44 protein-coding genes, 2 tRNA genes and 1 pseudogene (1 of these 47 only partly in view) are annotated in these 48,233 nt (G+C 71.7%); 19 read left to right on the top strand and 28 right to left on the bottom strand.

What is annotated here, in order from left to right; genetic code table 11:
* Window positions 1-82 precede the first annotated feature (82 nt).
* From J4557_RS08105 to J4557_RS49380, 3 genes are all read right to left on the bottom strand, one after another.
* Window positions 83-158, bottom strand: a tRNA-Ala gene (locus J4557_RS08105).
* A 25-nt stretch (window positions 159-183) separates the two neighbouring features.
* Window positions 184-888, bottom strand: a complete 705-nt coding sequence (locus tag J4557_RS08100) for an HAD-IA family hydrolase (protein ID WP_208265781.1) — start codon at window positions 886-888, stop codon at window positions 184-186.
* A gap of 25 nt (window positions 889-913) precedes the next feature.
* Entirely contained in the window at window positions 914-1,033 is a 120-nt protein-coding gene (locus J4557_RS49380) for a DLW-39 family protein (protein ID WP_211238580.1), read from the bottom strand.
* A 231-nt stretch (window positions 1,034-1,264) separates the two neighbouring features.
* Between J4557_RS49380 and J4557_RS08095 the strand changes: the two genes are divergently transcribed.
* From J4557_RS08095 to J4557_RS08085, 3 genes are all read left to right on the top strand, one after another.
* Window positions 1,265-1,474 carry a hypothetical protein gene (locus J4557_RS08095; protein WP_208265780.1) on the top strand — a complete coding sequence of 70 codons (210 nt, stop codon included), beginning with the start codon at window positions 1,265-1,267 and terminating at the stop codon, window positions 1,472-1,474.
* Window positions 1,475-1,492: 18 nt separating this feature from the next.
* Window positions 1,493-2,284 (top strand): SDR family NAD(P)-dependent oxidoreductase, encoded by a 792-nt coding sequence (locus J4557_RS08090; protein ID WP_208265779.1) that lies wholly within the window; start codon window positions 1,493-1,495, stop codon window positions 2,282-2,284.
* A gap of 124 nt (window positions 2,285-2,408) precedes the next feature.
* Entirely contained in the window at window positions 2,409-4,199 is a 1,791-nt protein-coding gene (locus tag J4557_RS08085; RefSeq protein WP_208265778.1) for a M64 family metallopeptidase, read from the top strand.
* Here the strand turns inward: J4557_RS08085 and J4557_RS08080 are convergent.
* The 3 genes from J4557_RS08080 to J4557_RS08070 are packed head-to-tail and all read right to left on the bottom strand — an operon-like array spanning window position 4,180 to window position 6,329.
* Window positions 4,180-5,136: a DMT family transporter gene (locus tag J4557_RS08080; RefSeq protein ID WP_208265777.1), complete on the bottom strand. Its 957-nt coding sequence runs from the start codon at window positions 5,134-5,136 to the stop codon at window positions 4,180-4,182. The genes J4557_RS08085 and J4557_RS08080 overlap by 20 nt on opposite strands.
* Window positions 5,137-5,185: 49 nt before the next feature.
* Window positions 5,186-6,139, bottom strand: coding sequence for a helix-turn-helix domain-containing protein (locus J4557_RS08075; protein ID WP_307799528.1), 954 nt, complete (start codon window positions 6,137-6,139; stop codon window positions 5,186-5,188).
* On the bottom strand, window positions 6,096-6,329 hold the full coding sequence (locus J4557_RS08070) for a hypothetical protein (protein ID WP_151544802.1): 234 nt from the start codon (window positions 6,327-6,329) through the stop codon (window positions 6,096-6,098). Before J4557_RS08070 ends, J4557_RS08075 begins: the two co-directional genes overlap by 44 nt.
* A gap of 235 nt (window positions 6,330-6,564) precedes the next feature.
* Between J4557_RS08070 and J4557_RS08065 the strand changes: the two genes are divergently transcribed.
* The gene (locus J4557_RS08065) at window positions 6,565-6,915 is read left to right on the top strand and encodes a VOC family protein (RefSeq protein ID WP_208265776.1); all 351 of its coding nucleotides are present in this window, start codon (window positions 6,565-6,567) and stop codon (window positions 6,913-6,915) included.
* Window positions 6,916-7,423: 508 nt separating this feature from the next.
* Window positions 7,424-7,759: pseudogene (locus J4557_RS08060) on the top strand (ADP-ribosylation/crystallin J1); the annotation flags it as partial.
* A 262-nt stretch (window positions 7,760-8,021) separates the two neighbouring features.
* On the opposite strand, the gene J4557_RS08055 reads toward J4557_RS08060, so the two are convergent.
* From J4557_RS08055 to sigJ, 5 genes are all read right to left on the bottom strand, one after another.
* Window positions 8,022-8,681: a response regulator gene (locus tag J4557_RS08055; protein WP_190857698.1), complete on the bottom strand. Its 660-nt coding sequence runs from the start codon at window positions 8,679-8,681 to the stop codon at window positions 8,022-8,024.
* Complete coding sequence (locus J4557_RS08050) at window positions 8,678-9,853, bottom strand: sensor histidine kinase (RefSeq protein WP_208265817.1); 1,176 nt, start codon at window positions 9,851-9,853, stop codon at window positions 8,678-8,680. Before J4557_RS08050 ends, J4557_RS08055 begins: the two co-directional genes overlap by 4 nt.
* 23 nt (window positions 9,854-9,876) lie before the next feature.
* A complete protein-coding gene (locus tag J4557_RS08045; protein ID WP_208265775.1) occupies window positions 9,877-10,737 on the bottom strand; it encodes a CPBP family intramembrane glutamic endopeptidase in 861 nt (286 codons plus the stop codon).
* Between the two features lie 335 nt (window positions 10,738-11,072).
* Window positions 11,073-11,957 carry an alpha/beta fold hydrolase gene (locus J4557_RS08040; RefSeq protein WP_208265774.1) on the bottom strand — a complete coding sequence of 295 codons (885 nt, stop codon included), beginning with the start codon at window positions 11,955-11,957 and terminating at the stop codon, window positions 11,073-11,075.
* Between the two features lie 222 nt (window positions 11,958-12,179).
* A complete protein-coding gene (gene sigJ, locus J4557_RS08035) occupies window positions 12,180-13,106 on the bottom strand; it encodes an RNA polymerase sigma factor SigJ (RefSeq protein ID WP_208265773.1) in 927 nt (308 codons plus the stop codon).
* 200 nt (window positions 13,107-13,306) lie between these two features.
* On the opposite strand from sigJ, the gene J4557_RS08030 reads away from it, so the two are divergent.
* A complete protein-coding gene (locus tag J4557_RS08030) occupies window positions 13,307-14,845 on the top strand; it encodes an MFS transporter (protein ID WP_208265772.1) in 1,539 nt (512 codons plus the stop codon).
* A gap of 82 nt (window positions 14,846-14,927) precedes the next feature.
* Here the strand turns inward: J4557_RS08030 and J4557_RS08025 are convergent, their stop codons facing one another.
* Together J4557_RS08025 and J4557_RS08020 are read right to left on the bottom strand one after the other, a co-directional pair.
* Window positions 14,928-15,677, bottom strand: a complete 750-nt coding sequence (locus tag J4557_RS08025) for a cytochrome c oxidase assembly protein (RefSeq protein ID WP_307799527.1) — start codon at window positions 15,675-15,677, stop codon at window positions 14,928-14,930.
* 101 nt (window positions 15,678-15,778) lie between these two features.
* Window positions 15,779-16,213: a DUF2243 domain-containing protein gene (locus tag J4557_RS08020; RefSeq protein ID WP_243775470.1), complete on the bottom strand. Its 435-nt coding sequence runs from the start codon at window positions 16,211-16,213 to the stop codon at window positions 15,779-15,781.
* Here J4557_RS08020 and J4557_RS49375 point away from each other — a divergent pair.
* The gene (locus J4557_RS49375; protein WP_243775475.1) at window positions 16,202-16,495 is read left to right on the top strand and encodes a hypothetical protein; all 294 of its coding nucleotides are present in this window, start codon (window positions 16,202-16,204) and stop codon (window positions 16,493-16,495) included. The genes J4557_RS08020 and J4557_RS49375 overlap by 12 nt on opposite strands.
* A 454-nt stretch (window positions 16,496-16,949) precedes the next feature.
* On the opposite strand, the gene J4557_RS08015 is transcribed toward J4557_RS49375, so the two are convergent.
* Complete coding sequence (locus J4557_RS08015; protein ID WP_208265771.1) at window positions 16,950-18,074, bottom strand: hypothetical protein; 1,125 nt, start codon at window positions 18,072-18,074, stop codon at window positions 16,950-16,952.
* On the bottom strand, window positions 18,067-18,636 hold the full coding sequence (locus tag J4557_RS08010) for an RNA polymerase sigma factor (RefSeq protein ID WP_208265770.1): 570 nt from the start codon (window positions 18,634-18,636) through the stop codon (window positions 18,067-18,069). Before J4557_RS08010 ends, J4557_RS08015 begins: the two co-directional genes overlap by 8 nt.
* A 201-nt stretch (window positions 18,637-18,837) precedes the next feature.
* Here J4557_RS08010 and J4557_RS08005 point away from each other — a divergent pair, with 201 nt between their 5' ends.
* Together J4557_RS08005 and J4557_RS08000 are read left to right on the top strand one after the other, a co-directional pair.
* Complete coding sequence (locus J4557_RS08005; RefSeq protein ID WP_208265769.1) at window positions 18,838-19,065, top strand: hypothetical protein; 228 nt, start codon at window positions 18,838-18,840, stop codon at window positions 19,063-19,065.
* A gap of 786 nt (window positions 19,066-19,851) precedes the next feature.
* Complete coding sequence (locus J4557_RS08000; RefSeq protein WP_208265768.1) at window positions 19,852-20,274, top strand: DUF6924 domain-containing protein; 423 nt, start codon at window positions 19,852-19,854, stop codon at window positions 20,272-20,274.
* A gap of 196 nt (window positions 20,275-20,470) precedes the next feature.
* On the opposite strand, the gene J4557_RS07995 is transcribed toward J4557_RS08000, so the two are convergent.
* The 10 genes from J4557_RS07995 to dnaA all read right to left on the bottom strand — a co-directional run bounded on the left by J4557_RS07995 (window position 20,471) and on the right by dnaA (window position 34,604).
* Window positions 20,471-21,103, bottom strand: a complete 633-nt coding sequence (locus tag J4557_RS07995) for a 2'-5' RNA ligase family protein (protein WP_208265767.1) — start codon at window positions 21,101-21,103, stop codon at window positions 20,471-20,473.
* A 432-nt stretch (window positions 21,104-21,535) separates the two neighbouring features.
* A tRNA-Ile gene (locus J4557_RS07990) sits at window positions 21,536-21,612 on the bottom strand.
* An 89-nt stretch (window positions 21,613-21,701) separates the two neighbouring features.
* Window positions 21,702-22,634 (bottom strand): DUF3566 domain-containing protein, encoded by a 933-nt coding sequence (locus tag J4557_RS49370; RefSeq protein ID WP_307799524.1) that lies wholly within the window; start codon window positions 22,632-22,634, stop codon window positions 21,702-21,704.
* Between the two features lie 42 nt (window positions 22,635-22,676).
* The gene (gene gyrA / locus J4557_RS07980) at window positions 22,677-25,184 is read right to left on the bottom strand and encodes a DNA gyrase subunit A (protein ID WP_208265766.1); all 2,508 of its coding nucleotides are present in this window, start codon (window positions 25,182-25,184) and stop codon (window positions 22,677-22,679) included.
* Between the two features lie 91 nt (window positions 25,185-25,275).
* A complete protein-coding gene (gyrB, locus tag J4557_RS07975) occupies window positions 25,276-27,213 on the bottom strand; it encodes a DNA topoisomerase (ATP-hydrolyzing) subunit B (protein WP_208265765.1) in 1,938 nt (645 codons plus the stop codon).
* Between the two features lie 442 nt (window positions 27,214-27,655).
* The gene (locus tag J4557_RS07970; RefSeq protein WP_208265764.1) at window positions 27,656-28,177 is read right to left on the bottom strand and encodes a DciA family protein; all 522 of its coding nucleotides are present in this window, start codon (window positions 28,175-28,177) and stop codon (window positions 27,656-27,658) included.
* Window positions 28,178-28,337: 160 nt separating this feature from the next.
* A complete protein-coding gene (recF, locus tag J4557_RS07965) occupies window positions 28,338-29,462 on the bottom strand; it encodes a DNA replication/repair protein RecF (protein ID WP_208265763.1) in 1,125 nt (374 codons plus the stop codon).
* 72 nt (window positions 29,463-29,534) lie between these two features.
* Entirely contained in the window at window positions 29,535-30,455 is a 921-nt protein-coding gene (gene gnd, locus J4557_RS07960) for a phosphogluconate dehydrogenase (NAD(+)-dependent, decarboxylating) (RefSeq protein WP_208265762.1), read from the bottom strand.
* Between the two features lie 98 nt (window positions 30,456-30,553).
* A complete protein-coding gene (gene dnaN / locus J4557_RS07955; RefSeq protein ID WP_190857656.1) occupies window positions 30,554-31,696 on the bottom strand; it encodes a DNA polymerase III subunit beta in 1,143 nt (380 codons plus the stop codon).
* Between the two features lie 652 nt (window positions 31,697-32,348).
* Complete coding sequence (dnaA, locus tag J4557_RS07950) at window positions 32,349-34,604, bottom strand: chromosomal replication initiator protein DnaA (RefSeq protein ID WP_208265761.1); 2,256 nt, start codon at window positions 34,602-34,604, stop codon at window positions 32,349-32,351.
* A 771-nt stretch (window positions 34,605-35,375) separates the two neighbouring features.
* Here dnaA and rpmH point away from each other — a divergent pair.
* From rpmH to J4557_RS07925, 5 genes are read left to right on the top strand one after another with little or no spacing between them, the layout of a single operon-like run.
* Window positions 35,376-35,513 carry a 50S ribosomal protein L34 gene (gene rpmH, locus J4557_RS07945; RefSeq protein WP_151593908.1) on the top strand — a complete coding sequence of 46 codons (138 nt, stop codon included), beginning with the start codon at window positions 35,376-35,378 and terminating at the stop codon, window positions 35,511-35,513.
* 12 nt (window positions 35,514-35,525) lie between these two features.
* Window positions 35,526-35,894 (top strand): ribonuclease P protein component, encoded by a 369-nt coding sequence (gene rnpA, locus J4557_RS07940; protein ID WP_208265760.1) that lies wholly within the window; start codon window positions 35,526-35,528, stop codon window positions 35,892-35,894.
* On the top strand, window positions 35,891-36,262 hold the full coding sequence (yidD, locus tag J4557_RS07935; RefSeq protein ID WP_208265759.1) for a membrane protein insertion efficiency factor YidD: 372 nt from the start codon (window positions 35,891-35,893) through the stop codon (window positions 36,260-36,262). The genes rnpA and yidD overlap by 4 nt, the downstream gene beginning before the upstream one ends.
* Window positions 36,255-37,292 carry a membrane protein insertase YidC gene (yidC, locus tag J4557_RS07930; protein WP_208265758.1) on the top strand — a complete coding sequence of 346 codons (1,038 nt, stop codon included), beginning with the start codon at window positions 36,255-36,257 and terminating at the stop codon, window positions 37,290-37,292. The genes yidD and yidC overlap by 8 nt, the downstream gene beginning before the upstream one ends.
* A 36-nt stretch (window positions 37,293-37,328) precedes the next feature.
* Window positions 37,329-37,814: a Jag family protein gene (locus J4557_RS07925; RefSeq protein ID WP_190857646.1), complete on the top strand. Its 486-nt coding sequence runs from the start codon at window positions 37,329-37,331 to the stop codon at window positions 37,812-37,814.
* Window positions 37,815-38,896: 1,082 nt separating this feature from the next.
* On the opposite strand, the gene J4557_RS07920 is transcribed toward J4557_RS07925, so the two are convergent.
* On the bottom strand, window positions 38,897-39,385 hold the full coding sequence (locus J4557_RS07920; RefSeq protein ID WP_208265757.1) for a DUF6458 family protein: 489 nt from the start codon (window positions 39,383-39,385) through the stop codon (window positions 38,897-38,899).
* Between the two features lie 201 nt (window positions 39,386-39,586).
* Between J4557_RS07920 and rsmG the strand changes: the two genes are divergently transcribed.
* From rsmG to J4557_RS07905, 3 genes are all read left to right on the top strand, one after another.
* The gene (rsmG, locus tag J4557_RS07915) at window positions 39,587-40,276 is read left to right on the top strand and encodes a 16S rRNA (guanine(527)-N(7))-methyltransferase RsmG (RefSeq protein ID WP_307799531.1); all 690 of its coding nucleotides are present in this window, start codon (window positions 39,587-39,589) and stop codon (window positions 40,274-40,276) included.
* Between the two features lie 371 nt (window positions 40,277-40,647).
* Window positions 40,648-41,463, top strand: a complete 816-nt coding sequence (locus tag J4557_RS07910; RefSeq protein WP_208265814.1) for a ParA family protein — start codon at window positions 40,648-40,650, stop codon at window positions 41,461-41,463.
* Window positions 41,460-42,473 (top strand): ParB/RepB/Spo0J family partition protein, encoded by a 1,014-nt coding sequence (locus J4557_RS07905; protein ID WP_208265755.1) that lies wholly within the window; start codon window positions 41,460-41,462, stop codon window positions 42,471-42,473. The genes J4557_RS07910 and J4557_RS07905 overlap by 4 nt, the downstream gene beginning before the upstream one ends.
* Before the next feature lie 1,003 nt (window positions 42,474-43,476).
* Here the strand turns inward: J4557_RS07905 and J4557_RS07900 are convergent.
* A complete protein-coding gene (locus J4557_RS07900; RefSeq protein ID WP_307799520.1) occupies window positions 43,477-44,418 on the bottom strand; it encodes a D-alanine--D-alanine ligase family protein in 942 nt (313 codons plus the stop codon).
* A gap of 98 nt (window positions 44,419-44,516) precedes the next feature.
* A complete protein-coding gene (locus J4557_RS07895; protein WP_208265813.1) occupies window positions 44,517-45,749 on the bottom strand; it encodes an aminotransferase-like domain-containing protein in 1,233 nt (410 codons plus the stop codon).
* A gap of 323 nt (window positions 45,750-46,072) precedes the next feature.
* Between J4557_RS07895 and J4557_RS07890 the strand changes: the two genes are divergently transcribed.
* Together J4557_RS07890 and J4557_RS07885 are read left to right on the top strand one after the other, a co-directional pair.
* The gene (locus J4557_RS07890) at window positions 46,073-46,690 is read left to right on the top strand and encodes a GNAT family N-acetyltransferase (RefSeq protein WP_208265753.1); all 618 of its coding nucleotides are present in this window, start codon (window positions 46,073-46,075) and stop codon (window positions 46,688-46,690) included.
* Between the two features lie 197 nt (window positions 46,691-46,887).
* On the top strand, window positions 46,888-48,233 hold the 5' portion of the coding sequence (locus J4557_RS07885) for a serine/threonine protein kinase (protein WP_208265752.1). 331 nt of this gene lie beyond the right edge of the window; the window shows 1,346 of its 1,677 coding nt (coding positions 1-1,346); its start codon is at window positions 46,888-46,890; the stop codon falls past the right edge of the window.

Below are 48,233 nucleotides of genomic sequence, written 5' to 3'. Positions count from 1 at the left end.
GTGGCGTGCTCGTCCCGGTGGCCTAATCGCACGCTAATCGCACGAACGCCCCCGTCCGGGAGTCGGATGGGGGCGTTTCTGCTGGTGGAGCCTAGGGGATTCGAACCCCTGACACCCGGCTTGCAAAGCCGGTGCTCTACCAACTGAGCTAAGGCCCCTCGTTGCCCTGTGGGCGCGTCAAGCTTACCGGTGGTCGGGTACCGCCGTGTCATCGAGGACGAGGGCGGGGAGGGCGGCGACGCTCGGCAGGACGTGGGTGGCGCCGGCGGCGAGGAGGCGGTCGCGGTCGTGGGCGCCGGTGAGGACGCCCGCGACGATGGACGCGCCGGAGCGGCGGCCGGTCAGCATGTCGTTCGCGGTGTCGCCGCAGACGGCGATGTGCCGGACGTCGTCGGCGCCGAGCCGGAGCGCGGCGGTGAGGACGAGGTCGGGCCACGGGCGGCCGCGGCCGGCGTCCTCGGGGCACAGGGTGAGGTCGACGCGGTCCCACCAGCCGAGCGCGTCGAGGACGCGGGCCTGGGTGCGGCGGCCGAACCCGGTGAGCAGGCAGACGCGTACCCCGGCGCCGCGGATGCGCTCGAGAGCGCTTTCGGCGCCGGGCACGGGTCGCAGGCCGTGCCGGTCGACGAGCTGGTCATAGGACCGCTCGAAGGCCAGGTGCGCGGCCTGGGCGCGGGGCTCGTCGAAGAGCGAGCGGAAGATCTCGATCTTCGATCCGCCGCGTGACTCGCGGACGCGGGCCATGGCGCGGTCGTGGGCCGCCGTGCCGGAGACGATCCCCAGGGCGGCGATCGCCTCGGCGAAGGCGGTCTCGACGGCGCCGCCGTCCGCGACGGTGGTCCCGGCGAGATCGATGCAGGCGATGGAGATCGGCTCTGCGCCGCTCACGCCGGGGCCCTGTGTCGCCGGCGTCTCAGCTGTCGGACGACGTGGCCTCGGTCCACAGGTCCAGCTCGGCGCGGTCCTGCTGGAGGCGGCGCCAGACAGCGAAGCCACCGAGGGCGACGACGGCAAGAATCAGCAGCTTCTTCACGGTGGGGACCCCTTCACCTCGACTATGAGTCCGAACCCGGGGAAAGATACGGATCAGTGTCTGCTCCCCCAGGCTCTCCGCAGCCTAGCAACCGATCCCGGGCGGTCCGCACCCACTCACCGGTATCGGACCGATCGTCCAATCCCGGGTGCCGCCGCTTTCGCGTCCGACCCCTCTCGCCGAACCGGACGGGCGGTCGCATAATCCGGGCGACGACCCTCGGGAGTGCCGATGGCTGAGGACGACTTCCGGCGCTGGGAGCGCGAGCTCGACCCCGGTCCGCCGGAGAAGGAGGCGTCGGGAGGCCGGGGGCTGGTGGTGGCGGCTGCGGTGACGGCCGCGGGGTGCGCCCTGCTGATCGTGGTGGGCGACGCGCGGCTCGGCGCGGTGGGGCTGGTGGTGTCGTCGGTCATCCTGCTGCTGTGGCGGATCGGGTTCTGATCGGCCATCATCGCGGCCATGGAGCTGCGCGGAGCGAACGTCCTGGTGACCGGGGCGACGGGCGGGATCGGACGGGCGCTGGCGGAGGGGTTCGCCGGGCGCGGCGCGGCGGTGGTGCTGAGCGGGCGGCGGGGCGACGTGCTGGAGCCGCTGGCCGAGCGGCTCGGCGGCCGGGCGGTGATCGCCGATCTCGCCGACCGCGCCGCGGTGGAGCGGCTGCTGGACGAGGCGGGTCCGGTGGACGTGCTCGTCGCGAACGCGGCGCTGCCCGCGTCGGGGCTGCTGGCGGACTACTCGGTGGAGCAGGTCGACCGGGTCCTGGACGTGAACCTGCGCGCGCCGATCGTGATGGCGAAGCTCGCGGGCGCGCGGATGGCCGATCGTGGCCGCGGGCACCTGGTGTTCATCGCGTCGCTGTCCGGGAAGACGGCGTCCGGCCACGCGTCGCTCTACAACGCGACGAAGTTCGGTATGCGGGGATTCGCCCTGGCGCTGCGGGAGGACATGCGGCCGCACGGCGTCGGCGTGTCGACCGTCTTCCCGGGGTTCATCCGGGATGCCGGGATGTTCGCGGACGCGGGCGTCACGCTGCCGCGGGGCGTCGGGACGCGCACGCCGCGGCACGTCGCGAAGGCGACGGTGCGGGCGGTCGAGCGGAACGCCGCCGAGGTGGACGTGGCGCCGCTCGCACTGCGGCTCGGCGCCCGGCTGGGCGGCGTCGCGCCGGTGCTGTCGGCGGCGGTGCAGCGGCGCGCGGGCGGCCAGAAGATCTCGCAGGGCCTGGCGGAGGGGCAGCGCGGCAAGCGCTGACGGCGCCGCGTGCAAGGGCGACAAGCGCGGATCTTGGAGTGATAATCCGGGCAGTGTCGCTTGATCGGCGCGCCGCTCCCCGGGCCGTTGTGGCCCGCGCGCGCCCACGCGAGGAGGTCCGTGCATGTGGACGGGTAGGACGACCATCATCGGCGCGGCGGCGCTCACTGTGACGGCCCTGGCGACGGTCCCCGCGCGCGCGGAGGCGGCGGACGCGACGGTGGTGCCGGTCCAGGTGACCGGTGACCCCGCCAAGCGCTTCAACCTGGTGGTCATGGGCGACGGCTACACGACGGCGGACATGGCGAAGTTCCGCGCCGACCTCGACAAGCACCTCAACGACCTGTGGACGATCGAGCCGTTCAAGTCGTACCGCAGCTACATCAACGTGTACGCGGTCGAGATCCCGTCGGCGGAGTCGGGGGTGAGCTGCGACCCGGATCTGTCCTCACCGCACCGTACGACGCCGCTCGGCATGGCGTTCTGGAGCGGCTGCAGGCAGGACGGTCTGCAGCGCCTGCTCGTCATGGACTCCGCCGCCGCCAAGAAGTACGCCGACCTGGTGCCCGGCACCAACGCCGGCAACCGGCAGATCCTCGCGATGGCCAACAGCGACACCTATGGGGGCGCGGGCGGTACGTACGCCACGTCCTCTGGCGGGAACGCCATGTCGGCCCTCATCGCGCCGCACGAACTCGGGCATTCGCTAGGCGGGCTTGACGACGAGTACGACTACTACCAGCGGGGCGTGCCGGGCGGTGTGTACGCCGGTCCCGAGCCCACGTCCATCCATCACACGCTGCTCACCGTCGACCAGATGAAGGCGGAGAAGCAGAAGTGGTGGCGGTGGTTGGGCGAGCGCAGCGAAGCGGGGGGCGTCATAGGCCGCTATGAGGGCGGCCTCTACTTCAGCAAGGGCGTGTGGAGGCCGAGCCGGCACTCCATGATGAAGACGCTCGGCTACTACTACGACCAGGTCGCGCGGGAACGGATGACGCAGCGCGTCTCCGGCAAGGTCGACATCGTCCAGGCGCAGACCCCCACGGAGGCCCCTGTGGGCGCGGACCGTGTCCTCTGGGTGGAGACCATGCATCCGACAGGGCACCAGTTGTCGGTGACGTGGACGGCCGACGGCAAGGTCGTCGGGAAGTCGCCGAACCTCGACCTGAAGCGCCTCCACCTGAAGAAGGGCACGCACACCGTCACGGCGACGGTCACCGACCCGACCGGCTTCGTGCGGGACCCGGCCGTACGGGGGTCCTCGGCGCTCACCCAGGTCCGCACCTGGACCGTCGATACGGCACTGACGACGCCTCCCGACAACGTGCCCGTCGACTTCACCTCGTCCACACCCACCGACAAGGCCGTGAGTGCCGAATCGGTCGTGTACGCGGAGACGACCCATCCCGCTAGGAGCGCCCCTGCCGTCCGCTGGGAACTCGACGGGCGGCGCGTGTCCGGTAGCGAACGCGACATCGCGCTAGGGAGCTTGCGCCTTCGCAGTGGCACGCACACGCTCGTCGCCAGGGTCGGCTCCAAGTCCCTTACGTGGACGGTCGACGCGCAGCGTCCGACGGTGAGGTTCCGGCTCTCCGAGGCCGCGCAGACGCGCCCCCGCCCCGGTCGTACGCCCGAGTACGTCTTCGACGGTCCGTTCACCATGAAGCTGACCGGCGCGGACGACCGGGCCGGCGTGGTCGTCTCGGAGTTCCGCGTGGACGGCGACGGCTGGTTCAACTACTTCGGCTGGCCGACCGACTCGTCCGCGCCGTGGCGGTTCTCCGAGAACGGCACCGTCATCGACTCGCTGACCTACGGCAGGCTCCCCAAGGGCCGGCACACCGTCGAGTACCGGGCGATCGACGCGGCGGGCAATGTCGCCCGGCCCGGGAAGTTCATCGTGACTCTTCGCTGACCGGCACGTCCGCGACACCCGCGTCCGCGGCGAGTGCGCCCCCCGCGGGCGGCTCGGCGGCGGACGCCGCTGCGGCGGCCGGCGCGCGGCGGACGGTCGCGAGCACCGAGCCGCCGAGGATCAGCGCGAACGAGGCGATGATCGTCCCGGTGAGCGGCTCGCCGAGCAGCAGCACGCCCGCGACGACCGCCACCGCCGGGTTCACGTAGGTGAACACCATCGCCCGCGACGTGCCCGCCTCCCGGATCAGCTCGAAGAACACCATGAACGCCAGCGCGGTGCAGACCAGGCCGAGGCCGCCGAGCGCCGCCAGCACACGCCCGCGCGGCACGGCGTCCGGCCAGGTCAGCGCCGCCGGGACCGCGTACACGACGGCGGCGATCGTCAGCGACCCCGCCGCCATGTGCAGGCTCGGCAGGTCCTGCAGCCGGCGCGTCGCGATCATCGGCGCGATCGAGTACCCGATCGCGACCAGCATGACCTCGCCGATCGCCCACGCGCTGCCACCGCCGAGATGCGGTCCGGCGAGCACGCCGACGCCCGCGAGACCGACCAGCAGCCCCGCCCACCGGACCGGTCCCAGCCGCTCCGCGTCGCCGGTCAGCCGCGCCAGCACCACCCCGATGATCGGCACCGCGGCGATCAGCAGCCCGGTCATCGAGCTGGTCAGCCGGTGCTCGGCGTCCGACAGCAGCGCCCACGGGCCGAGGATCTCCACGGCGGTGAACGCCAGCAGCGGCCGCCAGTGCCGGCGGACCGGCGCCAGCCCGCCGCCGGACCGGGCCGCGAGCGGCACCAGCACGAGCGCGCCGAGCGCGGTCCGCGCGAACACCAGCACGGGCACGGACACGCCCCCGACCGCCACCTTGATCATCAGGTAGGGGATCCCCCACAGCACGCTCATCAGCGCGAACAGCAACCAGCCGCGGCGACTCACCACGTCCTCCGTTCAGATCGGCGCCCGGCCACCACCGCCGGGCACCGGTTCAGGATGCGGGGCGGCGGCGGGCGCGGTCTTGAACGCTGTTGCGGTACGCGCCGGGCGTCACACCGAGGACGCGGCGGAACCAGCGGGTGAGGTGCGCCTGGTCGGCGAACCCGACGAGCGACGCGGCCTCGGCCGGCCTATGCCCTGCGTCCAGCAGCGTCCGCGCGCGCGCCACCCGGTGCTGGGCAAGCCATGCGTACGGCGGCATCCCCATCGAGTCACGGAAGGCCCGCAGCAACTGGTAGCGGGACAGGCCGAGGTCGGCCGCCACCTCCGCCAGGGTGGGCGGGCCCACCAGTTCGTCCGACAGGCGTGCCGCGACGGCACGGGCGATCCCGGACGCGCCGTGCGGGCCGGCCTCGCCCGGCGGGACCCGGACGGCATGCCGCCGGACGATCGCGCCGAGCACCTCGAGCAGCCGGCTCTCGCCCTCCAGCGGGTCGTCGCCCAGCCGCAGCGACCGGTGCGCGAGCCGCAGCCGGCCGGCCAGCCCGGGATCGTCGACGATCGGCTCGCGGAAGTGCGGGAGCCCTCCGTCCCAGCCCGACGCCGCCCCCACCAGCTCCGCGGTCGGGTAAAGGCACAGGTAGGCGAAGCCGTCCTGGTCGGCGGGGCCGCCCGTGTGCGCCTCGCCCGGCTCGATCACCACGATGCTGCCGGCGGCCGAGTACAGCCGCTCGCCGCGGTACCGCATGGTCTCCAGGCCGTCGACGCACACGCCGATCGCGTACTCGTCGTGCGCGTGCGGCGCGTAGTGGCGGCGGGCTATGCGCGCGTTGAGCAGGTCGAGCGACGCGCCCTGGATGCCGTCCACACGCGTCCACACCGCCCGGTCGGGACGCCGCCCCGCACCGCCCGCGCCGCTGGAACCGCCCGCGCCGCTGGAGCCTCTCGCGCCGCCGGGGACGTCAGGCGGAGAAGACGTGCCGGAGCCGCCAGCGATCCCGGTCACGGCCGAGCTCCGCGACGGCCACGCCCTCCGCGCCGACGACGCGGACCCGGTAGACGCGGCCGTCCTGGGGCGTCCCGTAGGTCTTCAGGACCTCCTCGACGGCGTAGCGCGACCCCCGCCACTCGTACGCGGTGAGTCGTCCGGCGGGGTCGTGCTCGGCGCGGACCGGCTCGTTCAGAAGGTGCCCCATGAGTCCGGGAGCCTAGCACGCAGTCGAACAAATGTTCGCAGGTCGTGGCCCCTTCACGGCGTCGCCCTCGGCACGGTCCGGGGCGCCGCCGGGCAGGCCGCGGCGGACGCCCGCGCGGCGTCGCGACGACCGGTTCCGGCTCCATCCCGCCATTAAGGCGCAGCCCGCCGAACCTGTCCAGACCATCCGAAATGACCGCGACCCGCGCGGGTAGGACGGCCGTGGAGGGGGAGCCATGATCAACGGTGCGCATGTCATCATCTACAGCCGCGACGCGGACGCCGACCGCGCGTTCCTCCGGGACGTGCTCGATCTCCCGGACGTCGACGCCGGCGACGGCTGGCTGATCTTCAAGCTGCCGCCCGCCGAGCTCGCCGCCCATCCCACCGAGGGCACGCCCCGGCACGAGTTCTATCTGATGTGCGACGACATCCACGCCACCCTCGACGGTCTCGCCGAGCGCGGCGTCCAGGTGGACGTGCCGGTCCGCGACCAGGGTTGGGGACTGCTCGCCGCGATCAGGCTGCCGAGCGGGGGCGAGCTGCCGATCTACCAACCCCGCCATCCCCTGGCCAGGGACCTCTGAGGCCCGTCGTCCACAGGCTGGGGGCAACGTTTCACACATCCTCCGACCCCTGCGAGCAGGCGTTCCGGAAGCCGGCTCCACAGCGGAATCCCCAGGCGGCAGGGCCTTTCGAACATCCGATCGGCATCGGCGGGCGCGCCGCCGCCCCGTCCACACCGCGGCCCGGTCATGCACAGTTTCCACAACCTGTGGATAACTCCCGTGCACATCCTGGGCACGACCGCCGAGACGCGCCGTCCACCATTCTTCCCCACCCGGTCCCCAATGTGCAGGACCGTTGTCCCCGTCGTGGATAACTCGCTGACCTGGGGCGAGACGGCTTTCCCCGGCCGGCCGCACACAGCGCGTTCACAGCCTGTGGGCGACCGCCCTCCACAAGTGCCCGTGACCGGTGGACGGCTTCACCCACCAAGAATCCCCAACCGCGTCCCCAGCCGCCACCCGACCGGCCGCCTGTGGACAGCCGGAGCCCGTCCGCAGGTCAGGACGGTACGGGCAGAATCTGCGGATGACCACCCTCACCCTCTGGCGGCCGGTCGGCCCGGCCGAGCTGGACCTGCTGCACGCCGCGGGCTGGCGGGCATGGCCGCCGCGCCTCCCGGACCAGCCGATCTTCTACCCGGTGCTCGACGAGGAGTACGCGATCAAGATCGCCCGGGACTGGAACGTGCCCGCGCACGGCTCCGGCTACGTGACGAGGTTCGAGGTCGACGCCGCCTTCGCCGACCGCTATCCGGTCCGCCAGGTGGGCGGCCGGACGATCCTGGAGCTGTGGGTCCCGGCGGAGGAGCTGGAGGAGTTCAACGCGCACATCGTCGGCCCGATCGAGGTCGTCCACGAGTTCCGCGCCGACGCGAGACGCCTGTGGATAACGCCGTCCCCATCCCGGGGCCGGTCACCGTACCCACCGCCGTCCACTGCTCGTCCCCAGCCCCGTTTCCTGGGGATATCCGCGTCCTCCCTGGCCACGAGCGGTTCCCGCACCCGGTCGCCAAGCAATCCACATCCTGTGGATAACTCTGTTCACACCCCTGTGCGCCGGCCGTCCCCAACCAGGGGTGACCGGCGCACAGAGCACGACCGGCGCACGGCCGGTGCGCGGAGGCTCAGGTGACCAGCCCGTTGCGGTAGGCGTAGACGACCGCCTGCACACGGTCGCGCAGGTCCAGCTTGGTGAGGATGCGCGACACGTAGGTCTTGACGGTCTCCTGGCTGATCACCAGCGTCGCGGCGATCTCGCTGTTGGACAGCCCGTTGGCGATCAGCCGCAGCACCTCCAGCTCGCGCGGCGCCAGCGCGGTGCCCTCCGCCGCGCCCGGCGCGGGCCGGATCCGCTCCGCGTACTTGCCGACGAGCTGCCGCGTCACCTCGGGCGCCAGCAGCGCCGCACCGGACGCGACGGTGCGGATGCCCTGCAGCAGCTGCGCCGGCGGCGCGTCCTTGAGCAGGAACCCGCTCGCCCCCGCCCGCAGCGCCTCGTAGACGTACTCGTCGAGGTTGAACGTCGTCACCACCAGCACCTTCACGGGATGCTCCACCCCGGCGCCGGCGAGCAGGCGGGTCGCCTCGATGCCGTCGAGCACCGGCATCCGGACGTCCATCACCACCATGTCGGGGTTCAGCCGGCGGGCGAGGTCGACCGCGGCGCGCCCGTCCCCGCACTCGCCGACGACCTCCAGGTCCGGCTGCGCGTCGATGATCGTCGCGAACCCGGTGCGGATCAGCGCCTGGTCGTCGCAGACCAGGACCCGGACCGGCGCGGTCACGACGCGGTCCCCGACGGGATGCGGGCCCGCACCACGAAACCGCCGCCGGGCCGCGGGTCCGCGCTGAACTCCCCGCCCAGCGCCGCCACCCGCTCACTCAGGCCGGTCAGGCCCCGCCCGCCGCCGCCGACGGCCGCGGCCCGCGACCCCGAGCCATCGTTGCCGACCTCCACCGTGATCTCCTTCTCGCCGTAGCGCACCTGGACCGCGGCGCGGCTCCCGTGGGCGTACTTCAACACGTTCGTCAGAGCTTCCTGCACGACCCGGTAGGCGACCGATTCGGCGCTGCCCGCCGCCACCGCCGCCTCGCCCACCCGCGTGAACTCCACCGGCTGCCCGGCCCGCCGCGTCTGCTCGACCAGCGCGTCCAGGTCGCCCGCGGAGGGCGCCCTGCCCGGGCCGCCGGTGCCGCTCCCGCCCCCGGTGCCGTGGTCGGGGTTGAGCAGGTCGAGCAGGTGCCGCAGGTCGGTGATGGCGCGCCGGCCGGTGTCGGTGACCGTGCTCAGCGTCTCGTCCAGCCGGTCGGGCGCCGCGGTCAGGTAGCGCGCCGCCTCCGCCTGCACCACCATCGCCGTCACGTGGTGGGTCACCACGTCGTGGAGCTCGCGGGCGATGCGGGTGCGCTCGGCGGTCCGGGTGGCCTCGGCGACGCGGAGCCGGCGCTCGGCCTCGGCGGCCCGCGTCGAGCGCAGCCACGCCCCGACCCCCCAGATCAGGGCAAGCGCGAGGTAGAACGTCACGTACTCGTCGGCCTGCTCGTTCGCGCCCACCCGGTTCAGCGCGACCGCGAACACCACGTACAGCACCGTCCCGGCCGCCATGGTGACGCGCCGGTGGCGCTCCAGGTAGGCGCCCGCGCTCAGCAGCGCGAAGGGCACCGCGGTGCCCGCGACCAGGTGGTAGCCGCGCATCTGGTCGACGGTGAACCCGATCGACACCAGCGCGAGGCACACCCCGGGCCACCGCCGCCGCACCGCCAGCGGGAGGCACTCCAGGAGGACGACCAGGGCCGCGAGCGCGTCGAACGGACGGGTCGCCATCTCGCCGATCTGCGTCCCCGCGCCGTGGAAGGCCGGCACGAACGACATGGCGATCAGCACCAGCGCCAACGGGAGATCCCGGACCGTGACGTCGCACCGCCGCCACGCGTCCGGGAACCGTCCGAGATCCATCGCCGGAAGCCGCCGAAGATCGATCACCGGGAGAGCGTAGCGGTCGCGGCGGGCCGGGCGGCGGCGCTCCCGGCGACCTCGGCGCCCCGCCGGCGGGCGGGCAGGACGTGGCCGCGCCGGCGGGCCAGCCACATGAACGCGACCGTCAGCGCCAGCCCGGCGCCGACCGAGTACAGGCTCGCCTCCGGGCCGAACTCGCCGCCGGTGATCAGCGACGGGCCCGACATCGCGCCGTCCAGCAGCCCCTTGTTCGAGCCGTTGCCCGACACCTCGGTGCCGAAGATGCCCGACTCGGCGAAGTTCCACGCGAAGTGCAGCCCGATCGGCACCCACAGGTTCCGGGTCGCGGCGTACGCGGCGGCCAGCATGCCCCCGGCCTCCACCGCGATCGCGATCGCGCCCCACAGGGTGGCGTGCGCGTTGGTGAGGTGCGACAGCCCGAACAGCAGGCCGGTCAGCGCCAGCGCCGCCCACGTCCCGATGCGCCCCTCGACGATCCGGAACAGCACGCCCCGGAACATCAGCTCCTCCGTCACCGCCGCGGCGGCCATGAAGCCGAACAGCCCGACCGCGCCCGGGACCGAGCCGAAGCCGTCGACCCGGTAGTCGCCGAGGAAGGCGATGTTCACGATCACGGAGGCGAACATCGCGAAGCCGATCAGCATGCCGCGCGCGACGGCGGCGCCGGCGCCCTTCCTCGCGATCTCCGCCGGCGCGCGGCGCTCCGTGCGCCGCACCACCCAGGCGTACACGACCGGCGCCAGGGCCGCCGTCGCCATCCCCAGCACGAAGGTGAGGAGCTCGTTCCCCTTCACCGCGGCGACCGCCTGACCTCCGACGAAGGCGACCGCGATGACGGCCACCAGCTGCTTCACCAAACGCATTCCGACTCCTTCGGGGGGTCCGCGGCCCGAGCACCGCGGCGATGGAAGAACGCTATGGAATCGGCCCGTTCGGAAACGTCACCGCGCGGTGGACATTCCCGAGTAGCTCGCACGGGGGACAAGCCTTTCCGGGCCGGCGGCCGAATGGCGAGACCGGGGCATTGAGCGGCTCCCCCTGGAGGGGCGAATCATTCCCCGGAAAACGAGCATCCCCGCCTGCTCAGCAGTCGTGAACAGTGCGGGGATGCCACGCGAGAACACGGCGCGGCCGGGACGCGGTCGGGACGCGGTTGGAACGCGGTCGAAGCGCCGTCGGGAACGCCGCCTCGCGGGCTTCAGCTCGCGACCTTCGCGGCGACGCGCTCGACGGCCCGGACGGCGACGTCGGGCTGCTCCAGGTAGATGTAGTGGCCGCTCTTCTCCGCGATCGTGAACCTGCTGCGGCCGGACAGCGCCAGCCACCTGCGCTCGCCCGCCGTCCACGACTGCTCCAGGCGCGGGCCGGACCCCGGGACGGCCGCGAGGTACGGCTTCCCGTGCTTGATCACCTCCACCGGGATGTTCCCGACGGAGCGGACCTTCCCGTCCGGCATGGCGAGCCGCTCCGGGTTCTCCCCCTTGAAGACCGCGAGGTTCTGCGCGCGCAGCTGGGCCGCCGGGCCCTTCGCGGACGCGGGGATCGCCGCCGTCAGGTCGGCGAGCATGGTCGGCGGCGTCGCGTCCATCAGGACCAGGCCCTTCACGCGGCCCCGGTGGTCGGGGGCGTACCGCGCGGCGATCAGCCCGCCCATCGAGTGCCCGGCCAGGACGACCGGAGCGTCCCCGGCGATCTCGTCGAGGACCCCGGTGAGGACCTTCCCGGTGCTGCCGAAATCCTGCGGTCCGTCCGGCTTGTCGCTGGCGCCCGCGCCGAGCCGGTCATAGGAGCAGACCCGGTTCTTCTCGGCGAGGGTCTTCTGGAACGCGGCCATCTTGTCCAGCCCGTCGCCCCCGCCGTGCAGCAGGACGACGACCGGCCCGCCGTCCGCCCGCTTGCCCGAGCAGGACACGTTCACCTTCTTCCCCGCGACCTCGATCTTCTTCGTCCCGGTGAAGGTGGCGGCCCTGTGCGCGTTCATGAACGGGAAGGAACCCGCGTCGTCATCGCACCCGGTCAGCCCCGCACCGGCCACCGCGCAGCAGATCGCGGCCACGGCGAGCGTCCTGAGCTTGCGAATCATCCTGTCCTCCAGCGTAAGAAAACCGCGGCCCGGCGAAATTGCCATTGCCTGGGATTTCGCGACGGGAACGCCGCGCTCACGCAGAGAACGCTAAGGATTCGACGACTACGCGATCATCACCGCACGGAGGACATTCCCGAGTAGCTCGCGCGGGGGACGGGTACGGCCGGCGCGCTCACCTCCGCCCGTTCGCCGCCGGCCGCCCGCAAAGCGCCGGACGCGTCAGTCCACGCCCCAGGACCGGAGCTTCTCCGGATTCCGCACCGCCCAGATGTGCTTGATCCGGCCGTCCGCGATCTCGAACGCGTAGACCGTCGAGGTGACGCCTCCGTACTGGGCGACCAGGCCGGGCTGGCCGTTCACGGTGCGCTCCAGGAGCAGCGTCAGGCCCCGGGACCGGACGGCGATGCCGGCGCAGTAGCGCGCGATCCGCTCGCCGCCCTCGATCGGGTGCAGCGTGGCGCTGGCCAGGCCGCCGCCGTCGACGGTGAGGGTGGCGCCGGGATCGAGGAGGCCGACGAGCGCGCCGACGTCGCCGGCCGCCAGGGCCTCCTTGAAGTCCCGGACGATGCCGGCCTGCCGGGCCGCCGGAGCCGCGGGCGGCCCGGCGTCGCGGATGCGGCGGCGGGCCGAGGACGCCAGCTGGCGGCACGCCGCCGGGGTGCGCCCGGTGATCTCCGCGATCTCCGCGAAGGGGTAGCGGAACACGTCGTGCAGGACGAGCGCGACGCGTTCCGCCGGGGTCATCGCATCGAGCACGACGAGGAAGGCCATGCTGACCGACTCGTCCAGGGTGATCCGGTCGGCCGGGTCGGGCGGGGCGGTGCCCACGCGGCCGCTGACCCACTGCCCGGGCTCCGGCACCGGTTCGGGGATCCACTCGCCCACATAGCGCTCCCGCCGCGCGCGCGCCGAGCCGAGCATGTCCAGGCAGATGCGCCCGGCGACCTTCGACAGCCAGGCTCCGGGGGACTCGATGGCGTCCCGCTGCGCCCGCGACATCGCGTACCAGCGGGCGTAGGTCTCCTGCACGACGTCCTCGGCCTCGGACACGGAGCCGAGAAGCCGGTAGGCGAGATTGATCAGCCGGCGCCGCTCGCTGATGATCGCGCTCAGGCCCGCGTCGTCGTGCCGCGAATGGTCGGTCATGGTCCCAGAGGCTCCCTGCGTCGGATCCGCCCTCACCTCTCCGACGGGATACCGCACCGGAATGTGAGGCCCCGCCGCCGCCTGACATTCCGGCGGGCCGCCTCGTCGGACCATTGACACCGATCCGCGGCGGGAGCCCGGCGGCCCGCGGTGACCGCCGCCGGCGCCCCCGACCCGCCCGACGCGACAAGGAGATCATCGTGGCGACACCCAGTGCGGCCCCGGCCTCCGGCCCGGCCGACCCGGCGGGCACGACCGGCCGGGACCCGAGACGGTGGCTGATCCTCGCCGTCATCGCCTCCGCCCAGCTCATGGTCGTCCTCGACCTGACCGTCATGAACCTCGCGCTGCCGTCCGCGCAGCGCGCCCTGGGCTTCACGACCGCCGACCGGCAGTGGGTCGTGACCGCGTACGCGCTGTCGTTCGGCAGCCTGCTGCTGTTCTGCGGCCGCCTCGCCGACCTGATCGGCCGCAAGGCGACCTTCCTCACCGGGCTCGTCGGCTTCGCGGCCGCCTCCGCCGCCGGCGGCGCCGCGACCGGCTTCCCCATGCTCGTGACGGCGCGCGCCTGCCAGGGGGTCTTCGGCGCGCTGCTCGCACCGTCCGCCCTGTCCCTGCTCGCCACCACGTTCAAGGACCCGAAGGAGCGCGCCAAGGCGTTCGGCGTCTACGGCATGGTCGCCGCCGCGGGCGGCGGCCTGGGGCTGCTGCTCGGCGGCGCGCTGACGTCCTCCCTGTCCTGGCGCTGGTGCATGTACGTCAACCTGCTCTTCGCCGCGATCGCGATCACCGGCGGCGCGCTGCTGGTGCCCCGGCAGCGGCGGACGCCGGGCGGCCGGCTGGACGTCCCGGGCGTCCTCGCGGTGTCCGGCGGCATGTTCTGCCTGGTCTACGGCTTCTCCAACGCCGCGTCGCACAGCTGGGGCACGCCCTCGGCCTGGGGCTTCCTGGTGGCCGGAGGCGCGCTCCTGGCCCTCTTCGCCGCCTGGCAGTCCCGCGCCGCGCAGCCCCTGCTCCCGCCCCGGATCGTCCTCGACCGCAACCGCGCCGGCGCCTACCTCACCGTCCTGATCAGCGGCGCGGGCACCTTCGGCGTCTTCCTGTTCCTCGTCTACTACATGCAGGTGACGCTGGGATACTCGGCCGTCAGGTCCGGCGTCGCGATGCTGCCGATGGTGGCGCTCAGCGGGACCACGGCCACCCTGGGCAACACCAGGCTGCTGCCCCGCTTCGGCCCGCGGCCGATGGTCGTCGCCGGCATGCTGCTCAACACGGCCGGCATGGTCTGGCTGACGGGGATCGGCGCGCATTCGGCCTACGCGTCGGCGCTGCTCGGCCCGCTCATGGTGACCGGCGCCGGCATGGGCCTCATCTTCGGTATGGCGGCCGCCACCGGCACCTTCGGCGTCGCGCCGCAGGACGCGGGGGTGGCGTCGGCGAGCATCAACACCGGGCAGCAGCTCGGCGGCTCGATCGGCACCGCGCTGCTCAACACCATCGCGGCCAGCGCCACCACCGGCTACCTGACCGACCACGTGCACGGCCGCCCGACGCCGCACCTGCTCCAGCTCGCCGCGATCCACGGCTACACCACGGTGTTCTGGTGGTGCGCGGGCATCTTCGCGACCGGCGCCGTCCTCTGCGGCGCACTGCTCCGGCCGGGGCCCCTGCTCCGTCCCGCCGCAGCCCCCGTCCCGCGGCAGGCCACCGAACCCACCAAAACCCCGGCACCGAACTGACCGCCTCTCGCCCCCGGCACCCGCCAGGAGGGCGGGGTGCCGGGGGAGCGGCGGTGCCTCGACCTGTGGACACCGCTCCCGACTAGTCCTCGAACGCCGGCCGTCGCACCCGGGCGGGGCGGCCGGCGGGGCGCCAGGTGGCGACAAGGGCGGCGGCGAGCAGGAGCTCGGCGACGTCTCCGCCGTAATACATGATCTCCGCACCGCCGCGGACCTGGGCGATGGGTGCGTGCACGTCGATGAGGAATCCGCCGTACATCAGCTGGGCGATGACGGCGTGCAGGGCGATGGCCGCGCCGAGGACGAGCAGCCGTGCTCTGACGCCGGGTCGTGACGGTGCGGGGTCGGGTCCGGCGATGACCCAGGCGAACAGGCACCCCGAGAGCACGAAGTGCGCGTGCAGCAGCCAGTGCAGCGGCGGCCGGGCGGCCGAGGCGTCGTAGAGCGGGGTGAAGTACAGCACGGCAAGGCTGCCGGTGCTGAGCACCAGCGCGGTGATGGGGTTGGCGAGAACCCCCATCGGCTTCGTGCGCAGTACGCCGGTCAGGGTCCGGGCCCGCTGCGCCGGCAGTGCGCGCAGGAGCACGGTGATCGGGGCGCCCAGGACCAAGGCGAGCGGCGCGTACATTCCCAGCAGCATGTGCTGGAGCATGTGGCCACGGAAATCCTCATGCGCGAACGGCGCGATCGGCGGTAGCAGCGCCGCCGCCGACAGGGCGCACCCGGCCAGGAACATCGCCGCGCGCCACCTGTCCCCGGGGCGGGCCGCCCGGCTGCTTCCGCGGTGCGCCAGCAGCAGGTAGGCGACCGCGATGGCAGCCACACCGGCCACCGCGAGCACGGTGTCCCATCCCACGCCGCCGTGCGTCGGCATCGGATGGCCCGGCATCGGATGGCCCGGCATCGGATGGCCCGGCATCGGATGGCCCGGCATCATGCGCGCCGTGACCGGCCGTCGTCGGGCTCGGGGTCGAACGGGGTTCCGGTGCGCTGCACCAGCCATCCGACGCCCACCAGTACCGCGCCCAGCAGGAGGAAGCCCACGTCCCACCAGATCTGGTGCGGGCCGCCGTGCACGTGGTGGATACCGAGGATCTGATGGTCGATGATGCCTTCGACCAGGTTGAACAGCCCCCAGCCGACCAGCATCCACCCCCACAGCACCTGGGAGGTCCACACCCGGCGGCGCCGGTGGGTGACCCGCGAGTACAGGATGGCCAGTCCGGTCAGCACCGCCAGCCAGCACACCACGTGGAACAGGCCGTCCCACACCGTGTTCATCTCCAGCCCGGAGACCGTGTGGGGGTTGTAGTACTTCACCCCGATCCGGTCGGTGTTGGTGCTGGTGAGCATGTGGTGCCACTGCAGGAGCTGGTGCAGCAGGATCCCGTCGACGAAGCCGCCGAGGCCGACCCCAGCACGATCCCGGGCAACCTCAGGCTGGCCGGCCCGGCACCGGCGCCGATCCGTTCGGTGGCGGCGGCCATCGTCTCTCCCTTCCAGGCGCGGGCGTGGCAGCGCCGGGATCAGGCTCCGCCACACGGGCCGCTACCCGGCTCCGACCCGACTATTCGCTCGGGTAGGCGGATCCGCCGTATTCGAGCGGCCGTGCTCGCCATGGGAACTCGTCCACGGCTTCCGAGCGTCTGAGAGCCATGCGAAGGGCTTGGAAGATCGCTGCCGGGACGGCGCTGGGAGTGCTGGCCCTGGGCGCGGTCGAACCGGCCTGGCTCTCCTCGACGGCTTCGGGCAGTGGACTGGCGGGGCAGACGACGGTAGGGCCGACGTGCCCTGCACAGCGCGCCGGGCAAGTGTGCCCCGTTGGCCATGTGAAGATGTCGGCGGTGGTGACGCGGCATGATTGGCCCGGAGTGGCCGCCTTCATCCGGACGGATGGCCAAGGGCGTTTCCGAGTGCGCCTCGCACCCGGCCACTACACGCTTCACGTGGTGCGAAGCCCCTGGCAGTCTTCCCCCACCCCGCTCTTGAGACGATCGACGATCCCCGTCACCGTCCATGCTCACGTGTATGCGCGTGTGGAGATCAACTACGACAGCGGGATCCGCTGAGGCAGCACCCTGGGGCCGGATGACGGGGACGCGCCTCAGAGGCGATGGGCCGGAAGGGTGGGGCCGGTGTCGGTCCAGCCCTGTCTGCGGATGAGGGTGTACCCGTCGAGCTCGCCCGCGAGGCGGCTCTCCACGGCGAGCGGGTGCCCGGTCCGCAAGTCGATGATCAGCCTGGTCTCCATGGCTCCGGTGGCGGTCCAGAAGGCGACGCCGTGGCGGCCGAGGCGGTCGGTGACGGTTCCGCGGCTGCGGTCGATCGGCAGGCGGGCCAGCACCCGGTACAGGGCGGCCTGGACCGCGGGCGGCGCGGGAGCGCCGACCAGCAGGTCGGTGATCTGCTGGAACGTGACGTCCAGCGGGACTGTCCTGCCTGCCTTCGGCTTCGCTGAGGGGGTGGTGGCGTTGAGCCAGAACCCGTCCAGCGTGGCCTTGAGCGCCGTGGGATCTGTGGGCAGCGCGGCGATTTGATCGGGGGTGATGGGTACGCTCGCCGCGGTCGGATAGGTCGGCTCGTCCTGCGAGGTCGTGCGCATACTGCGCCGCAGGGCGAGCGCCGCGGGCGGGGCCGACCGCAGGCCGACGCTCATGCCGTGGATCTCGCACGAGTCGGGACGCGGCGCGCCGGCCCGCCGCCAGGCGCGTTCGTCGGCGCCGCTCAGCCTCCTGTCGGTGACCGCATCGACGACGAGCCAGCTGGGGTCGCGTCCGGATCGGGCTGCCCAGAGCCGGGCGTCGCACGTCGAGGTGTAGCGGTACAAGGGTTTCGCGGTGCCGGGTGGCGGCCCCGCGGCGGTGCCGCCCAGGTAGGTCGCCGTGGTGACGGAGCTGAGGTCGGCCGTCCAGTACCGTCCGGTCGCCGTGTCGGCTTCCTGGAGTGTCGTGGCGGCGACGAGGAGCGCCCGTCGTGCCGACGGCGGACCCGTGTCCGGCCCGGAGGGGCGTGCCATGACGATCAGCCCGGCGACCAGGGCCGCAGCCGCGACGATGGCTCCGCCGTACCGGACGCGCCGCCCGAGCACCCGAGCCGGCGCCCGATCCGGTTCAGGTTCCGACATCGCGCGGGCGCGGACGCGTTCGAGCCGTCCAGGATCGGTGGGCGGGTCGAGCCGGTCCGGCCGGACGGCCGCCATCGTCGCCAGCAGATCGGTCGTCCTACTCATCGGTGTCCCCTTCACTTCCCGGATCCGGGTCGCGGGCCGCGTCGTTGATGTGGCGGTCGAGGTGCCGGCGGGCCCGGTGGATGCGCATGGCCAGCGCGGGCCGGGAGCAGCCCAGGACGTCGGCGGCCTCGCGCGGTGACAGCCCGTGCCAGCCGAGCAGCATCAGGACCTCTCGGTCCCCCTCCGGCAGCGCGGCGAGCGCCCGCAGCAGGACGTTCCGGTCGACGATGAGCTCGGCGACGTCCCCGGTGACCGGCGGCGAGGCCGCCGCCCAGGCATGCAGTTCCGCGGCGATGAGGTCCTGGCGCAGCGCCTGCCGGCACTGCTCCCGGATCACGTTGCGTGCGATGCCGATCAGCCAGGCGAGCGGGACGTCCGGCACCACGTCGCGGCGCCGCCACGCGATGGCGAACGTCTCGCTGGCCACCTCCTCGGCGAGCGTGCTGCCGACCCGCGTCACCGCGTAGGCGTACACGCGGGCGAAGTACCGGCCGAACAGGTCATCGAACCATCCGGTCGAGCCCCGGTCCGCGCACTCGGCGCGAGGCCCTCGACTGCTCACGCCACGCTCGTCCAATCCCGTCACACAGAGAAGTGAGCAGAACAAGCCCGATATCACCAGCGACAAGAGAAATCATGCGCCTCTCGCCCGGGAGCGGTGCCGGAGACCACGGACGCACGGCCGCGCGCGGACCGTCAACGGTGAGCGGCCGACCTGGCCAGGGTCGCCGCCTGGCTTCTCCTCATCTGGGCCGGCTTCGAGATGTCCAACTATGTCGACGGCAGCAGCCCCACTCCAGGCGGCCTGCTGGCCGGGCTTCTGACCCTGCTGGCCTGGGGGGTCATGGTCGTGCCACTGATCGCCGCCGTGGCCACCAAGTGGGTGAGCCGCTGGTGGCTGGTCACGCACTGCCTTGTGGGCAGCGCCTCCTTGGTCCTGATCGTCTACGCCGCGATGTTCGAGAAGGTCGGCTCCTCCGACCTGGGCTGAACTGGCGGCCTCCATTGGGCGGGGCCGTCGGGGGTTCCGCGATTGTTCCGCACGGCTAACCTCGATTGCCGTGACGCCCGGCGACTGGACGGTTCCTTGGTGCCTGGATGAGCCCGTTCATTAGCCTTCACCAGTCGAAGTGAGCCCTTCGTGACACGCAAACGCAGACGGAAGAAGCGGTGGCCCGGCAGGATCGTTGAGGCTCTCGTTGACTTCATCGCCGACCTGCTGAGTTGGCCCTGACCCGCGCACAGCACCCCTGACTCGGCCCTTGTCCCGTCGGCCGACTTTCAACGCCTCGTACATGATCGCGTCCCCCATGTGCCTCTCCGATGTGCCCTGGCGCTTCGGAGGCCTTGACGTCGGCCGGAGCGCATAACGAGCGCGGACCGCAACAGAGGAGCAGACCGGTCCGGAAGGTGATCCCGCGCGAACAGCGCGCAACCCCGTGACAGACCAATGCGCGCGGGAGTGCTCTGCGCGAAGCGGAGCTGCGCCGCATCCGGCTTCGCGACCTGCGGCACGTGACCACAACGCTTCTTAAGCGGCTGGGCTGCCTGGTGGGCGGCTCTGAACTGGTGGGCCTAGGTGGACTTGAACCACCGGCCTCATCCTTCAGTTCGATCACGACCAAGGTCGCTAGCTCGGTTCGCCGTGCTGTCCTTGCGGTGAGGGGTGACGACGTCCGCTGGTGTTCGCTCCTGGTGCTGTCATGGCTGCTGTCACCGCCGTCCGACGCTTGCACGCCGTGTTGAGAAGTTGAGTACGTATAGGAAGATCCTGAGCATGACTCCCCTGCCCGAGCCCGCCGACCTGGCCTCCTTGGTCATGCGCACCGATTTCACCGATGACATGGCCTGGGAGGCTCTGAAAGCAGCGCTCGAAGCCTCCCATAGCGGCGGCGCGACCTACGTCAGCGATCCGGCGTACGCCGGGGTGAGTGTCCAAACGCTAGTCGCCGCGGACGCCGCTGCCGCCGACGAGGAGAAGCTGACCTACCTGTTCCTTGCCGACGCGACCACCATGACCGGGGATGAACGCTCGCTGCTCGCCGTCGATCTATACGAGGAACCCGGTCGTACCTTCCGCCTACCGCCCCGCTGGTACGGCGATGTCTCCGCCAATCTGAGCATCGCGAACATGGACTTCGCCGATTTCGCCGACGCCGCGGACGAGTCCGGTACTTTCCGTGGCTTCGATGGGGACTGATCCTGACGGTCCCATGTGCCCGACACCGCACCCGCAGCCCCGCGCATCAAGTGCCTGTTCACGCGAACGGCGGCAAGCGCGGCCACGCAGCGATGTGCGGCCGGGGGACCGCGCCTTCGGGCGGCATGGCGCGTGGCCGCGCAGCGGCCTGAGCGCCGCCGCCGCTCGATCTCAAACGGTGGAATTCGGCAGTGTTCTAGGGGTCACCGCGCAGGGTGGCGCGCCCTATCGGATGCCAGTCCCAGAGCCGTTCCGGGCCTCGTTGGACGACCAGGTTCACGGCGTTGAGCGTGATCTCGCGGTTAGGAAGCTCGCGGCCGAGTGCGTTGATGAGCGGCTGGGCCGGCTGTTCGGTCTCGCTGTAGGCGATCGTCATGTGCGGCAGCCATTGTGCGGGGCCTTCGGTATGGCCTTCGCGCCCGGTCACCTTCAGCGTGGCTGCCTGGATGGCGGTCCGTACCCGTCCAAGGGCTTCGGTGGGACGAATGGCCAGGATGATGGCCTCAGGGTGGTACAGGATGCGGCCGAGCGTCACGGAAACGGGAGGGATCTCGGCGAGAAGGCTTGACGCCGTCCTGAGCATGTCCTGTTGCTGGTCATCGGTGATCTCGGCGGTCGAGCCGACCACGAGGGTGGTGATGTGCAGCCACTCGGCGGGCGTCATGTGCAGGCCGGTGAAGTCGGCGAGTCGCTGTTGTGCTGCGTCCGCGATGTCCCGCGCCTCGGGTTGGTCGCCCACCAGCATGTGCCAGTAGACGGTTCCCTGCCCCGGTCCTGGTTCTTGGCGGTTCTGCCAGCGGTCGACCATCTGCGCGGGCAGCGGACTCATGAACTCTCCATGTCGGCATCGTCGATCAGGGCGGTGGCATTGACATCGCGGATCGACTGCCTGAACTGAGCGGCGAGAGGACTGGTCGGGCGCTGTCGGGGTCACGGTCCGCGTCGCTACCGAGAGGGCGAACAGGGCTCGGCGGCGGGCTGGCCTCGGGTCCTTGGCGGGCGAGGTCGGCTGCCTCGATGAAGCGGTTCTGCCAGCGCGCCGTCTTGGCTTGGGTGTGCCGCGCGAACGACTCGTTGGCTCCTGTCGGCGGGCCTGTCGCGAACGCGCCGTGCGGGAGCGCGTCTCCGAAGCCCGCCGGAATCCGTCTCTGGATTGCCATCCTCACGTGAAGGTCTCCATGACCATGGAGGGCTACGCTGACGGCGACGTCGAGGACCACTGTCAAAAGCCCCCACCGGTGACCCGGTGGGGGCTCTGAGCTGGTGGGCCTAGGTGGACTTGAACCACCGGCCTCATCCTTATCAGGGATGCGCTCTAACCGACTGAGCTATAGGCCCGCACTGCCGCCGCCCTTGCGGCGCAACCAGAGATTACCCCATGTGGAAGGGCAACCGGAAATCGATTGCCGGGCGGCGGCGGGATCGCGCTACTCGGCCTCCTTGAGGGTGACCTCGACGCCGCCCACGAGGTCGGCGGCGAGGTTGTAGATCACGGAGCCGACCGTCGAGAGGGCGGTGATGAGCAGGACGTTCAGGGCGCCCACGAGGACCGTGTAGCCGAACACGCGGGCGAAGGAGAACCAGTTGCCGGCGTCGACGCCGCCGGTGGTGTCGCCCTGCTGCTTGGTGAGGCTGTTCACGGTGTCGCTGATCGCGTCGAAGACGCCGAGGCCGGACAGGATCACGTACAGCACGACGACGGCGACCACCAGGACGACGAAGCAGACCAGCGACATCACGAAGCTGAACTTCATCACCGACCACGGCTCGAGCCGGGCGAGCTGGAGTTGGGCCTTGCGCGCCGGCTTCGCCTGCGCGGGCGACTTGGAGTTCATCGGGGCGACCGCGGCGGACGGCCGGTCCTTCAGGACGGTCCCGGCGAAGCCGGACCCGGCACGGCCGCCCGAGCCGCCGCCCGACGCGGCGGCGGGCGGCGCGGGAGGGGGCACCGGCGGCTTCTCCGTCCGGCCCGTGGAGACGGAGCCGGACGGTTCGGCGGGCTTGGTCCAGCTGGGCTTGGCGGGCCTGGCGGGCCTGGACGGCTCGGCGGTGTCCCTGACCGGCGCGATCTCCGGCGTCCCGGACGTCTCCGGTTCGGCCTTCAGGTGGGCGAGGTCCACCCGGGTCTCGTCCGAACCGGAGGAGCCCGACGAGGACTTCGAGCCCTTGTCCGGCGCGGCGGCGTCGGAGTCGACCTCGGCGGCGGCCTCGTCCCGGGCGGGCTTCGCGGACGCCGCGGCGACGGTCCCGTCCCCGGACTTCCCGGAGGCGGCCGGGCGGCCGGCGGGCTTGCCGGCCGCCCCCTTGCCGCTGCGGCCCCCGCCGGGCCCGCCCTTGCTCTTGCCGGGCTCCGTGCTCACGTGTCCTCCTGGCCTAGCGGCTCGGTGAGGCGGACGGACGCGTCACTCACCATCGCCCCCCTCGGCGTCGACTGAGTCCTCAATGGTGGACTCTACGTTCCTCGCGATGGCGACCACGCTGTCCCCCTCGGCGAGGTTCATCAGGCGGACGCCCATGGTCTGCCTGCCGGACTGCTTGATCTCCGCTGCGCTGGTGCGGATGACCCCGCCGTTCGAGGTCATGCCGAAGACCTCGTAGTCCGGGCGGACCATCAGAGCCCCTACCAACCTGCCGCGAGATTCCACGATCTTAGCGGTGAGAACTCCCTTACCACCCCGTCCTTGGACCGGGTACTGGTCGACGGGGGTCCGCTTGGCGTAGCCGCCCTCGGTCGCGACCAGGACATCGTGGTCGGAGTCCTTCACGACGAGCATGTTCAGGACTTCCTGGTCCTCCTCGAAGCGCATGCCGATCACGCCGGAGGTGGCGCGGCCCATCGGGCGCAGCGAGTCGTCGTCGGCGTGGAACCGGATCGCCTGCGCGCCGGTGGACACCATCAGCAGGTCGTTCTCGGCGGAGACGAGCCGCGCGGCGATCACCTCGTCGTCGTCGACCAGGTTGATCGCGATGATGCCGCCGGTGCGGGGCGAGTCGAAGTCGCTCAGCGCGGTCTTCTTGACGCGGCCCTTCTTCGTGGCGAGCACGAGGTAGGGGGCGACCTCGTAGTCGCGCAGGTCCATGACCTGGGCGATGTGCTCGTCCGGCTGGAACGCGAGGAGGTTCGCGACGTGCTGGCCGCGCGAGTCGCGCCCGGCGTCCGGCAGCTCGTACGCCTTCGCCCGGTACACCCGGCCCTTGTTCGTGAAGAACAGGATCCAGTGGTGCGTCGTGGTGACGAAGAACTGGTCGACGATGTCGTCCTGCTTCAGCTGCGCGCCGCGGATGCCCTTGCCGCCGCGCCGCTGCGCCCGGTACAGGTCCGTCTTGGTGCGCTTGGCGTAGCCGCCGCGGGTGATGGTGACGACGACGTCCTCTTCGGCGATGAGGTCCTCGTACGACACGTCCCCGTCGAACGGGATGATCTGCGTGCGCCGCTCGTCGCCGAACTTCTCGACGATCGGGGCCAGTTCGTCGCCGACGATCTGGCGCTGCCGCTCCGGCGAGGCCAGGATCTCGTTGTAGTCGGCGATCTCCGCCATCAGCTTGTCGTACTCGTCGGTGATCGCCTGGCGCTCCAGGGCGGCGAGCTTGCGCAGCTGCATGTCCAGGATCGCCTGCGCCTGGATCTCGTCGATCTCCAGCAGGTCCATCAGGCCCTGCTGCGCCTCCGAGGCCGACGGCGACCGGCGGATCAGCGCGATGACCTCGTCGATCCGGTCGAGCGCCTTCAGCAGCGCGCGCAGGATGTGGGCGCGCTCCTCGGCCTTGCGGAGCAGGAAGCGGGTGCGCCGGACGATGACCTCGATCTGGTGCGCGACCCAGTGCCGGACGAACTGGTCGACGCGCAGCGTGCGCGGCACGCCGTCGACCAGCGCGAGCATGTTGGCGCCGAACGTCTCCTGCAGCTGCGTGTGCTTGTACAGGTTGTTCAGGACGACCTTGGCGACCGCGTCCCGCTTGAGGACGATCACCAGGCGCTGGCCGGTCCGGCCGGACGTCTCGTCGCGGACGTCGGCGATGCCGTCGAGCTTGCCGTCCTTGACGGACTCGGCGATCTTCAGCGCGAGGTTGTCCGGGTTGACCTGGTAGGGGAGTTCGGTGACGACCAGGCAGGTGCGGCCCTGGATCTCCTCGACCTCGACGACGGCGCGCATCGTGATGGAGCCGCGGCCGGTGCGGTACGCCTCCTCGATCCCCTTGCGGCCGACGATCAGGCCGGCGGTCGGGAAGTCGGGGCCCTTGATCCGCTCGATCAGCGCCTCGAGCAGCTCGTCGTCGGACGCGCCGTAGTTCTCCAGGAACCAGCGGACGCCGTCGGCGACCTCGCGCAGGTTGTGCGGCGGGATGTTGGTGGCCATCCCGACCGCGATGCCGGCGGAGCCGTTGACCAGCAGGTTCGGGTACCGCGACGGCAGGACGTCGGGCTCCTGGGAGCGGCCGTCGTAGTTCGGGGAGAAGTCGACGGTCTCCTTGTCGATGTCGCGCAGCAGCTCCATCGCCAGGGGGGCCATGCGGCACTCGGTGTACCGCATCGCCGCGGCGGGGTCGTTGCCGCGCGACCCGAAGTTGCCGTTCCCGTCGACCAGCGGGTACCGCATCGACCACGGCTGCGCCAGGCGGACCAGCGCGTCGTAGATCGCCGAGTCGCCGTGGGGGTGGTAGTTCCCCATGACGTCGCCGACGACGCGGGCGCACTTGAAGTAGCCGCGGTCGGGCCGGTAGCCGCCGTCGTACATCGCGTACAGGACGCGGCGGTGGACCGGCTTGAGTCCGTCGCGGACCTCGGGCAGCGCGCGCGCGACGATGACCGACATCGCGTAGTCGAGATAGCTCTTCTGCATCTCGACCTGGATGTCGACCGGTTCGATCCGTTCGCCCGGGTGTCCACCCTCTGTGGTCACGTCCGTCACTCTCAAGACCTCTTCTGCTAAGTGGGAACGAAGTACGACGCCCGATGGGAGCCCCGCCGCCGGTCAGGGCGGGCCGGGGCCGCCGCACCTGTCAGATGTCGAGGAAGCGCACGTCCTTGGCGTTGCGCTGGATGAACTCCCGGCGGGGTTCGACCTCCTCGCCCATGAGCACGCTGAACAGCTCGTCGGCCTGCGCGGCGTCGTCGAGTTGCACCTGCAGCAGGACCCGGTTGTCGGGGTCCATCGTGGTGTCCCACAGCTCGTTGGCGTTCATCTCGCCGAGGCCCTTGAAGCGCTGGACCTGGTCGCGGGGGCGCGGGTCGCGCCTGCCGGCCGCGATCCCGGCCTCGATGATCGCGTCGCGCTCGGCGTCGGAGAAGGCGTAGTCGGCCTCGTTGCCCCGGGCGTCCCACTTGATCTTGTACAGCGGGGGCTGCGACAGGTACACGTGCCCGGCCTCGATCAGCGGCTTCATGAACCGGAACAGCAGCGTCATCAGCAGGGTGTTGATGTGGTGGCCGTCGACGTCGGCGTCCGACATCAGGATGATCTTGTGGTATCGCAGCTTGGAGATGTCGAACTCGTCGTGCACCCCGGTGCCGAGCGCGGTGATGATCGCCTGAACCTCGTTGTTCTTGAGGATCTTGTCGATCCGCGCCTTCTCCACGTTCAGGATCTTGCCCCGGATCGGCAGGATGGCCTGGAAGTGCGGGTCGCGGCCGCCCTTCGCCGAGCCGCCCGCCGAGTCGCCCTCGACGATGTACAGCTCGGACTTGGACGGGTCGGTCGACTGGCAGTCCGACAGCTTGCCGGGCAGCGACGTCGACTCCAGCAGGCTCTTGCGCCGGGTCAGGTCGCGCGCCTGCCGCGCCGCCACACGCGCGCGCGCGGCCTGCGACGCCTTGTTGATGATCTCCTTGGCCTCGCCCGGGTTCTCCTCGAACCAGTCGCGCAGGTGCTCGTTGCAGGCCCGCTGCACGAACGACTTCGCCTCGGTGTTGCCGAGCTTGGTCTTCGTCTGACCCTCGAACTGCGGGTCGGCGAGCTTGATCGAGATGATCGCGGTCAGGCCCTCGCGGACGTCCTCACCGGTGAGGTTGTCGTCCTTCTCGCGCAGCAGCCCCTTGTCGCGCGCGTACCGGTTGACGATCGTGGTCAGCGCCGCGCGGAACCCCTCCTCGTGGGTGCCGCCCTCCGCCGTGTTGATCGTGTTCGCGAACGTGTGCACCGACTCGGCGTACGAGGAGTTCCACTGCATGGCGATCTCCACCGACATGCCCTCGGTGTCGTCGCCGAAGTAGATCGTCGACTCGTGGACCGCTTCCTTGCGCGCGTTGATGTAGCGGACGAAGTCCTCGATGCCGCCCTCGTAGTAGTACTTCACCACGTGCGGCTCGCCGTTGGAGTGGTCGGGGCGCTCGTCGCGGAGGGTGATCGACAGGCCCCGGTTCAGGAACGCCATCTCCTGCATGCGGCGCGACAGCGTCTCGAAGTTCCACTCGAGGGTCTCGAAGATGTCGCCGTCGGGCCAGAAGGTGATGCGGGTCCCGGTCTCGCCGGTCTCCTCGCCCTTCCGCAACTCGGTCTCGGGGCCCTGCCACGTGTAGGACTGCCGCCACACGTGGCCGTCCACCTTGACCTCGGCCTCCAGCCGGGTCGACAGGGCGTTCACCACGGCCGAGCCGACGCCGTGCAGGCCGCCGGAGACCGCGTAGGACTTCCCGTCGAACTTGCCCCCGGCGTGCAGCGTCGTCAGCACCAGCTCGATCGCCGGCCGCTTCTCCACCGGGTGCTCGCCCACCGGGATGCCGCGGCCGTTGTCGACCACGCTGACGCCGCCGTCCGCGCGCAGCGTCACGACGATGTCGTCGGCGTAGCCCGCGAGGGCCTCGTCGACCGAGTTGTCCACGATCTCGTAGACCAGGTGGTGGAGGCCGCGCTCACCGGTCGACCCGATGTACATGCCCGGACGCTTGCGCACCGCTTCCAAGCCTTCAAGGACAGTGATCGAACTAGCGTCGTACGCCAAAGGAGATCCTCCTGCCGGGGATGGTGAGCCGCCCCGCGCCCAGGGGAGCGCGGTGTGCCCCGTACACACATGAGGGCGCCCTAGTGCTCCGTACTTGTTCGGTAGAGCTCCGGGCACCCCATGGCGGTGCAGCATCCTGAACCCGTCATCATTCTACCGGGTCACACGGCGAAAAGTGGCACTCCCGAGCGCTGTGTGCGCGTGTGGCGGCCGAGCGGGCCTGGAGATGCATCCCCCCATAGCCCTAGGGGGGTTCTCTGGCCTACGGCGCCCTCGTTGCTGAACTCATCACCGGGCTTCCCGAACAGATGTTCCCACCCGCCACCGACATCCCGTCACCCCGCGCAACCGGCGCCCCGTCCCCGCGCAGAGCGGCCCGCCGCCTTGTCACTTCCCCGCGACGTCACTTCCCGACGGCCCGCCGCCGCCACTGACCGGCGATTCAGCGTACGCGCCACGCACCGGTGCGGCGGGGGCCCGACGCCGGGCCGACCACCTTCACCCGGCGGACCGTCCCGTGCCCCAGCTCCTCGTTCAGCCGCCGCACCAGCGTCGACGACAGCAGCCGCAGCTGCGTCGCCCACGTCGTGGAGTCGGCGGCGACGGTGAGCTCCCCGTCCTCGAACCGCTCCGGGCGGGTGTGCTCGGCCAGCTCGGGACCGACGATGCCGGCCCAGTTGCCGAACACGCCGCCGACCGCCGCGCGCTGCTCCCACCCGCGCGTGGCCAGCAGCTCCCGGATCGCCGCGCCGAACGCCTTCGGGTCGCCGCCGCGGCCCGGGTCCCGCGTGCGGACGGGCTTCGCCGCGCCCTTGCGCCGGCCGCCCTGGCCGGGCAGCGTGCCGCGCTTCAGCGCGTCCGCCTTCGCCTGCGCCAGCGCCTCCCGCGCCAGCTCGATCCCCGACTTCGCCGGGGCCGCCGGCTCCCCGGAGACCCCGGCCGCGGCGGACGCCCCGCCGTCCACAGCCTGGGGATCACCGGCCCCGTCCACACCCCCGGGTTCCGGAGAATTCACCGGACCGGGGGAGTTGTGCACATCCTGTGGATCATCGGCGCCCGAGCCGGGACGGTCTCCCCCGTCCCCCGGCTTCTGGGGATCACTGCTCACCTGCGCCCCCTTCCGGTCAGTCCCGGACGACCCGGCCGTCGGAGACGGTATAGGACCCGCCCGTCAGTTCCTCCGGGACGTCGGCCGGCACCGCCGCGGTGATCAGCACCTGCTCCGCGGGGGCCACCATCTCCGCCAGCCGGCTGCGGCGCCCCGTGTCCAGCTCGGCGAACACGTCGTCGAGGATCAGCACCGGGTCGTCGCCGTCCGCGCGGAGCAGGTCGAACGCCGCGAGCCGCAGCCCCAGCGCGAACGACCACGACTCGCCGTGGCTGGCGTACCCGCGCGCGGGCAGCTCCCCCAGCCGCAGGACGAGTTCGTCGCGGTGCGGCCCGACCAGGCTCACCCCGCGCTCCAGCTCCTGCTTGCGGGCCTCCGCCACACCGGCGAGCAGCTGCTCGGCCAGCCGTCCACGGTCTGTGGACAACTCCTCGGCGCCCAGCGAGCTCCGGTAGTGCAGATCCGCCAGGCCGCTGGCCGGGGCGAGCGCCGCGTACGCGCGCGAGACGAGCGGGCGCAGCGCCTCCACCAGCTCCAGCCGCCCGGCCAGCAGCTCCGCGCCGGTCCGCGCGAGATGCGCGTCCCACACGTCCAGCGTCGCGAGCACCTCCGGGCCGGGGGACCGGCGGTGCGCCGCCGCCGACCTCAACAGCGCGTTGCGCTGCTTGAGGACCCGCTCGTAGTCGGACCGGACCGCCGCGAACCGGGGAGCCCGCGCCGTCAGCAGCTCGTCCATGAACCGGCGGCGCTCCCCCGGGTCGCCCTTCACCAGTGCGAGGTCCTCGGGGGCGAACAGCACCGTCCGCAGCATCCCCAGGATCCCCCGCGGCCTGGGGACGGGAGACCGGTTCAGCCGCGCCCGGTTCGCCTTCCCCGGGTTGATCTCGAGCTCGATCAGCGCCTTGCGGTCGTCCTTCACCACCCCCGCGCGGACGATCGCGCGCGGCGCGCCCTGCCGGACGAGCGGCGCGTCCGTCGCGGCGCGGTGGCTGCCGTGCGACGCGACGTACCCGATCGCCTCGACCAGGTTCGTCTTGCCCTGCCCGTTCGGCCCCACGAACGCGGTCACGCCCGGCGCGAGCGCCACCTCCGCGGTGGCGTACGACCGGAAGTCCTGGAGCGAGAGGTGGGCGACGTGCACGGGACACGAGGGTAGAGCCTTTCGCGCGCCGCCCACACACCCGGCGCGTTCTGTGGATAACTCCGCGGCGGGTCAGAGCTTCGGGGGCTCCACGTCGGCGCCGGGGGAGTCGGCGCCCTTGGCGGACTCGATCGCGTGCCCGCCGAACTGGTTGCGCAGCGCGGCGACGACCCGCATCGCGGGGGAGTCGTCCTGCCGGGAGGCGAACCGCGCGAACAGCGACGCGCTGATCGCCGGCAGCGGCACCGCGTGCTCCACCGCGGCCTGCACCGTCCAGCGCCCCTCGCCGGAGTCGTTGGCGTAGCCGCGCAGGTCGTCCAGCTCCGGGTCGTCCTTGAGGGCGCGGTTCAGCAGGTCCAGCAGCCAGGACCGGATGACCGTGCCCTCCTGCCAGCTGAGGAACGTCTCCGGCACCCGCGTGACCAGCGGGCTCGCCTCGATCAGCTCGTAGCCCTCGCCGAACGCCTGCATCATCGCGTACTCGATGCCGTTGTGGACCATCTTCACGTAGTGGCCCGCGCCGATCTTCCCCGAGTGCACGAAGCCGTACTCGCCCTCCGGCTTCAGCGTCTCGAAGATCGGCATCATCCGCTTCACGTTCTCGTCGTCGCCGCCGACCATGAGCGCGTAGCCGTTCTGCAGGCCCCACACGCCGCCGCTGACGCCGCAGTCGAGGAACGCGATGCCCTTCGCCGCCAGCTCCTCGCCGTGCCTCTGGTCGTCCACATAGTGTGAATTACCGCCGTCCACGACGAGGTCGCCCTCGTCGAGGACCTCCCCCAGCTTGTTGACGGTGTCCTGGGTGGGGCCGCCCGCGGGCACCATCACCCACACGGCACGGGGCGGGGTGAGGCGCCGGGCCAGCTCCTCGACCGAGCCGACGTCGCTGAGATCGGCGTTGTGGTCGTACCCGATGATCGTGTGACCGCCGCGCCGCAGCCGCTCGGCCATGTTGGCGCCCATCTTGCCCAGGCCGATGATGCCCAGCTCCATGCTCACTTCTCCCCTGTGCGTTACTGCCCGTGCCCGTCCGCGGGGGCGACTCCCCCGCGGACCGGTCGTCTCCCCCAGGTATGCCCTAGGACCGGTCTTTACCCAGACAACCGCACCGGCATGATCAGATAACGGTAGTTCGGGTTCTCACCGTCCTGCGGCGGCTTGCCGGTCAGCACCGCCGGCTTGGTCGGCGTCGTGAAGGACAGCCGCGCGACGTCCGAGCCGATCGCCGAGAGCCCGTCGAGCAGGAACCCGGGGTTGAAGGCGATGTCGATGTCCTCGCCCTCCAGCGTGGCCTCCAGGGCCTCCACGGCCTGCGCCTCGTCGCCCGTCCCCGCCTCCAGGACGACCTCGCCCTGGCTGAACGACAGCCGCACGGGGGTGTTGCGCTCGGCGACCAGCGACACGCGCTTCACCGCCTCGATGAACTGCCCCGTGTTCACCTCCGCCAGACCCGCGTACTCACTCGGCAGCAGCGACCGGTACTTGACGAAGTCGCCGTCCAGCAGCCGCGAGGTGGTGCGGCGCCCGCCGCCCTCGAAGCCGATCATGCCCTCGCCGGCGCCGCCGGTCCCGGCGAGCGCCATCGACACCTCGGCGCCCGCGGTCAGCGACTTGGCGGTGTCGGCGAGCGTCTTCGCCGGGACGAGCGCGACCGCGGAGAAGTCCGGCCGCTCCGGCTTCCAGTGCAGCTCCCGGACGGCCAGCCGGTACCGGTCGGTCGACGCGAGCGTCACCGTCTCGCCCTCGATCTCCACACGCACACCGGTGAGCATGGGGATCGTGTCGTCCTTGCCCGCGGCGATCGCGACCTGCGCGACGGCCGCGGCGAACTCGTCGCTGCCCACCGCGCCCGCGGCCGGCGGCATCTCCGGCAGCGACGGGTAGTCCTCCACAGGCATGGTGAGGAGGGTGAACTTCGCGCTCCCGCAGCGCAGCATCACCTTCGCGCCGTCGGTCGTCACCTCCACAGGGTGGGGAGGAAGGCTGCGCGAGATCTCGGCGAGCAGGCGGCCGGACACCAGCGCCGTCCCCGCCTCCTCCACGTCGATCTCCGTCGAGACCTGCGCGGAGACCTCGTAGTCGAACGCCGACAGCTTCAGGCGGTCGTCGTTGCCTTCGCCTCCGGCGACGATGTGCATGCCCGCGAGCACCGGCACCGGGGGCCGGACCGGCAGCGTGCGCGCCGTCCAGGCCACGGCGTCGGCCAGGGCGTCTCTGTCGATGCGGAACTTCAAGGGGACCCGCCTCCTGCAGGTGTCGGACAAGGCTGAGGTGGTTCGGCCTCGGCTCGGGCGCTCGGGGCGCGTTGTCCCCAGGCCCTAGCTTGAGTTGGATCTTTTCTTGAGTAGAGAAGTAGTGCAGTACCAGTAATAGGGGCCGTGGATAGTGTGGACAGCCCGCGTTCTCGCAGGTGAGGCCGCGGATCTCTGTCCACGGGGGCTGTGCATCGGCGGTGGACGCGGCGAGCCGCGCTGGGGACGGCGAATCCGTCCCCACACGTCATCCTCACGTCATCCCCCGGTTGTCCACGAGTTTTCCGCAGGTTCTCCCCGGCCGCAGCGGCGGCCGGCCGTCGTGGCGGGGACCGGTCGGGGCCGTCCCCAGGACGTCCCCAAGGCTTCCCCAGCTTGTCCACGGGTTCGTCCCCATGATGCCGGGTGGCCGTCCCCAGGGCTTCCACAATCGGTCCACGAGTCGTCCCCATGTTGTCCGCAGGTTTTCCCCGGCCTTTCGGTCGGGATCCCCAGGGTTATCCCCAGGCTGTGCGTGTCGATCTTGGTTCGGGCGCCGTCCGGCACTGCTTCGAGCGGGCGTTCGAACGGGCCTGTGCACGATCCTTGTACACAGCCTGGGAAGGGCCGGACGCGGCCGTCCCCAGGCTTTTCCTCAGCGCTTGCGGGCCTGGTGCTTGATCCGTCCGGTGAGCTCCGTGACCTGGTTGTAGATCGCGCGGCGCTCCGCCATCAGCGAGCGGATCTTGCGCTCGGCGTGCATCACGGTCGTGTGGTCGCGGCCGCCGAACTGCTGGCCGATCTTCGGCAGGGACAGGTCCGTCAGCTCCCGGCACAGGTACATCGCGATCTGCCGGGCCGTCACCAGCATCCGGGACCGCGACGGCCCGCACAGGTCCTCGATCGTCGTGCCGAAGTACTCCACCGTCTGTGCCATGATCATCGCGGCGGTGATCTCCGGGCCGGAGTCGTTCGGGATCAGGTCCTTCAGGACGATCTCCGCCAGCTTCATGTCGACCGACTGCCGGTTCAGGCTCGCGAACGCCGTCACCCGGATCAGCGCGCCCTCCAGCTCCCGGATGTTCGTCGCGATCTGCGAGGCGATGAACTCCAGCACGTCCGGCGGCGCGGCCAGGCCCTCCTGGCGGGCCTTCTTCTGCAGGATCGCGATCCGGGTCTCCAGCTCCGGCGGCTGGACGTCGGTCGTCAGGCCCCACTCGAACCGGTTGCGCAGCCGGTCCTCCAGCGTGACCAGCTCCTTGGGAGGCCGGTCGCTGGAGATCACGATCTGCTTGCTCGCGTTGTGGAGCGTGTTGAAGGTGTGGAAGAACTCCTCCTGCGTCTGCTCCTTGCCCTCAAGGAACTGGATGTCGTCGACGAGGAGGATGTCGACGTCCCGGTAGCGGCGGCGGAACCCGTCCGCCTTGCCGTCGCGGATCGAGTTGATGAAGTCGTTCGTGAACTCCTCGGAGCTGACGTACCGGACCCGCGCGCCATTGAACAGGCTCTGCGCGTAATGGCCGATCGCGTGCAGCAGGTGCGTCTTGCCGAGACCGGAGTCCCCGTAGATGAACAGCGGGTTGTACGCCTTCGCGGGCTGCTCGGCGACGGCGACGGCCGCCGCGTGCGCGAACCGGTTCGAGGAGCCGATGACGAACGTCTCGAACGTGTACTTCGGGTTCAGCCGGGCGTGCTCGGACGCGCCGGCGCCCTGACCGCCGCCACCCTCGCGCGCGCCCCCAGGGCCGCCCGATCCGGCGGAGGCGGGACCTCCGGGGCCGCCGGGCCCGCCTGGACCTCCCGGTCCCGAGGGGCCGCCTGGTGCGGGGACCGGTCCACGGGAGTCGGACGCGTCGTCGTCGCGGAAACCGCCTTCACCGCGGTACGGCGGCTCGTCACCCCGGTACTGCTCGGACGCCGGGTACTGCTCCGGCCCTGTGTACGACTTCTCCGCGCTGGGGAACTCCGTCTTGTACGACTCCTCGTCGTGTCCCAGCGGAGGCTCGGCGGAACCGTGCTGAGGCTCCCGCCCGAGGGGTTCGCCGCGCCCCCCCGGACGCAGCGGGCCGAGGGTCCGGTCGTTGAGATGCGACGGCGCGTGCGGCGGCCGTCCGGGAGGCTCGGCCCCGTACCCCTCCGAACCGCCGAATCCCTCCTGGCCGCCGAATCCCTCCTGCGGACGGCCGCGCCCCGGGAAACCGGGGACGTGGCCTCGGTCGTAGGAGGACGGCCCACGGCCGCCCGGACCGGCGCCGTACGCAGGGGGACGCGGAGCCGGAGGGAACGGCGCGCCGTGGTCGTTGTCGCGCTGCGGCCATCCACGGTCGTCGTCGCCCTGTGGATATCCACCGGGAAGGCCGGGCCTGTGGGTAACTTCGGACGGCGCGCGATACCCCGGGTCGCCGAACGGCTGCTCCGGATACGAGCGGTCGCCGTAATCCTGACGCTCCGAGTAAGGAGAGTCGCCGTACGGCTGCTGATCCGTGTAGGGCCGGTCGCGGTCCCGGTCGCGCTCGCGGTCCTCGAGCGGCCGTTCGCCATAAGAAGGAGGTGCGGACTCGTGCAGCCCGCCGCCGCCGGGTACGGGCGCCGGCAGCGGCTCGCCCGACCCCGCGCGGGACCCGCCGCCCGGACCGGGCCCGGGCACCGCGGGCGGCTCCGGCTGGACCGTCACCGCGACACGGATCTCCCTGCCCAGCTCATGGGAGAGCGCCTGCGTGATGAGGTTGCGCAGCCGCGTCTCCAGGGCGTCCTTGGCGAACTCGTTCGGCGCCGCGAGCAGCGCCGTCCCCTCCACCAGGGCAAGCGGGCGGACCATCGGCAGCCATGCGCGGTAGCTCGGGGACAGATCGCTCTCAGACAGTGCGGTGAGGGTGCGGGCCCAGACCGATCCGAGATCCTGACCGTCCATGCGCAAGGTCCCCTCCCCACAACTCCGGTCAACGGAGTACCTGACTGCCCGGCTCTCCCACGGGTTGCGGCCCGCCTCGTTGGGCACGGCCGCGACGCGGAAGCCTTACTCTCTCACGAGTTGTCCACAGAGTTGTCCACATGCTGTGCATAGGCATGCGGGACCCTGTGCAAAACTCCGCCGCTGGGGCGGGAGACGCGGGGACGGGAGGTCTCCGGCCACTTCGGCGGCCGGTGCGCGGGCGGTTCTCTGACGGGGGGTTCGGCGGGCGGAACACCGACTGCGATCCAGATCGTCACAGGAATGTCGGCGTGCCCGGAAGGACGACCCTAACCCCTGCCGATCGCACCCGCAACACGAAGCCGCCGGCATCCACACGGCCCGGCTCCCGCACGCCGGCCGCCCCGTCAGAGAACCGTCCGCACGCCGGCCGCCTGGCGCAGGGCCGTGCTCGGGGCGGGGTGCTCGGCCCGGGGGTGCCGTGCTCGGCCCGGAGTGCCGCACTCGGGCAGGAGTGCCGTGCTCGGGCCGGGGTGCCGCACCCGGACGGAACGGCCGACGCGGCCGCGAAGGCGATGATCCGTTTGACCCGGCGGGCGGATAGCCCGTAACGTGCTGAGGTCGAGTCGCATCGACGGAGGTGACGCGTGCCCGCCGGTCGTCCGCCCGGACGGCACGGGTGGGCCCCCGCTGCGGGGGACCGAACGCGGGCCCTCGATGCGAGCTATCGAGCCTTTCTAGTCGAACCGACCGCAGCACTGGAGCCTCAAAGTGAGCAAGCGTACATTCCAGCCGAACAACCGCCGCCGCCACAAGAAGCACGGCTTCCGGCTGCGGATGCGCACGCGCGCCGGGCGCGCCGTCCTCTCCTCGCGGCGCGGCAAGGGCCGCGCCCGCGTCGCGGTCTGACCGACCTCTCTCATGCTGCCGTCCGGGCACCGGATGCGGCGGCGGGACGACTTCTCGTTGGCCGTCCGGCGCGGACGCCGCGCCGGACGGCCTAACGTCGTCGTCCACCTGCTCCGCAGGGAAGAGGACGCCGAGACCGCCGGCCCGGCGCTGGTCGGGTTCATCGTGGCGCGCAACGTCGGCAACGCCGTCACCCGCAACGCGGTGCGGCGGCGCCTCCGGCACCTCGCGCGCGGGCACGTGGACCGGCTTCCACCGGGTAGCCTGCTCGTAGTGCGCGCCAACCCCCGCGCGGGCGAGGCGCGCCCTGACGATCTGGCCGCGGATCTCGAGTCGGCGCTCGACCGGCTGCTGCGGCCCGCGTCCAAGGGGCGGAGATGAGGAACCGGCACGGGAAACCGTTCACCGACCAGCGCCCGGCGACCACCCCTGGTCCGGTCGCCGCGGTGTTGATCCTTCTCGTCCGCGCCTACCGCCGCTTCTTGAGTCCCCTGCTCGGGCAGCAGTGCCGCTTCACCCCGACCTGCAGCACCTACGGCCTCAAGGCCCTCCAGGTGCACGGGGCGGCGCGCGGCACGTGGCTGACGGTCCGCCGGATCGCGCGGTGCCACCCGTTCCACCCCGGCGGCTACGACCCGGTGCCGCCGAAGAAGACGCCCTCCGCGAAGGCGAAGGCGGCTTCTTCGAACTCCGGCCGCGAGGAGAGCGGCCCCGCCCTAGCAGAGCCCAAGGAGCTGCCCGGTGCTTGACTGGCTATACGAGATCGTCTCTCAGCTCATCGTGTGGATTCACGCGGGGCTGAGTGTCGTCTTCCCCAAGGACAGCGGATGGGCGTGGGGCGGCTCGATCATCCTGCTGACCGTCATGCTGCGGCTCATCCTCGTGCCGCTCTTCGTGAAGCAGATCCACGCCTCACGGAAGATGCAGGAGCTGAACCCGAAGGTTCAGGCGCTGCGCAAGAAGTACAAGAACGACAAGCAGCGCCTCAACCAGGAGGTCATGAAGCTCTACCAGGAGAACGGCGCCAACCCGCTGTCGGGGTGCCTTCCCCTGGTCGTGCAGATGCCGGTCTTCATCGGCCTGTTCCAGACCCTCAAGCGGATCTCGGACGCCAAGCCCGGCCACGGCGTCTTCGCGATGTCGGCGGACCTGGTGCAGAGCGCCCAGCACGCCAACATCTTCGGCGCGCACATCCCGGACACGTTCCTGAACGCCTGGAGCGACAAGACCTGGGGCGCGATCGTCGTCACGGGCATCGCCGTGGTGATCAGCTCCTGCACGACGTTCTTCACCGTCCGGGCCAGCATGAAGCGCCAGCCCGCCGCGGCGGCCGACGCCAACCCGATGATGCAGGCGCAGAAGATGATGGTCTTCCTCGCGCCCCTGTTCGGCCTCTTCGGCCTCGGCTTCCCGCTGGGCGTCCTCATGTACTGGGTGACGTCGAACAGCTGGACGCTCGCGCAGCAGCACTACATCTACAAGCGCTTCCCGCCGCCCGGTGAGAAGGCGGACGACACCGCCACCGCCAAGCCCGCGCCGGGCGGCAAGACCACCGGGACGAAGACCGCCGCGAAGCCCGGTGCCAAGGCCGCGGGAGCCAAGACCGGGGGCGCGAAGGCGGCCGCCGGCAAGAACGGCCAGGCGCCGTCCGGGATCAAGGCCAAGCTCAAGAAGGAGCCGGAGCCCGCTCCCGAGCCCGAGGACACCAAGCCCAAGGTCGTCCGCAACCAGCCGACCCGCAAGCCGCGCAGCAAGCGCAGCGGAAGCCAGAAGCGCTAGTTTGGACCTCTGTCCTCGCCGAAGAAGGAGACCCCGTTGAGCCAGACCGACACCACCGAGGTCGACGTCCAGGCCCTCGAGCAGGAAGGCGAGATCGCCGCCGACTACATCGAGGGCCTGCTGGACATCGGTGACTACGACGGCGACATCGACATGGACGTCGAGGGCGAGCGCGCCATCGTCGCGGTGGTCGGCGCTTCGCTGGACGAGCTGGTCGGCAAGCGCGGCGAGGTTCTGGAGGCGCTGCAGGAGCTGACCCGGCTGGCCGTGCACCGGCAGACCGGCAACCGCACCCGGCTGATGCTCGACATCGGCGGCTACCGCGAGCGCCGCCGCGCCGAGCTGACCAAGCTCGGCACCGACGTCGCCGACGAGGTCAAGCAGGCGGGCGAGCCCAAGCCGCTCGCGCCGATGACGCCGTTCGAGCGGAAGATCGTCCACGACGCGGTGGCGGCGGCCGGCCTGCGCAGCGAGTCCGAGGGCGAGGAGCCCGACCGCTACGTGGTCGTCTACCCGTCCTGACGGATCTCCGCCCGGCGAACGCAGGACGCGGTTTCCACAACCGACAGCCAGACCACCGAACGGCCCCGGCAGACACCAACGCCGGGGCCGTTCGCATGCCCGGGCGACCCGGGGGTGTGCTGTGAGGTGGGGCGGGATGCCTGGCATAGCGCGGGACCTGGGGCTGCGCGGGACGCGGCACGCCGCGGGGCGTGGGGCGGCGTGGGGCGTGGGGCGGCGTGGGGCGTGGGGCGGCGTGGGGCGTGGGGCGGCGTGGGGCGTGGGGCGGCGCCGGATGCGGGGTTGCGTGTGAAATGAGGTTGCGGGGCGGCGCGGGGCGCGGGGTTGTGCGGGGCGCGGGGTTGTGCGGGACGCGGGGTTGCTCGGCCATGGCGCGGGATCGCGTGCCATGGCGCGGATTGCTCGGCTTGGTGCGGGTTCGCATGGTGTGGATTGCTCGGCATGGCGCGGGCTGTGGATTCCTCGGATCGCGTAGGTGTGGGCGTGGACGTGGACGCGAGCTTGATGTTGAATAGAGGCCCCTCCCGCCCGGGGGCGGACCCGCATATCCCCATGGTCAAGCCCCGCCGCCTCGTGGGGGAACTGGAACGTAGTTCTGTGGATAACCCCGCATCGAACTCTCCTGTTTCCCCAGGTGATCTTCCGGCGGGAGACGATCCGGAGCGACGCTGGTCGGCCTCCAATCGCCGCAGGTGAGGGGCTGTAGCCGGATGCCCGGGTGACTGGACGCTGCTCGTCTGAGCCTTGAAGCCCTGTGGATAAAGGGCCTTGTTATCCACAGGTGGGGAGAGCTGGGGCCGACGAGAGATGGCGGCTTGTCGGGGACTGGCCGGATGGGGCGGCTTCAGCCGAGGGCCGAGACGTCTCAGGCAAGCGGCCGGGTGCGGGACGTCACGTCACGCAGGCGGACAGGGCGGGGCCCCGCGCCCTGACCGGCGCGGGGCCCCTGGAACCCGGTGTGCACCGCCGCCCAAAGCACACCGGGCTGGTCTATCGGTCGGACGAGTCCGGGTCGGTGGTCGCGGCGAACGCCGCCCGGCTCCGTCCGGACGGTGACGGCGGCACCGCCCGGCGGACTGCGATCACCTGCGTCCGCGCGGCGTCCGTCCGTACACGCTCCGCTCGCGCGGCGCGGGGTCGCGGAGCGGGTCGACCGCGTCGGTGTCGACCGCCGTGTTGTTCTCCTCGGCCGGGTCCTGGGCCCGGGCGGGATCCTGCGAGAACGCGGGGTCCTGCGCGGCGTGCCCGTGCGCCACCCCTTCGTCCGCGGGGTGCTCGACGACGCGTTCGACGCGCTCGGCGGGACGTCCCGGAGGGGCGGGGTCCTCGATGATGTGCTCCTCCCGCACCACGGTGCCCGGCTCGTCCCCGTAAGCCGGGTCTGCTCCGACCACCCGGCCGGCGCGGCGCCGCGGGCGCGTGTACCTGAGGGTGAAGGCCATGCTCACGGCCCCGACCACGATCAGAATCCAGCCGACAAGGTGGATGTCGACGCCGGAGAGGTCGACGCGGAGGGCGAACGCGAGGATCGCTCCGATGGCGATGAACGCGAGACTGACTCCGATTCCCATGGCTCGGAGCTCCTTCCAAGGGGGGCGACACCGTCCCTCTACCCGGCGAGCGCCGAATATGCGGCAGGACATGTGGTTCTTGCCATATCGCAAGGAGCGGGCCTCGTCAGAGGGGGTTCGTCCCTTGAAAGCGTCATGCGGTTGCCTCCGGGGACGTTGCGTGTGTACGCCGCCACGCCGTTTTATGGAACGATTCGTACGGTGGGGATTGCACGCGAGGTTTTCGGGGAAACACTGCCGGTTGCAGAGCGCTACGCGGCGTTCCTCGCCGACGCGGGCGTCGAACGCGGGCTGATCGGCCCGCGCGAGGCCGACCGGCTGTGGGAACGCCACCTGATCAACTGTGCGGTGGTGGCCGAGGCGATCCCGGCGGACGCCCAGGTCGTCGACATCGGATCCGGTGCCGGACTGCCCGGCATCGTGCTCGCGATCGTCCGGCCCGACCTGCGCATCACGCTCCTGGAGCCGCTGCTCCGGCGGACCACGTTCCTCAGCGAGTGCGTCGAGATGCTCGATCTGCGGAACGTCGAGGTCCGCCGCGCCCGGGCCGAGGACGTCACCAAGGAGTTCTCGGTCGACGTCGCGACGGCGCGCGCGGTGGCCCCCCTCGAACGTCTCGCCAAGTGGGCGCTGCCGCTGCTGCGGCCCGGCGGCGAACTGCTCGCGCTGAAAGGCGAGCGGGCCGCCGCCGAACTCGAGGAGGCCGCGCCCGTTTTGCAGCGTTTCGGAGTGCGGCAGACCGAACTGCTCCAAGTCGGGCGCGGTATGGTCGACCCGCCGACAACGCTTGTCCGTGTGGTCGCCGGCAGGCCGGCGGACCGGAGTGCAGCGGCCGGGCGACGACAGAGCGCGCCCCGACGCGCTGGAAGGTCGAGGAAGAGGTCTTCATGAGCACGGGACCAGGACTGGGACGGCCTGACCGCGCCGACGAATCCCCCGACGAACAGCCGCCCGGCCCGGGCGGGACCGGTGCCGCCGAGCCCGCGCGGGAGATCGCCGCGGGTCAGGGCGCGCAGGCCGACGAGGGGACGCGGGGGGACGCCGGCGCCGCGACGACGCCGGCGGCCGCGCCCTCGGGGCACGCAATGTGGGGTAACACGACGTCCGGTACCGCGGAGAACGTCGGCTACGTGCCGACCAGCGCCGGCACACAGCAGGCGGGTTCGCGCAACGGACCATCTCAGGGGGAGTCAGAACTCGTGCGCGAGGCGCTCAAGGACGCCAAGGTTTCACATGAAACAGCGGTCACCGCCCTCAAGGCGATGTCCGGCCGCAGGGAACGCGAATGGCCGCGGCCGGACCGCTGCCGCATCATCACCATCGCCAACCAGAAGGGCGGGGTGGGCAAGACCACCAGTTCGGTGAACCTCGCCGCCTCGCTCGCCATGCACGGTGCGCAGGTGCTCGTCGTGGACCTGGACCCGCAGGGCAACGCGTCCACCGCCCTGGGCGTCGACCACCACGCCGAGGTCCCGTCCATCTACGACGTTCTCATCGAGGACATGGCGCTCGCCGACATCGTCGTCGCCGCCCCCGAGATCCCGAACCTGTACTGCGCGCCCGCGACGCTCAACCTCGCCGGCGCCGAGATCGAACTCGTCTCCAAGGTCGCCCGCGAGTCGCGGCTGCGCCGAGCGCTGGACGCCTACGACACCGACAAGTTCGACTACGTGCTGATCGACTGCCCGCCGTCGCTCGGCCTGCTCACCGTCAACGCCCTCGTCGGCGGCGACGAGCTGCTCATCCCGATCCAGTGCGAGTACTACGCGCTGGAGGGCCTCGGGCAGCTCATCCGCACCGTCGACCTCGTCAAGGCGCACCTCAACCCGAAGCTCAGGGTGTCCACCATCCTGCTCACCATGTACGACGCCCGGACGCGGCTCGCCGCGCAGGTCGCGGACGACGTCCGCAGCCACTTCGGGGACGTCGTCCTCAACACGGTGATCCCCCGCAGCGTGCGCGTCTCCGAGGCGCCGAGCTACGGGCAGTCCGTCATGACGTACGACCCGGGTTCCAGCGGCGCCCTCGCCTACAGCGAGGCGGCCTCGGAAATGGCCCATGGAGGGGCGAGGAAGTGAGCCAGCAGCGACGCGGTCTGGGCAAGGGGCTCGGTGCCCTCATCCCCACCGCCCCGCCCCCACCGCCGGCGGACGACCCGTCCGGCGCGGGCGGAACCGGCGCCCTGGGCGGCCCGGGCTTCCCCGGCGGCCCGAACGGCCCCGGGCAGGACGGCGCCGCGAGCCCGGACGTCCAGCCGGTCGCCGGCGCGCATTTCGCCGAGCTCCCCGTCACGTCCATCACCGCGAACCCGCGCCAGCCGCGCGAGCACTTCGACGAGCAGGCCCTGGAGGAGCTCGCCGAGTCGATCGGCATCGTCGGGCTCCTCCAGCCGATCGTCGTCCGCCGGGCCGACTCCGGCGAGCACGACTACGAGCTGATCATGGGCGAGCGCCGGCTGCGCGCCTCCCAGATGGCCGGGCTGGACGTCATCCCCGCGATCGTCCGCGACACCGGAGACAACGATCTGCTCCGCGACGCCCTCATGGAGAACCTGCACCGCCAGCAGCTGAACCCGCTGGAGGAGGCGGCCGCGTACCAGCAGCTGCTGCAGGACTTCGGCGCCACCCACGAGCAGCTCGCCGGACGGATCGGCCGGTCCCGCCCGCACATCACCAACACGCTTCGCCTGCTGAACCTGCCGCCCGCCGTCCAGCGCCGCGTCGCCGCCGGCGTGCTCTCGGCGGGCCACGCCCGCGCGCTCCTCTCCCTCGACAGCGTCGAGGCGCAGGAGCACATGGCGCAGCGGATCGTCCAGGAGGGCCTCTCCGTCCGCGCCGTCGAGGAGATGATCGCGCTCCGCGAGGTCGAGGACGCGCCGAAGGCAACCCGGCAGGGCCGCCGCAAGAAGCCCGTCGCCCCTGGACTCCAGGAGCTGGCCGACCGCCTCTCCGACCGCTACGAGACCAAAGTCCGCGTCGACATGGGGCGCAACAAGGGCAAGATCGTGGTCGAGTTCGCCACCCTGGAGGACCTCGACCGCATCATCAAATCGATGGCCCCCGACGACGACCGCCCCGGCGAGCCGTAGCCTCCCGCTCGCCGTCCCACCAGCGCCCCGGAACACTCTTCCGGGGCGCTTCGCTTTCCCGGGCGCGGCACGTTTCCCGTGAAACATCGGCCGCCCGCCCGCATGCAAGGCCGCCCGCCGCGTGGGCGCCTCCTCCCGCCGTCCTCCCCCAGTCGCCTCTCCGCCCCGGACCGCCGGCACCGGACGTGGGCAGCGTCCCCGCATCGTCGTTTCCCGTGAAACATCGATGCCTCGGCGAATCCCCCGAGCTGCACCTGCGGGCTGCCCCCGGGTGTTCCTGCGCGGCCACCGCTGTCCGCCACGACCCCGCCTTCACCGGTGATGGCGAGACTCGGCACGGCGCCACCCAGCGAGCGGCAGCCCTGCAGACCCATCGGGCGAGCGATGGCGCGGGCGTCCATGGAAGACGGGCGGTGAACGATGGTCACCTGGAGCCCCGGATGCGTATGAGTGAACTTTGGCCATCCCCATATCCCCTCCTTCCTCGGCGGCTCGCCAGGCGCTGCGGCCGATCAGCCCTGGCGGGCGATTCCGTGTGCGAGGAAGTGGGCGGCATGGCTCACCGCGGCCAGAGGCGGGGAGGGGAGGCGGTTCTCCGGATGGCATCCCCGGCGGGGCGTGTAGGGAGGCTGCGTTGCCGAGCCGCGGCGCTCACCGGGAGCGCGCTGTCGATGCCTGCTGTGCCGTTTGGTGTTCCCCGGCTAATCCTGAGCTTGTCGCCGCCTGCTGTTGGCCGGCCGCTGCGTTGCTCGGGAGGCTTTGCTCCTCGCCCGCTCTCGGTCGGCCTGGCATCTGCGCCCAGTTCTTGCCGAGCGCTACTCGTGGGGCTGGGAGAGTGCCGGGCCGCCTGGCACTTGCTCGGCTCTTCGCCGGGCTGCCCTCGCAGTCACCGCTGTGCCCCCTGCTGTCTGGTGGCGAGCGGGCCGGGTGAGAGGGAGGGGATGTTTCACGGGAAACGTTGGCGGGGGCTTGGGGAGGTCGAGTGTTTCCCGTGAAACATCGGTCAGGCGAACTGGGCCAGGAGGAGGTCGCGGCAGACCTCGCCGAGGTCGAGGCCGGCGACGCTGACGGCGCGGGGGAGGAGGCTCGTCTCGGTCATGCCGGGGGCGACGTTCACCTCGAGGAAGTGGACCTCGCCGTCGGCGTCGACGATGAGGTCGGTGCGGGAGAGGTCGCGGAGGCCGAGGGCGCGGTGGGCGGTGACGGCGGCGGCGGTGGCGCGGTCCGCGGCATCGGGGGTGAGGCGGGCCGGGGTGACGAACTCGGTGTCGCCCGCGTCATAGCGGGCGGTGTAGTCGTAGCGGCCGCCCGGCGCGACGATCTCGACGGCGGGGAGCGCCTGGGGGTTGCCGTGGCGCTCGATGACGCTGACGGCGATCTCGGTGCCCTCGACGTAGCGCTCGACGAGGGCGGCGTCGCCGTAGGCGAAGCAGCCGACCATGGCGGCGGAGAGCTCGGACGGCTCGTGCACGACGGACGCGCCGAGCGCGGAGCCGCCGCGGGTGGGCTTGACGAAGAGGGGGAGACCGAGCCCGCGGATGATCTGGTCGAGGACGGACGCGGCGCCGAGGTCGTGGAAGACCTCCTTGGGGAGCGCCACGGAGTCGGGGGTGCGCAGGTCGGCCTGGCGCACGACGGACTTGGCGGTCGGCTTGTCCCAGGCGACGCGGCAGGCGTCGGCGCGGGCGCCGACGTAGCGGACGTCGAGGAGGTCGAGGACGTCGCGGATCGAGCCGTCCTCCCCCGCGGCGCCGTGCAGGACGGGGAACACGGCGTCCGGCGGGTCGTCGGCGAGGGAGTCCAGGAGCGTGGCGTCGGCGTCGCGTAGTTCGACGGGAATGTCGAGGGCGCGCAGCGCGTCGGTGACGCGGCGGCCGGAGCGCAGCGAGACCTCTCGCTCGTAGGACAGTCCCCCGGCGAGGACGACGACGTGCCCGAGTTCCACAGCAGGTGCCCTTCTGGCGGTAGGAGCGGCCACGAAAAACGCGCCGGCTCCCAGCATGGGGGAGCCGGCGCGGTTACGCGAAACCGGGTGGTATCCGTTCAGACGATGCCCGGGCCCGGGGTGTGCACACCGCCCGGGCCGTCGTGCTCGACTCCCCCGAAAGTGTCCCGCAGCCTGATCTCCTTCTCCACCACCGCGGCGAGGCGGCGGACGCCTTCGCGGATGCGGTGCGGTTCGGGGAAGCAGTAGGACAGGCGCATGTTGCGGCGGCCGCCGCCGTCGGCGTAGAACCCGGTCCCCGGGACGTAGGCGACGCGGTCGGCGATCGCGCGGGGCGCCATCGCCTTGGCGTCGAGGCCCTCGGGAAGGGTGAGCCAGACGAAGAAGCCGCCGGCGGGGCGCGTCCAGGTGCAGCCCTCCGGCATGAGCTGGTCGAGGGCGTCGAGCAGGGCGTCGCGGCGCTCCCGGTACAGCTCGCGGAAGTCCTTGATCTGCTCGCGCCACGGCTGCGTGGCGAGGTACTCGCGGACGGCGAGCTGGGAGAAGTTCGACGGGCACAGGATCGCGGACTCGGCGGCGAGGACGAGCTTGGCGCGCACCGCGTGCGGGGCGAGGACCCAGCCGACGCGGAGGCCGGACGCGATCGTCTTGGAGAACGAGCCGAGGTAGATGACGCGGTCGGGGTCGTCGGCGCGCAGCGCCCGCATCGGCTCGCCCTCGAAGCCGAGGAGGCCGTAGGGGTTGTCCTCGACGATCAGGACGTCGTGTTCGGCGCAGATCTCCAGGATCTGGGCGCGGCGGGCGGTGGTGAGGGTGACGCCGGCGGGGTTCTGGAACGTGGGGACGGTGTAGAGGAACTTGACGCGGCGGCCCTCGCGGCGGAGCCGGTCGAGGGTCTCGCGGAGCGCGGACGGGATCAGGCCGCCCTCGTCGAGGGGGACGTGCACGACGTCGGCCTGGTAGGCGGCGAAGGTGCCGAGCGCTCCGACGTAGGAGGGGGCTTCGGCGAGGACGACGTCGCCGGGATCGACGAAGATCTTGGTGATGAGGTCGAGGGCCTGCTGGGCGCCGACGGTGACGACGACGTCGTCCGCGGAGCCCTGGACGCCTTCGAGCGCCATCACGTCGCAGATGAGCTCGCGGAGGGTCTCGTCGCCCTGCGCGGAGCCGTACTGGAGGACCTCGGCGCCCTTGCCGGCGACGAGGTCGCCGATCATGGATCCGACGGCGTCGAGGGGCAGCGCGGACACGTAGGGCGCGCCGCCGGCGAGGGACACGACCTCGGGGCGGGCGACCATCGCGAACAGAGCCCGGATCTCCGACGGCACCATGCCGGCGGCGCGGGCGGCGTAGCGGTCGCTGTAGGCATCGGTTCGCGAGTGCTGTTCCACGAGGCACCTCCGGTGGGGCTGGCTTGACCGCAAAGTTACGGCATGGGCTCCGGGGGGATCGGGCGAACCCCGTACCTCGCGTGTCGGCGGTTCCCGCATCTGGTGCGCCGCCCGGCCGCTCGTCCCCCGTCCGATACGATGCCCGAGGATCCCGGTTTGTTGCCGGGAACTTCCGCGCAAGTGGGCGATCCGCCCCGAAGGTCCCGGCCGCGGCGGGGGTCTTCGCCCGGCGGACGAGGATGCCAGCAGGGGGTGCCGGCCCGGTGTCGCGTCGTCTCGTCAACATCACGCTGGACAATCTGGACGATCTTCCGCATCGCTGCCGCGGGTGCGTGTTCTGGGAACTGGATCCGGTCAGCCGCGACCGGGCGCACGCGAGCGGCGGCGCGGCGCTGGAGAAGGAGGCGTGGATCTCCTCCACGCTGCTGGAGTGGGGCTCCTGCGGCAAGATCGCGTACGTGGACGACGTGCCGGCGGGGTTCGTGATGTTCGCGCCGCCGCTGTACGTGCCGCGGTCGGTGGCGTTCCCGACGAGCCCGGTGAGCGCGGACGCGGTGCTGCTGATGACGGCGCACATCCTGCAGGAGTTCGCGGGCGGCGGGCTCGGCCGGATGCTCGTGCAGGGCGTCGCGAAGGACCTGACGCGCCGGGCGGTGAAGGCGATCGAGGCGTTCGGGGACCTGAAGGGCGAGGAGGGCGGCTGCATGGTGCCGGCCGACTACCTGCTGTCGGTGGGGTTCAAGACCATCCGCCCGCACCACCGGTACCCGCGGCTGCGGCTGGAGCTGAAGTCGGCCCTGTCGTGGCGTGAGGACGTCGAGGTCGCCCTGGAACGGCTGCTGGGCTCCATGACCCCGGAGGGCGCGCTGCGTCCCGTCTGAGACGCGTTCAGCCCTTCTCCCGGCCGGTTGGTGCGTCCGGTACCGCCGAGGTCCGGCGGCGCGGCCGGGTGGGGCCGGCGCGGTGAGGCGGCCTGGACCGGCCACGGGCAGCCCGCCCGTCCCGAACCAGAAGGCGTGTTCCGCGGTCTAACCTCAAGCCCAGGTCGGGCATACGCGGACGCACCCCGGGAGCAGCGATGCAGCCAGTCGGTCCGCTGGGCGAGCGCGATCCGCGGCGGCTCGGCGGCTTCGAGATCCTCGGCAGGCTGGGTGCGGGCGGCCAGGGCGTTGTGTACCAGGGGCGGTCCGGGGGCGGGACGCTCGTCGCGATCAAGGTGCTGCACGAGGGGCTGGTCTCCGGCCGGGAGGACCGCAGCGCGCTGGCGAAGGAGCTGGAGGTCGCCCGGCGGGTCGCGCCGTTCTGCACGGCCCAGATCATCGCGGCCGACCTGGACGGCGACCGGCCGTACGTGGTGAGCGAGTACGTCGACGGGCCGTCCCTCCAGCAGGTCGTCCGGTCGGACGGTCCCCGGACGGGCAACGCGCTGCACCGGCTGTCCGTCGCGACGGCGACCGCGCTGGTGGCCATCCACGAGGCGGGCATCGTGCACCGCGATTTCAAGCCGGCCAACGTCCTCATCGGGGCGGACGGGCCGCGGGTCATCGACTTCGGGATCGCCCGCATCGTCGAGGCGAGCACGACCGTCTCCGGCGGGCTGATCGGCACCCCGGCCTACATGTCCCCGGAGCAGGCGGCGGGGCGGCGGGTCGGCCCGCCGAGCGACGTCTTCGCCTGGGGCGCGGTGATGGCGTACGCCGCGCTGGGACGGCCGCCGTTCGGGACCGGCCCGCTGCCCGCGGTGATCGCGCGCATCACCCACGCGGACCCGGATCTCGGCGATCTCCAGGGGCCGATGCGGGAGCTGATCCTTTCCTGCCTCGACAAGGACCCCGCGCGCAGGCCCACCGCGCACGCGCTGTTGATGCGGCTGATCGGCGCGTCCGGCCGTCCGGCACTGGAGAACGGCCCGTCCGAAGGCTCCACCCCCCGAAGTCCTGTGCCGGGCGGGTCCGCGACGGTGAGTTCGCTGCCGGGCGGGCCGGCGCCGGTGGGTTCGCGGCCGGGCGGGGAGGGGCCGTCCACCGGGACGTCCGCGTCGGAAATGCCGCGCGCGGAGACACGGCGGGCTCAACAGCCCGCCGCACCACCAGAACCGGACCTGTCCGAGCCGACCAGAGACCCGGGTCCCTCGCGATACCCGTCGGCGCCGCCCGACCGCCTTGTGGCGGCGCGTCCCGGGCGGGATTTCGGCATGCGCCGGTGGACGTGGCTGGCCGTGGCCGCGGGCATCGTCGTGGTGAGCATCGTGACCAGCGGTTTCGTGCTGTTGCAGAACGTCCGGAGCGACTACTACGTCGGCGCGGAGGACGGCAAGGTCGTGCTGTACCGCGGCACCAGCCAGAAGGTGCCGGGCATCAGCTTGTCCCGCAAGGCCGATCAGCAGCCGAACCCGCCGATCCTGCTCGCGGATCTGCCGCAAGA

The sequence above is a fragment of the Actinomadura nitritigenes genome, from assembly GCF_017573545.1.
Taxonomy (GTDB): Bacteria; Actinomycetota; Actinomycetes; order Streptosporangiales; family Streptosporangiaceae; genus Spirillospora; species Spirillospora nitritigenes.
This window is presented reverse-complemented; position numbering and strand designations above follow the sequence as displayed.

What these genes read in the sequence shown, in the direction of transcription:
- J4557_RS08095 (WP_208265780.1), top strand. Translation starts at nt 1,265, where the DNA reads ATGGCTGAGGACGACTTCCGGCGCTGGGAGCGCGAGCTCGACCCCGGT.
- J4557_RS08090 (WP_208265779.1), top strand. Translation starts at nt 1,493, where the DNA reads ATGGAGCTGCGCGGAGCGAACGTCCTGGTGACCGGGGCGACGGGCGGG.
- J4557_RS08085 (WP_208265778.1), top strand. Translation starts at nt 2,409, where the DNA reads ATGTGGACGGGTAGGACGACCATCATCGGCGCGGCGGCGCTCACTGTG.
- J4557_RS08070 (WP_151544802.1), bottom strand. Translation starts at nt 6,329, where the DNA reads ATGGGGCACCTTCTGAACGAGCCGGTCCGCGCCGAGCACGACCCCGCC.
- J4557_RS08065 (WP_208265776.1), top strand. Translation starts at nt 6,565, where the DNA reads ATGATCAACGGTGCGCATGTCATCATCTACAGCCGCGACGCGGACGCC.
- J4557_RS08050 (WP_208265817.1), bottom strand. Translation starts at nt 9,853, where the DNA reads ATGGATCTCGGACGGTTCCCGGACGCGTGGCGGCGGTGCGACGTCACG.
- J4557_RS08045 (WP_208265775.1), bottom strand. Translation starts at nt 10,737, where the DNA reads ATGCGTTTGGTGAAGCAGCTGGTGGCCGTCATCGCGGTCGCCTTCGTC.
- J4557_RS08040 (WP_208265774.1), bottom strand. Translation starts at nt 11,957, where the DNA reads ATGATTCGCAAGCTCAGGACGCTCGCCGTGGCCGCGATCTGCTGCGCG.
- sigJ (WP_208265773.1), bottom strand. Translation starts at nt 13,106, where the DNA reads ATGACCGACCATTCGCGGCACGACGACGCGGGCCTGAGCGCGATCATC.
- J4557_RS08015 (WP_208265771.1), bottom strand. Translation starts at nt 18,074, where the DNA reads ATGAGTAGGACGACCGATCTGCTGGCGACGATGGCGGCCGTCCGGCCG.
- J4557_RS08005 (WP_208265769.1), top strand. Translation starts at nt 18,838, where the DNA reads ATGTCCAACTATGTCGACGGCAGCAGCCCCACTCCAGGCGGCCTGCTG.
- J4557_RS08000 (WP_208265768.1), top strand. Translation starts at nt 19,852, where the DNA reads ATGACTCCCCTGCCCGAGCCCGCCGACCTGGCCTCCTTGGTCATGCGC.
- J4557_RS07995 (WP_208265767.1), bottom strand. Translation starts at nt 21,103, where the DNA reads ATGAGTCCGCTGCCCGCGCAGATGGTCGACCGCTGGCAGAACCGCCAA.
- gnd (WP_208265762.1), bottom strand. Translation starts at nt 30,455, where the DNA reads ATGGAGCTGGGCATCATCGGCCTGGGCAAGATGGGCGCCAACATGGCC.
- dnaA (WP_208265761.1), bottom strand. Translation starts at nt 34,604, where the DNA reads ATGGACGGTCAGGATCTCGGATCGGTCTGGGCCCGCACCCTCACCGCA.
- rnpA (WP_208265760.1), top strand. Translation starts at nt 35,526, where the DNA reads ATGCTGCCGTCCGGGCACCGGATGCGGCGGCGGGACGACTTCTCGTTG.
- yidD (WP_208265759.1), top strand. Translation starts at nt 35,891, where the DNA reads ATGAGGAACCGGCACGGGAAACCGTTCACCGACCAGCGCCCGGCGACC.
- J4557_RS07920 (WP_208265757.1), bottom strand. Translation starts at nt 39,385, where the DNA reads ATGGGAATCGGAGTCAGTCTCGCGTTCATCGCCATCGGAGCGATCCTC.
- J4557_RS07910 (WP_208265814.1), top strand. Translation starts at nt 40,648, where the DNA reads ATGTCCGGCCGCAGGGAACGCGAATGGCCGCGGCCGGACCGCTGCCGC.
- J4557_RS07895 (WP_208265813.1), bottom strand. Translation starts at nt 45,749, where the DNA reads ATGGTGCCGTCGGAGATCCGGGCTCTGTTCGCGATGGTCGCCCGCCCC.